Below are 52574 nucleotides of genomic sequence, written 5' to 3' on the forward strand. Positions count from 1 at the left end.
TAGTTTTTTCTCAGTCTCCAATTGTAAATGTCGGAAACCTGAAAAGAGCAGAGAACGAGCCACAGATTTGTTTGAGTGAGCATGAAAGAATAGCTATTCAAAACCGACTGAAGACCAATATTCAAACATTAAGTCTGGATAAAGCACGTTTAGCAAATAATCATCCGCTATTTGGATTCCCATTAAAAAAGTCAGCCAATCTTCCTGATAATGATTTCTACTCAATAAGTAATTTCGTTGACAGAAACCCGGCTGTTGGTAATCAGAGCTTCAATCAGTATGGCCCCACCAACCAAGACTATAACTGCGGAAATCGTACTTACGACCAAAACAACGGCTATAATCATGCAGGTATTGATTACATGCTGTATCCGTTTGCCTGGCAAAAAATGGATAAGAACCAAGTGGAAGTTGTGGCGGCTGCCGATGGAATAATTATTGGCAAAGACGATGGCAACCCCGACCGAAGTTGTGGGTGGGACACTAATCCTTACTGGAATGCTGTATATGTTCGCCATTCAGATGGCTCTACGGCGTGGTACGGCCATTTGAAGAAAAACTCTCTAACAATAAAAGGAGTAGGCCAGACTGTTACGAAAGGAGAATTTCTTGGCTATGTCGGAAGCTCAGGTTTTTCTACTGCACCACATTTGCATTTTGAAGTGCACGATGCAAACAACAATATTATTGACCCTTATTCGGGTCCATGTAATACTAATGACACATGGTGGGAAAACCAAAAACCTTACTACGATAAAACCATTAATGCTATTACTACCCATGCAAAACTGCCAACCATTGATGTGTGCCCGCCAGAACAAAACCTTATGAATATCCAAAATGACTTCTTAAGAGGTCAGGTTATTTATATAACCTTGTGGGGGAGAGACTTACAAGAAGGTGATAATTTCAGCTCAATAATCTCACGACCTAATGGAAGTACTTATGCCACATATAATTTCACCTGGAATCAATCAGGCATGTTTCCGGCATTTTATTTTTATTACTATTATACGCTCCCTACTAATGCCGAGATTGGGGAATGGACGTTTCAGGTTACATTTGGCAGCCAAACATACACAAAAACATTTAACGTAGTAAGCCCTTGTACATTATCCGCTCCCGTTATCAGTGCTAGTCCATCAACCGATATACCTGCCAATACTACTGTTACACTTAGTGCCAGTGGGTGTGCTGGTTCGCTTAGTTGGTCAAACAATGCTACAACTGCTACCATTACAGTAAGCCCCTCGGCCAGTATCGTTTATTATGCCACCTGTACCCTAAATAATTGTAGTAATACAGGCAGCATTGCCCTTAACGTTAGGCCCTGTAATACGCCTACCTACAATATTGTGGCAGGCAAAAATCCGATTGAGGCCAACGACAGTACTATTCTGTCGGTAAATGCACCTTATGCAAGTAATGTACTATGGAAGTTAAACGGAACTAACATACCTGATAGCGGTAATTATATTTATGCAAAAACCGGAGGAACATACACAGCCGAAATCACAGCCCCTAAATGGCAACAACACACGCCTGCATTTCATAATATGGACCTAAACGAAGTTTTTTTTATTAATGAAAAAGAGGGGTGGGCAGTAGGTCTGGAAGGAACAATTGTACACACAATTGATGGGGGAGCAAACTGGGAAAACCAAACAAGTAATAGCAGTTTTGAACTAAAAGATATATTTTTTTCAAATAATCAGAACGGATGGGCAGTAGGTACTCGTGGAACGGTATTAAGAACTTCTGATGGCGGTAAAAAATGGTTATCGGTCAATATCGGGATAAGTTCAGATATACACGCTGTTTTTTTTAAAGACCTAAGTAATGGTTGGATAATGACCCAGACAGACGGGATTTTCAGAACTCAGAACGGCGGACAAACCTGGACTCAAACCACTGAAATTGAAGGTAATATTTATTTTGTTGATGGGTATTTCAGTAGTGCTTCGCATTGGGTTTTGCTAGCTTATGATAAAATTCTTTATACAAACAATGCAGGTGCAAGTTGGCAAACTTTTACATATTCGGGCGCTCAATTCATTAAACTTAGCTTTATAGACAATAATAATGGGTGGGCCATGTACAACCTGGCGGGTACAATGACTTTCCTGAAAACTACAAACGGTGGAGCAACATGGACAGCCCTATCAGGGAGGATTTCTACCAGAGCAAGCGATTTTCAGTTTACTTCTCAGAATAATGGCTATGCGATTGCATCAGAGAGAATTTTCAGAACAACTGATGGGGGTAATACCTGGAACTACCAGATAATAGGAGATGTAGACGGCCTGGGGTTTGGGTCATCAATTACAGGGGTGCATTTCATCAATGCCTCAAAGGGTTGGCTGGTAGGTTGGTATGGGCTTGTCTATCATACTACAGATGGGGGGAGTAGCTGGTATCCACAAAACGACTTTTTCACCAACGGTTTCGGTAAAGCATCTTTTGTGAATTCTACAACAGGCTGGGTAATTGCAAACAATAAACTTATTAAGACCACCGACAGCGGTACGAGCTGGACAAAGCAATACCCCAACAGCACATACATTATACTTAACGGAGTCTTTTTTTTAAACAATAACATAGGTTGGGTTGTAGGAACAAATGGAAAAATTAACAAAACTATTGACGGAGGTAATAACTGGACTGCCCAGGTAAGCGGCCTTGAAAATACTTATGCCGAATTAAAAGATTGCTATTTTTTAGATGCAAACTTGGGTTGGGTTGTAGGCAGCAAAGTTCTGCGAACAAAAAACGGTGGGGTTACATGGACACAGATGCCCTCTTTCGATGACTTAGAGTATTCCGATGTTCATTTTATAAATTCAGAGTACGGCTGGATACTAGAATCAACCGGAAAAATATACCGTACAGTTGATGGCGGCGAAAATTGGCAGTTGTATAATACAGGTCTCTCGAGCATCTATAATGAGACTCATCGGGCTTTCGATTTTAAAGATGCCAACAATGGTTGGGTGCTTACCGATAACCGTATTGCCAAAACTTCTAATGGCGGTATTAGCTGGACACCAATAAACGATATAGGAGGCGTAAGCGGTAATATGTATAAAGACATAAAGTTTTTTGATACAAATAACGGTTGGTTAGTAAGCAGTAAAGGGTTATTTTCAACAAATAATGGCGGTGCAAACTGGCAGAAAGTATCTAATGTAACTCCGCACCGCTTGCAATATATTTCTTTGATTGGGAGTGGTTCTGGTTGGTTATCGGGCCTTAATACTTTGTTGAAGTATAATAATAATAATTGTACTGTTTTATCTAATCCTTTAGTACTTATCTCTCCTTGCTCTACGCAATTATCATTAGTTTCTCCGACAGACAATATTTCTTTGGGGAATATACTAAAACAAGCATCCAAATTAAATGGTAGTATTCAAGCCTCTAATCAAATTACAGGAACTGCTAAAGTAACTTTGCAGGCAAACACGATTCTGCTAAACCCTAATTTTAAAGCAGATAAGGGAACAGTATTTAAGGCCGAAATCGGTGGGTGTAATTAGGCTTTTATGGTTAATAATTTAAAAATCTAACAAAATGCGCTATTTTTACTTTATTCTATCTATTTTTCTGTTACTTTCTTTAAAGATTTGGGGTCAAGCTAGCGCCGAAATCTCAACCAATGCGGTTGTATTTCCGAGATACACTAACAATACTCGGCCTAGTGGGGCTATTCCTATTGGTGCAACAATATTTAATGTAACCCAAAATACACACCAATACTATACGGGAAGTAACTGGACAAACCTAGCTCAGTCAGGCGGAGGTGCTAGTCCTTGGCTGATTAATGGGAGTAATGTCTATCTTAACAATAATAATAAAGTAGGTATTAATACTGATACTCCTGTTACTACACTTGATGTAATCGGTGAAAACATAAGATTATCAAGAGATTACTATTTAAATCCAGCCCCAGCAAGTAATACCTATACTATGCAAGCCAATGTTGACCCCAATGGCAGTATTCCGTCTATTTATGACCTAAATGCGAGAATTCTAGACCCAAGCGGTACAGGAAACACACAGTCTGGTATGAGTTTAAGCTCCATAATTGAAATCGGTATTTATGCCGGAGATGGTCGAACAACCTATGGCATCAACTTTAACTTTGAGAACCTGGATATTGGTGACATAAATTCAGACCCTTATTTTACCAATAGAATAGTATTTAGTACTTCCAGCGATATTAATAATGCTGATGGAAAAATACTTACAATAAACCGCTTTAATGCAAGTCAGTATCTTGGGCGGACATTTTTTTTAGCAGGTAACAGAATTTTCTTGCATTTCATTAAAGAGTCAGGGGTTGTCTCAGGATTTCAACTTTTATATCAGGGAGTATTTTCGTCAAATCCATCTTCTTTCCAAGATTTTTATACCGAGAGCATAAGTAGTGGCTTGGTATATCATAGCGGCAGAAATAGCTTTGCCGTTGGAGAAGTGTCACGTGCTGCCGGAAATTCCTCAACAGCAATTGGTTCAGGTGCCAAAGCATACGGCGATAACTCAATGGCCATTGGGCAACAAAGTAAGGCTATTGGCACGGGTTCTATTGCACTTGGTTCTTTTTCCTCTGCAGGTGGCAATGGAAATATTGCCATAGGAGGCTCAACATTAGGCTTTAATTCAATAGCTATTGGTTCTTCTGCAACTGCCTATAATAATAATAGTATGGCATTAAGCGGATATTATGTTAGTACAAATTCAGCTTACCAACTTGCGACTGGTTTCCGTTCCTACCGCTTTTATACAAAAGATGATAAAAGTACATTTGTACAACTCAACGAAGGGCAGGGCTCTTGGTCTGGCACTTCAGACTCAACAAAAAAGGAACGATTCAGACCCGTAAACGGCGAAGACATACTTAGGAAAATCTCAAAACTGAAATTAACAAGCTGGAATTTTAAAAACTCGACAGAACGCCATTATGGCCCTATGGCACAGGATTTTTTCGCTGCATTTGGTAGAGATGAATTAGGAATAATCGGTAATGATACAACAATTAATAGTGGCGATTTTGATGGAATTAATTTGATTGCAATTCATGCGTTAGAGAAAAGAACAAAAGTAATAGAATCAGAAAATACCAAGCTCAAAGTTGAATTGGCTGAATTAAAACAAGCGCTAGCCAACTCTAACAAAAACCAAGCACTATTGTTAGAGCATTTTAAAGATTTACAGGCTTTGCTAACCAATAAACCAAAAGAACAAAAAAACATTGAAGAAAACCAAAAGTAGGATTTTGCAAAATTTACCAGGCCAAAGATGTTGCAAATGCATGTCTTTGGCTTTTTTATGATTTTGTGCGTAGAAAGACGATAAATTCTACTTAGTCAGAAATTTTATCCTAAAACTTTTGTTAGTTTTGCTGAAAACAATAAATCAACTTTATGGATACAACTGTACAATATACCCAAGAAAAAAATCTTGACTGGCAGGAATTTCTAGAAACCCTCGTTGCCTCTAGCTTAGGCGAAAGACGACCAATCGAAGACCTCGAACGCATAAAAGCAATGGTCGAAAACGCCAATCTGGTTATTACGGCCAGAATTGATAATAAACTGGTAGGCGTAGCACGCTCAGTAACAGATTGGGTTTTCTGTACGTATCTATCTGATTTGTTTGTTGACGAAGCCTATCAGAAGCTGGGTATCGGCAAAGAACTGATACGCCAAACCAAACTGGCGAGCCCACAGGCTACTTTAATTTTGCTTTCGGCACCTAAAGCTGTTGAGTATTACCCACGTATCAATATGACTCGCCACCCGAATGCATTTATATTAAACAACATTAATGATTTAGCCTGAGTTGAAAGAAATAAATCTTTTTGGCTATAGAAGTTAATTTACTGACTTATATTTGAATATCTGTTCAATCAGATTCATCCCTCCATTAAAATTCAACCTTTTAAACTATGACAACCCGCCGAAACTTCTTAAAAACTACTGGTACGCTGGCAGCATTCTCGATAGTGCCACGTAATGTATTGGGCAAAGGCTTTTTAGCCCCCAGCGATGTAATCAATCTGGGCTTTATTGGTGTTGGCCGTCAGGCAAGAGGGCTTCAAGGGCGCTTTTTAGAGACCAAAGAAATTAATCTTCTGGCCGCTTGCGATGTTGACAAAACCAAAACCGAGAACTTCACAAAAGAGTTGTTTGTGAAAAACACAAAGCAGATACTGGGCGAAGAAAAAACACTACCACAGGTATATGAAAATTACTTGGAGGTACTCGACAGAAAAGATATTGATGGTGTAGTAATTGCCACGCCCGACCACTGGCACGCTGCTATTGCTATAAGAGCCGCCGAAAAAGGCAAAGATATTTATCTTGAAAAACCCCTGACTTTTACAGTTGCCGAAGGCCGGGCATTGGTAAATGCTGTAAGAAAAAACAACAGGGTTTTACAAACTGGTAGCATGCAACGCTCAGGCGATAATTTCAGAAAAGCCTGTGAACTGGTAAGAAACGGATATATAGGCGAGGTTACCGAAGTACGTGTAACTATCGGCGGCCCTCCGAAGCCCGTTGATTTTCAGCCGGAAACTGTGCCAAGCACCATGAACTGGGATATGTGGCTTGGGCCAAACCAACCACACGGATACCATCATTTTCTGGCTCCACGCCTCGAAGATACCTTTTGGGGTAAATGGCGCTATTACAAAGGTTTTGGCGGTGGCGATGTTACCGACTGGGGCGCACACATGTTTGATATTGCGCAATGGGGACTTGGCATGGATGAAACCGGTCCGGTTGAATTATATCCGCCGACCGACCCTAGCGCCGAGCAAGGTATGGTATTCAAATACGCTAATGGTGTAAAAATGATTCACCACGACTTCGGCAAAGGTAATGCGGTGCAGTTCAGAGGGAAAGATGGCATTATTGAAGTAAGCCGTTCGTTTTTTAATGTGCCAGATAAACTGAAAGATGTTCAGCTAAAGGCCACAGATATTAAACTGGCAACGCCTGTTGGTGGCAATCATTACAAAGACTTTTTGAACGCAATGCGCACCAGACAAAAACCACTTGTTGATGTTGAAACCGGACACCGCACCTGCACAGTTTGTAACATTGCCAATATAGGGTACGAACTCCGTAAACCATTGAAATGGAACCCACAAACCGAGAAGTTTGATGATGCAAATGCCAATAAAATGCTTAGCCGCAAAATGCGTGAGCCTTATGGGGTGAAGATATAGAATTAGAAAAATACCTTCTGAAATACGTAGAGACAGGGCACTCCACCCTGTCTCTATTTTTTAATAATGTTTATTTTATCTTATTCTATTCCACTGTCTACGTTGTTTTCTTTTCTTCATGGCGTCTCTCATGCCTTGTCCCCAACGTGGCCTGCGCTCTTCGTAACAAGGATTCGGCGAGTCGGGTAATGTGCGATAAATAGGTATAAAAAGGCCGAAATACGAATTTATGCCTCTCGGTTTGCCAATATTCAACACTCCAGGCAGATTGTCGGTACCCACAAACAATGGGCCTGCTCTACCTGCCAAACCCATCGACAGATTTCGGTAGCCATTCTGCAAAGAAAGGGGCATTGAAACTTCAAACCATCTCGACTCCCAGCGAGGAATAACAGCAATTAAAGAAGGCTGATTCATCCCTATTCCTTTTGTCTCTCTCACACTCTGAATCCAGGTGGCATTTACATACAGTTTTTCTGAAAAGGCATAATCAAAACTCGTTGAAATAACCGTGGGCAATGGTACTTTAAAGGCATGTGTGTAATCTACATCAGTCCAGTTAAAGGCAGTATTCATTTGCTCCATTAATCTCTCGGGCGAGTTGATTTTGTTAAATGTACCAGGCTGAATAACAGTATTAATATTTACAGCATTGGTCTGGTAAACCAGATTATCTCCCTTAAAGCTCATGCGCCCGAAATCTACAAGCGCCATGCTAAATCTGTATAAGTATTTGTTCTTTGTACCGTCGGTTGTCCAGCCGTCTTTTAATTTTACCTTATATTTGCGGTATTCAGGTCGGTACTCATACACAAAACCTATATCGAGCCCATAGCCATAGCCAGCCGGAGCATTGCCAAACAACCATTTAGGGCTAAATCCTGCAATGTTCATGGCAGCGCTATTTGTTAATCCGAAAGTACCTGAGGCATTGGCAATATCAACAATCTGGCGTCGTGGTTGCGCAGGTACAGGCTTTATGGTAAAATCAATATCTTCGGTTATATAGTGAACGTTTAATAAAGCATTTACACGCTTGGCAGTAAGGCCCACTTTCAGAAAATGTTCTTCTTGCTCTCTGATAATCTTTCCAACGGTTAGGCCCATCTCTGCATAGCCATTCAGGTTCGCCGAAAAATGGTTATTATCTTGTGGAATATCATAAATACTCGGCCTTATAGTACCATTTACAAAAGAACTGGCAATTGAGGCAGTAGTATTATTGAGGTTGGTGATAACACGCATACGTGTAGTAAGCCCGATAGCCATTTTGGCTTTTTCGAGGTTAAACATCAGCGATGGCCCTCTAGCATCAGTACCAAAAAATGCTGTTGAGTTTTTGTTGTTAACTGCCTCTTCCGTATAAGTATTACGGTAAAGTACTCTACCATTTGAGGCCCGATTTGCGCTCGAAACTGTATTAGTCATAAGCCCAATAATAGAATAAGGCGCACCCCACGAAGCATAATTATTGATAATATCGGCATTAGCTCCGGCCAGATTAATAAAGAATTTATATCTTGAATCGACCACATTCGCCGGGTTTGCATAGATACCATAAGTACCTGCGTAATTGCTCGAAGAGATACCGAGCCATTGTTGTGCGAAAGTATTTAATTGAATAAATATGAAAAGAACACAAAAGGATACCCGCATTAAGAATAGGATTATTTCTCGATTTAATAGTCAAACAATAGCATCTTTTTTAAGAGAACGACAAAATTAAGGATTTATGCACAAAAACAGATAGAAGATTTTGAATTAATAAGTACTTATAATATTTTAGTACGTTAGTTTATTCTAAAACCAAAGAAACTTATATGACCTACGACTTCAAAAACTACCAAACTGAAGACTTTTTTGACGAAATGCTTACCGCCGAGACCGCTGCCCGTGTAGGAAATAATTTTCTAAAAGAGCGTATCGAGAAACTTTCTATCAACGAATTACTAACGAAACAGCGTGCTGCTGAACGTGCCATGATTTCGGCCGGAATTACTTTTAATGTGTATTCGGAAGAAGGCGGAACAGAACGCATTATTCCGGTAGATATTATCCCGCGGGTAATTGATTCGTCAGAATGGAATCGGCTTGAAAAAGGCTTGATTCAGCGCATTACGGCTTTGAATCTTTTTCTACAAGATATATACAATCAGCAGAAGATATTAAAAGATAAAATCATTCCTCGCGAAATCATCGAATCAAGTAAAGGTTTCCTGAAAGAATGTAAAGGTTTGACACCCCCGAAAAAAATCTGGATTCATATTACAGGTACTGATTTAATTCGTGGGAACGATGGCGTGTTCAGAGTATTGGAAGATAATCTGCGTTGCCCGTCAGGTGTTTCGTATATGCTCGAAAACCGTGAATTATCTAAGCAGACTTTTCCTGATGTTTTGTCGAAATCGAGCGTGCGCTCTATTTCAGAATATCCAGCCAAATTGCTTGAAGTTTTACGCTATATATCGGGGCGTCCTGACCCTACCGTGGTGGTATTAACACCTGGTATTTATAATTCGGCTTATTTTGAGCATTCGTATCTGGCACAACAAATGGGTGTTGAGTTGGTAGATTATCGTGATTTGGTGGTTTCGGGCGATTACGTAAAGATGCGCACAACCAAAGGTTTTAAAACCGTTGACGTGATTTACAGAAGAATCGATGATACATTTATGGACCCTTTGACATTCAACCCGCATTCGTTAATCGGGATTCCGGGCTTGTTTGATGTTTACAGAAAAGGAAATATTGCCCTGGCCAATGCACCGGGCACAGGTGTAGCTGATGACAAAGTGGTGTATGCCTATGTACCTCGAATTATTAAATATTACCTCGGAGAAGATGCCATTATTCCGAATGTTGATACCTATATATGTGGAGAAGAAGACTCTATGAAATATGTATTGGAAAACATTGCCGACCTTGTGGTAAAAGAAGCCAACGAAGCAGGCGGCTATGGCATGCTGATTGGCCCAAAAGCAACGAAAAAAGAACACGATTTATTTAAGAAAAGAATAAAGGCTAATCCTCGTAACTACATTGCCCAACCTACTATCTCGCTTTCACGTAGCCCTTGTGTGTTAGAAGATGGGCTCGAAGGCCGCCACGTAGACTTGCGCCCGTATATTCTTTACGGTAATGGTATTCATGTAACACCGGGTGGGCTTACCCGTGTAGCTTTGCGCAAAGGCTCTCTGGTAGTTAACTCTTCGCAAGGTGGTGGTAGCAAAGATACATGGGTATTGTACTAAGCCATTGGCGAAAGAATTTTTGAATGTGCAATTTGGTTTGTACTTTTGTGGTGATTTGTGCTGATTAACAATCAGCCAATTACTGAAATACTGATTTATTATGAATATTACTCGTTATTCGACACTGGCCGCAATTATTGTATTAGCCGCTTTGTCAAGATTTTTTCCGCATCCGTTCAATTTTACGCCAATGGCAGCTATTGCTTTGTTCGGAGGAGCCTATTTCAGTAATCGCTGGATGGCATTTCTGGTTCCGTTTGCAGCCATGCTCATCAGCGATACAATGCAGGAATTACTCACAGGCTGGGGTTTTCACTCAGGTATGCCGGTAGTTTATGGCTCGTTTGCGCTGGTTTCATTGATTGGTATCTTTGGTTTGCAAAAAGTTACGGTTTTAAGAGTCTTAACAGCTGCAGTTGCTAGCTCGTTGGTTTTCTTCTTAATTACCAACTTTGCTTTCTTGTACCCCGAAGCACCAATAGCCGACCCAATGCTAGGGCATTACCCGCATAACTGGACGGGCATTGTGGCTTCTTATCAAGCCGGTTTACCATTCCTGAAAAACCAGATTATAGGTGATTTATTCTATTCAAGTGTATTGTTTGGTAGTTTCTACCTACTACAACGCCGCTTTGAAGTATTGAGACTTGCGTAAGTATTTTTTGACTTATATCTAAAAGAGGTTTTTCTTCGGAAGAGCCTCTTTTTCAATGCAAAGAGTTTGGCAAAATAGCTTTATCCGTCAACTGCTTTGCTAAAATTGTTAAATTTAAATGTGACTAAAACCGTGAAAAAAAACATCCTTCTATTTGTTATTCTATTTTGCTTTTCAATTGCTAACCATTTATCAGCTCAAAACCATTATCAAAAAGCTTGGGAGTATCTGAACAAAGCCGATGTAAACAATGCTATTGTTTCTTTCGAAAAAGCACTAAAAGATAAATCGACCAAAGAAAAGGCCCAATTAGCCCTTACGCTGCTTTACAGTACCCAAGGAAGACCCGAAAAAGCGTCAGAGTTTTTTAATGATTTTTATGATAATGCCACCGATTCTGCCGATGAATTATTTGCACTTTGGTTTGAGGAAGGCGTAATAGGGCAGCCTAAAAAAAACAAAGATTATCAGTATAAGCTATTAAAAAAGATAGAAACCGATAAGCGCCTCAAAGAGAAGTATGAGGAAATTATCAAGTATCGAATGAATAACTATGCTTCGTTCTCGTTTGATAATCGAATGTTCGACGAATACGATGCCAAGATGTCTTCAGTTAAAAGTTGGGCAGTAATAGGGCCATTTGATAATGTAATGAACAGCGGTTTCAATAAAGACTTTGGGGTAATAAAAGACCCTGAAATGAAAAAGTCTTTTCAATCGAGATACGGTTCATTCGTTAATTGGTTTACACCACCTGTAAGCTCTGTTTACGGGTATTTTACAAAAGACTATAACTTTTTTAGTAGTAATTCAATCGTCTATGCACAATCGTTTATAGAATCGGCCGAAGAGCAAGACGTAATCATGAAATTTGGCTATTCGGGCTCGATGAAAGTCTGGCTTAATGATTCGCTAGCTTATACCGAATCTGAAACCAGAGCTACCGAAATAGATTATTATCAGGTAAAATGCCACCTTAATAAAGGTTTTAATAGAGTTTTGGTACAACTAGGCGACTTTGAAACGGCTTATGCTAATTTTATACTCAGATTTACCGACCTTAACAACAAGGCTCTGGTTCTGCCTGTATCTACACAGTATCAGCCTTATCAGAAAGATAAAAAAGGCTTTACCTCAATTCCTTTTTTTGCTATTGATGGCCTACAAAAGAAAATCAAAGAGAATCCAGACGAAATTCTATATCCATTTCTGCTAGCAAGAGCCTATTTTCGAGCCGGCGACCTCTATTCAGTAGAAGAAATAGTGTCTTCTCTTTATGAAGCTTATCCAAAAAACTACCTGGTATTAAGGCTTCTGAGTAGCTTTTATAAAGAATCGGGTAATACAACAGAGTTTAATAAAATCTACGGAATTTATAAGGAAACCTACCCCGAAGATTTTGATGTAATAGCGCTTGAACTGAAAGACGCTACCGACCAGAAAGATAAAGCCAAAGTAAATGAAAAGGTCAAATTGCTTAAAAGCAAATATCCGCATAATGCGTATATAAACATGATGGCCGATTTGATAGTGGTGAGTCTTGATGAAAACATAGATAAAATTATTTCGTCAATTGATGATATTTATGCAAAATACCCCGATGAGGAGCAAGCTGTGATAGGGAAGTATAGAATAAAAAAATCGCTAGATAACAATACAAAAGAAGCGAATGCGGTGCTTGAAAACTTCCTGAAGTTAAACTTTAACCCCACAATTGTTGAGACTCTGGCCGCAGCCTATGTTGAACAAGGAAGATTAGACGATGCCATTGCATTGTTTGAACGCACAAAACTGGTAGCAAAAGACTTATTATATGACCGAAAAATAATTAACTTATTAACAAGAAAAAGAGATTATGATGGTGCAATAAAGGTTTGTCAGGAGATTTTGAAGAACAGACCGTCAGACTATGAAACCATTGGCGATTTAGCTGTGCTAAATAAAATGAAAGGAGATAAAGCTAAAGCCATAAATTATTACGAAGAAGCACTCAGGTATTTTCCGTTTTCGTTTAATTATAATGAACAAATCAGAGAACTGAGAGGACAAAAAGCTGTTTTCGATATAGCAGGTAGTATTTCGCCAAACGAATTGATTAGTGCTTATGAAAAAGAATTTGTTGCAAAAAACAAGCAACCTTATGACATAATTACGGAAGTAAAATCAGTTGTTATTTTTAAAACTAAGTCTGTCGGATACCGAAGAGCTTATATCATAAAAATAAATCAGGAAAGTGCCATTGAAGAGTGGCAGAAAGTTCAGTTATCAGTAGAACCCAATATGGAAATATTGATAAATGAAACCAAAACTATTAAGAAAAACGGCAATAAAATTGATGCAGAGCGCAATGGCGACGAAGTAGTATTTACGAATCTTGAAGTAGGTGATTATATATATGTAGATTATACCGCCCGGCAAGTAGATGGAAGTAAATCTTCTTTATTCATTTATGATAGTTTTGCGCTTACTTCTTCTGACCCACTTTACAAACGAGAATATACCGTTTTTACAGAAGAAGGTCTTATGCTGAAAGATACCTTGATTAACAGCCAACTAAAACCAGAAATAAAAAAACTAGACGGATTTAATGTGAAAAGCTGGAAAATTACCAGCCCTGAGCGTATAAAAGAAGAAGCTTATGCACTACCTTTTAGCGATATTGGCAGTTTTGTACATATCAATTTGGGTAATAGCTGGCAGGATATTGCGCAATGGTATAGCGATTTGTCGGACAACCAAGCACAACCAGACTTTACCATCCGTTCGATTGCCAAATCGTTGTTCGACGGAAAAAACTATACTGATGAGCAAAAGGCAAAGGTAATTTATGACTTTATCTGTAAAAATATTCAGTATAGCTCAATAGATTTTAGACAAGGAAGCTATATCCCTCAGAAAGCGTCTACGGTTTATCATACCCGCTTAGGCGATTGCAAAGATGTTTCAACCCTCTATGCCTCTATTGCTCGTGTAGCAGGTTTAGATGTAAATCTGGTTTTGATTAATACCCGTAACAATGGACAGAAAAACGTTGTATTGCCTTCGTTGAACTTTAATCATTGTATTGTAAAAGTTAATCTGAAAGGTGGAAGCAAGTTTTTAGAGTTAACCGATACAGATTTACCATACGGGCATTTATATTACAGCCATAATGGTGCATCGATTCTTGAGATTCCGACCAAAAACATTTCTAAAAACATAAAATTAAGCAATTTAAAGCTTAACGATGGCTATATAAACACAGTAACAAGACAAGGAAATATTAAAGTAAATACTAATAATAGTATTGAAGTAAAAAGTCATATTATAAGAACAGGTAACCAAGCTGCAAATACTTGTAGTAACTTTTATTATTTAGACGAAGAAAAAAGAAATGAAGACCTGAAAAAAGAATTAGCCGGAAATTTTAGCTCAACTGTAAAACTTAACTCTTTGACCTTTGATAAGCTCGAGCCAAGGGCTGATACTGCTTCTTATAGTTATGAATATAGTGTTGAGAGCGAAATAAAAAAAGTTGGGTCTTTTAAAACCTTAAAGATTCCGTTTTCGGATGTTATTGCAAAGCTTAATATTTTTGATGATGGCCAAAGAGTATTTGATTTTGATTATAACGCCTACGAAAACGTTGATTTCTACGAAGAATCTTTTACTATTACGCTGAGTAGTCCGCTTAAATTCATGGAAGTACCCGAGAACGTTCATCTGACATTCAAGGGAAATGTATATGATTTAATCTATACTCAGGTTGATGCGCAAAATCTAAAAGTAAAAAGAAGCTACAAAGCCGATAGAAGGAATATAAGTGTACAGGAATTTGATGAATTTAAAACTTTTGTAACCAAACTTGTTGAGGCCGAAGATGCTTCGTTGGTTTTGAAATAACAAATAAGGGGCGTAAGCCCCTTATTTGTTTTACGCCCCACAACACTTCTTGTATTTTTTGCCACTCCCACAACTGCAAGGGTCGTTTCGACCTATGGTTATTTCTTTCGTAATTGGTAATTGTTTAACCTTTGGTGTAATGTTGTTTCTTACCAGAAAATCTGCAAAGAATTTAGTCAGTTTTTGGTGGCGATTTGCGAAAATACCCTGAAAATGTTCAAACTGATTATGTGTCAATTCTCTTATTATTTTGGTATTAGGCAATGCCTTTGTGTTTATTTCGCCAATTTCTATTTCTTTAGTTTCATAATTAAAAAACAGCTGAAGCTCAGGGTCTTGCTCTAAGTCTCTTGATAGATACAATACCATATCGGTACAATCGCAACCCGGCAATACACAATAAAAATCTACAATCATGTAGGTTTCTTCATCAACCTCTATGCTTACATCTATCGACCACGGCAGTACCTCAAAATAGCCAACCATGCGGTCGCCATTGAGTATGTCTTCGTAATCTTCAAACTCAAGCTCTATCTCTTCCGGCTCAACTAATTCTGAAGCTACGCCTTTAAAACTTTTATAAAACTCTTCTAATTCACTCCAATCTGAGTCCAGAATTTCGTTTTCAAGTGCTGCTATAAACTCATCGTCTTCGCTACTTATCGTCTCTTCGTCAACAAGTTTTACAAGTCGGTGTTCGTCAGTATCAAGCACAAATTGCTGCTCTTCCTCATCTTTAAAATAGATATTTCCGCAGGTACATGTTAAGTCCAGACATGGTTCTATATCAAACGACCTCAAAACATTTCCTTTAAGCTTCCCTGATTCTATTTTAAATTTAAGGGTTGCCCCGTCTCCTTCAATTATCTGAAAAACAAACATTGTCTTTTTGGTTTAGTAGAGTTTTTGAATTATAAAACTATTATAAAATTCTGCTTCTTAAGGAGGAAATAACTAAATAATCTTGTCGATTATGCTCCGCAGCATTTCTTGTATTTTTTGCCGCTACCACAGCTACAAAGGTCGTTACGCCCAACTACATTACCCGCAATTATAGGTGACTGCACGGCCGGAGAAATATTGTTTCGTTTCAGGAAATTAGTAAAGAATGTAGTCATTCTTGCATGACGCGTCCTGAAAGTTTGTCTGAACTTTTCGGCTTGTGTATATCTTAATTCTCTGATGATTTTGGTAGCTGGCAGCTGTTTATCGTCAAGCTGTCCCATTGATACCTCCTGCGTTCTGTAATCGTACCAAAGTTCTAAAGAAGGCTCCACATCGTAGCTCAGCGATAGCAACAATAACACGCTTGTACAGTTACACGATGGTTTCAGACAGTAAAAATCGCTAATCCAGTATTTTGTACCATCTATTTCGATGTTTAAATCGATAGACCAAGGCAGTACCTCAAAGTACGATACCATCTGCGAATCCTGCAATACCTTCTTATAATTCGGGAAATTAGCCTGTATTTTATCGGCGTCTGCCATTTCTGACGACATACCTTTCAGATTCTTAAAAAAGGCATTTAACTCGCTCCATTGCTCGCCAGATATTTGTGTCTCCAACGATTTCAGGAAAGTATCCTGAGTACTATCAATGGCCTCAGTCTCGGTGTATCTCAATACCTGACTCTTAGATACATCGAGTGCATAAAGTTGCTCGGTATCGTCGGTAAAATAGATATTTCCGCAATTACAGGTTAATTCCAGACAAGGCTGTAAATCTTTCGATTTCAGTTTATTTCCGGCAAACTCACCCTCCTCTATTTCAAAACCGACAAAAGCCTCTGCCGGATTTTTAATTTGATATGTAAACATGATATGTTGTTTTCTTAAACCACAAAATTATGGCAAAAAAGGCTAAGAAAAAACATAAGATTTAAATCATAAACGCTTTAATTTAATTCACTTTTCAGACAAGGAAAAGCTATGATTAGGCTAGTGATATAGAAATGAAATATTTTTAAAATGGTTTCCAATTGTTTTTTTAAATGAGTTAAACGTCTTTTCGGTTCATGAAAGTAAGAATATGAACGTTTATAGTATTGTTACCTTTTTGATATGGTAAGTTTATAACCTGATTTTTAGTCTCTCCATCACCAATTTCTTTGGTTAACTGCCGTGCATTTTCTTGTAGTATGCTGCCAGCACACCACAAGAAAATGTATGGCAACTATATAAATAGCCGAAATACACTCAGGCGATTGATACTTTTCGATGTGCTACGGGTTCTTTAAGTTTGTAATAATACACATAAGAAACCATCAGAATAGCCAAAATAATGAGCGGGAATGGTGTTTGTGCATTAAACCCATCAACAGCCCAATGGCTGATAAAAGCCGAGATTAAAGAGAAACTAAGCCCTGCATAAGCCCATTCTTTGATTCGGGCGGGTACAATTGGAAGCATAATTGCCAACGCTCCTAAAACCTTATAAACTGTTAGCATTACGCCAAAATATGCAGGATAGCCTAAATGACTGATACCCTCTTTGGCTAATTCGGTTTGTGAGGTTAAAGCAGGCATTACACCCTCCCAAAGGAAAATAATGGTAGTTGCTACCCAAAAAATGATTCGGTTCTTTTTCATGTTAGTAATGTTTTTAAGCAATAAAGGATTTAGAATTGATATTTGATGTGTGGAAGAGTAGAGCTACTCTTGTGGGAAACCGTTCGGGTCCATCCAGAAAACCTCCCATTTGTGGCCGTCAAGGTCAGCAAAGCTATCCTGATACATCCAGCCCATGTCTGTTAAATCACGGTATCTTGTGCCGCCTGCTTCCAGTGCTTTTTGTACAATTTCGTCGACAGCTTCTTTGCTTGGCATTTCGAGTGCATTTATCACTTGCGTTACACTGGTAGCATCAGCAATGTCTTTGTCGATAAACGTTTTGAAATGTGTATGTGTAAGAAGCATGGCATAAATACTGCCTTCTTCTATAATCATACAAGTGGCGTTTTCGTCGGTGAATTGCGGGTTGAACGAATACCCAAGTGCTGTGAAGAAATCAATTGATTTCTGGAGGTCTTTAACCGGAAGGTTTACAAAAATTTTAGTTGCCATTGTGTTGATTGTTTATGTATTAATTACAAGACAAATTTAGGCTAAAGAAACTATTCAAACAGAGGGTAAATACGCCAATAAAAGGGTTATTTGCGACAAGTTGTTTTGGTATGTTTTTATGCTTTCGGAGAGGTAATTTTTGGGGTGGGAGAGTAATGGAAACTGAAGGTTTTTTGCAAAGAAAGATAGGATATTCAGCCTGAATATCCTATCTGATATTTATCTATTTTAACCCATTATCAGCAAAATATGCCATTGCTTTACTTAGAAATAAAGCGTACGCTGGTTGAGGTTTACCTTCAATCATCGTAAATCGTTCGTCGTTTACATATAATTGCCCCAAACCTTTGTAAGCTTCAGCTTGCTTATCTGCCGTCCCAGATGTACCCCAGAACATTCTTATGATTTCGTAATGGCGGGCTATCAGTTGTTGTACCTGCGCATTTGTTGGGTCTTTGTCTTTTAGAACAAATAAACTATCAGCGTTTTCTTTCAAATCTGTTTTCAGGTTTTCAAATTCCTGTTTAGTTAAGCTACCTAATGCTTTTTCAGATTTTTCTACTGCTTTTTCGCCATATTTTTTAGAGGCCTCTGTTCTGTATGCTTCGGCTGTTTCCTTAGCCAAACCACTATATAATTCTTCCGGTTTTAACATAATTGTTCCTGTTTTTAAATGATTAACTGTTTTGTCAATCGTTTCCAATAGGGTGCTTATTCTGTCTTTGCGAGCCTGTAAGGATACTTTATGACTCAGTAGCGCTTCAACCAAGTCAAAGTCAGGATTATCAAGAATCGCCTGAATCTCTTTGAGCGGAAAATCCAGTTCTTTATAAAACAAAATCTGCTGTAACCTTAACAGTTCCTTTTCGCCATACATCCGATACCTGGCCTCGGTACGGATAGAGGGCTTTAGCAAACCTAACTTGTCGTAAAGATGTAAGGTACGTACGCTTACACCAGCCAGTTTTGCCATTTTTTGCACAGAATAACTCGTCATTTGCTATCATTTTTTGATTGACTTTGCAAACATAGGCTATCACGTAAGGTAAGAGTCAAGCGTTTTTTAAAATATTTTTTGTAGAAAGTGCAGAAAATAAAAAAAACGGTAGTAATTGCCACCGTTCTGTTAGAATAAAGTCTTATTTAAGATTATAAAGTATCCAGATGCTGCAAAAAGGCTTCCTTGGTGGTAGGTGTCAGTTTAATCTCAACTTTTTGTTTATCCTGCACTACCATTTCCTGATAGAATGTACGATATTCTTCGTTTTTAGTAATGCCAACGGCAATTACTTTCACCGTTTGCCCAACTGGAACTTCGCCTGAGGTCTCTTTATAGACCTGCATTAAAGACTTTATGTCAGGGAAATATAAGTATATAAGAATGTTTTCAACCGGAGGGTTTTCCGAACTAAACGTAACAACTGTTTTGGCCTCTTTGAAATTATAAAACCTATCACAATTTATCCAACCAATACGTGACGGGAAAATTACGTAATCTTCTTTTCTCGGAAACAAACGTCCTCCATCTTCTCTTTTTGAACTATCTGCCGAATACCAGTCTATAAATTCATTACCTTCTAAATTTGTTGGTTCTCCATAGAACAACCACATATCGTTATCTAGCTCCCTTTTTACAGGTACAACAATTTGTGTGCTATTGTATTTATTGAGTTTTAATTCTTGTCCATTTTTATAGGCTCTTATGTTCATTTCTCCTGCTGTTGTTAATAATCGCCCTCTCGACACCGTTGGCATCTGGTGCAGAATCATATCTTTGGGTGTAAACAATTCTAGCATTTCAATTTCAATAGGGTAAGTAACAGCGCTGCCATCGGGCATTCTGAGGTCTTGCGGATATAGCCAAACCTCTGTACCTTGAGAGCCTACAAATGGTAAATCGTCTTGACTTTTGATTGTTTTTTTCTCAGTTTGTGAACCTAGCTTGGCCAATACTGCTTTATCGATACTCTTAAATTCTTCTTTTGTCTCAACTGGTGTTGTAGGTGTTTCGGGTTCTTCAACGGGCGTTGTAGGTGTTTCAGTTTGCCCAATAGGTTTAACCTCACGCAATATTGTTCTGTCGGTAGAGCAAGCAATGGCAAATAAACCAATGGCAAGAATTGCAATGTTGATTTTTTTCATTAATTGTTGGTTTTTAGTCAATAATTAGCAAAACAAAAGCTAGTATAAATTATTACAAAGTATCAAGGTATTTCAAAAATGATTCTTTTGTGGTTGGTGTCAGTTTAATTTCAACTTTTTGTTTATCCTGCACTACCATTTCCTGAAAGAATGAATGGTATTCTTCGTCTTTAGTAATACCAATAGCAACTACCTTCACGGTTCGGCCAACGGGTACTTCGCCGGATGTATTTCTGTATACCTGCATTAAGGATTGTAAATCAGGAAAATACAAGAAGATAAGGATATTCTCAATCGGAGGGTTTTCTGAACTAAAAGTAATTGTTGTTTTAGCTTCTGTGAAATTGTAGAATTTATCACAATTTATCCAGCCAATACGTTCCGGAAAGATAACATAAGTCTTTCCTTCAGGGTACAAGCCCCATTGGGTCTCTACACCGGGCATATTTGCCGGGTACCAATCTATAAATCCATCGCCTTTGTCTTCTCCATAAAATAATTCCATATTAGCATCAACCCTTCCTTTAATAGGCACAATAATTTGGGTACTACTGTATCTATCTAGTTTTAGCTCTTTTCCATCTTTATAAGCTCTTATGTTCATTTCGCCGGCTGTTGTCAATAATCGTCCTCTTGACACCGTAGGCATTTGGTGCAGAATCATATCTTTAGGCGTAAATAATTCCAACATCTCAATTTCAAAAGGGTAAGAAACAGCGCTGCCATCGGGCATTCTCAGGTCTCGGTCAAAAAGCCAAACCTGTGTGCCTTGCGAGCCTACAAATGGTAAATCGTCTTGGCTTTTGATAGTTTTTTTCTCAGTTTGCGAACCAAGTTTGGCCAATGCGGCTCTATCGATTGTTGTAAATTTATCGTTCGGATTGCCAGGCGTAGGATTTCCATCGTCAAGGAGCATTGTTCGGTCTTTTGAACAGGCAATGGCCAATAACACAATGGAAATAAGCGTAATATAGATTTTTTTCATAAGTGTTAGTTTTTTTAGTCTACAGGGCTTTATTGCTTTCAAGACTAATAGTCTGTTTCTAAACAATTATTATAAGCTTTCCAGATAACTCAGCAATGATTCTTTTGTTGTCGGGGCCAGTTTTATTTCTACTTTTTGCTTATCAGCCACCACAAGGTCCTGAAAGAATGAGTGGTAAACCCTGTCTTCTTCTTTTTCATCGTCTGAAATACTCATGGCAATTATTTTTACTGTTCGCCCAACCGGAACTTCGCCCGAAACCTCCCCATATGTCTGCATTAAAGATTTTAAATCAGGAAAATATAAAAAGATAACTATCTTATCAAGCGGCGGATTCTCTGAGCTAAATGCAATTTGTGTTTTAGCCTCAGTAAACTCATAAAACTTATCAATGTTTATCCAGCCTAGCCTGTTAGGGAAAAGAAAATATGCTCCGTCATTACCATAAATATTTCTTGGTTTTTGACCTGGAACACTTGAAGTATCTGATTCAATCCAATCTACAATGCCATCTTTCGTTTCTTCGCCATAAAACAAATCCATAAGTCCATCTACTCTTCCTTGTGCAGGTACAATTATTTGTGTACTATTAAATTTAGTCACTTTTAATTCTTTTCCGTCTTTATAGGCTCTTATGTTTACTTGCCCACCTGTAGTCAGTAACCTTCCTCTCGATACCGTCGGCATCAGGTGTAGAATCATATCTTTTGGGGTTAGCAATTCCAGCAATTCAATTTCAAAAGGGTAAGAAACAATACTGCCATCGGGCATTCTCAGGTCTCGGTCAAAAAGCCAGACCTTTGTACCTTGCGAGCCTACAAATGGTAAGTCGTCTTGGTTTTTGATTGTTTTTCGCTCAGGTTGCGCCCCTAGTTTATCAAATGCTTCTTTACTAACTGCTGCAAATCCGCTATTAGGCTTTTCGGGCGTGGGGTTTCCGTCGCCAAGCAGCATTGTTCTGTCTTTTGAGCAGGCAATGGCAAACAATACAATGGCAATTATTGCAATATTGATTTTTTTCATAATTGTATATGCTTAAGGTCTCGGACAGCTATTGTTACGGAAAAGCTTGTCGTTGAATGGGAAAAACAACACGCCTATTTCGCCATAACTTTCTTTCCAAAGAATATTATACTTGGCTTCGGCAAATATGCGTACATAATTACCACCCCACGATGCGCCCAGGCCGGCTTCGGGCAATATGTTATTTTTCTTGGCTTTGTCATTCACAGTTGGCGCATAGTTTATCCATCTGTTATATTCTACTCCGGCAGCTAAGTACACAACAGGGCGTTTAGGATTCACGGCCTTGCGGTAACCTAGCGAGAAAGTATTGTTCAACAGAAAATAATGCAGATTTATTCCGCCATAGGCTTCATGAATATCGTTAAAGACCGGCATATATTTTATTTGAGGAACCAGCGCAAAACGGTTGGCTAAAGGCATTTGCACTCTGAGACCCGCACCAATGGTTTGCAACGGAAAATTATAAATAGCCGAAGCACCAATGGCCATTTTATCTTGTGCATAGAGGTTTATTGATAATAAAACCAAAAAAGCAGTTTTAAGGTAGATGTTTTTCACTCAATACTTGTTTTGAAGGTAATGTTTAGGCAAATATCCTCAATAATAAGCATTTAGCAAAATTATGTACAGCAATAATAAAAAAGACTACCTAAAAAAGGCAGCCTTTTTGCACTAACGAAATCTATACATATAAAAATCTACCTCGAATTAACCTTAGTAACAACACCTGAAACCGTGAAACTGGTGTTTTTTGTGCCGCCGCTATACGTGCCTGTACTAAAGATACCGTCTTTTTCGGTACCTGTTGAACTACCACCTATATACACATCGTACGAGCCGTTGGCTAGGTCTTTTGATGAGAAAGCTAAAGACTGGAATCTTTTGGCTGGCTTAAATGTAACAAGCGCTTTGCCATCAGCACTTTGGATATTTACTAATGTTCCGGCATTTTGTGCAGCCGTGAAACCAATGAGTACCGAATTTTGAGTTGAGCTAGTGCCTGGTATTTGTGCCATACCAGAGCTACCAACGGCTATCAGATAACCGCCTGTAATTTTAAATGAGCCGTCATAATCAAGTGCACCGTTGCCATTGGCAGAAGGGCCATTCACAATCACTGTTCCGCCCGTCATGGTAATAGAGCCGTTAGAATCTAGGCCATCGCCGTTGGCATTTACGTAGATATACCCGCCATTAATATAAAGGTGCAGTCCATTTGATGCTGCATTATTTTGTCCGCCAAAACCTCCGCCTTGGCTTGCCGTACCACTAGCTACATTGATACCATCATCGCTCGATACAAGGTGGATTGTGCCATCGTTAATTGTTATTTCGGCGCCTTCAATTCCTTCGTATGATTGGCTTATATTAATATCGCCACCATTAATAATCAATTTTGTTTCGGCATGAATCCCGTCGTCTCCGGCGGCAATATTATAAGTGCCTTTGTCGATAATTACATAGCCAAGAGCAGCATCGCTATCGTTTGACGATTTCAGTCCATCAGCTTTTGAATTAATAGTAAAACTACCGTCTCTTATAATCAGGTAATCTTTCCCTCTGATAGCATCATCGGCTGAGTTTACAATAAAATTACCGCTTTTGATAACCAGCCCGTCTTTACTCACAATGCCATCGGCAAAATTGGCATTTACGGTAAGTGAGCCCGTACCAAAGAAAGATAAATCGTCTTTGCTGAAAACTGTGGCGTTTGGTTCTTCCTCAGCAACATCATCATATACATAAGTTTTGCCGTCTGTCAGCTTGTTTTGCGTGTTTTCGGCCAGCACAATCAATGTTTTTTCGGCGTTTTTTATGTAAATAGGTGAGCTGTTGGCAGACGCAATATCTACACCATTCAGAATCAAGCGCACAATGGTTTTGTCTTCGGTGTCTACAACTATTTGTCCATTACTCAATGTGCCGCTTATGCTGTAATTACCTGCTTTGGTAATGCTTACTTTACTGCCCGATACCGTTGCGCCTGCGCCGCTGACAGTAATAGATGTACCATTGAGTGTGATGGGTACTACATCGGTGCTGGCCCATACGTAATCACTATCCGCTTCATGTGCTTCGGCACTTACGGTATCAGCGTCGTTCGAACTAGTGGGAGAGGGGTCAGAATTTTTATTACAGGCAACAAAAACCATCGATAACAGCAAAGCCATTACCCGCAACTTCAACTTATTTTCTTTCATAATTACCTTTGATTCTTTTGGTGTTAATTATCGGTGTTGTTGCTTTAATGACGAACAGAAAAGCGGATAAGGTTGCACCTAAAACAACAAGAAATAAGAAGAATGAGGATAAAGGATGAAATTAGTAAAGAAACTATTAATAAGAAGCTGGAATATTAAACGGATAGATTTACAGCGTTTCTAGCTCTTTCTGAAGGTTTTTCTTAGCGGCAGATTCGTATTTGTTGAAGAAATAATCAGTCTTAAATATCCTGTCCATGTCCAGAAAATGCCTTAATACTTTTTTTCTGCCGGGCTTATAAAGCAAATCAGGATAAATGCTGTATTCTTTTCTTACCTGTTGGGTGTAGAGCGTATACGTTTCTGGGTCTTTGCCTAAAACAGAGAGGTCGGCATCGGTAAAGTAGTTGGTATCAGTATTATCGCTCAATGTATGTTTTTTAGTAGCAATAATCTGTGTGTGGCAGGTATCAACTATATGGGTAGGCACTCCAATTGCTTGCATCCTCTTTTGTGCGAGGTCGGCACTTTGCTCTTCATTATCACTTTTTAGTACGTTATACACGGCATCATGATAATAGAGCGAAAATAAAACCGTGTCCCAATCTTGAATTTCAGTTTTAATGTTGTTTAATTCAACAAGCATATTTTCAAGATGTGCCAATGTATGATAATGCCGCCCCTTTTGTGAATAGGCTTCTTCAAGTTCATGCCAGTATTTATGCACCAGATTGGTATCTGATGTATAGCTTTTAAGCAAGTTTATGAAGGGTTGTTTTAGCATGGGAGGGGAATACTTGATGTTGAAACCTTGTGCCCTAAATCCTTACGCAGCGGCCGCTCCCCAACTGTGGGGCGAGGGACTTTTTTTACTCCCTTCCCCACGGTTGGGGAAGGGTCGGGGATGGGGTCTTCTATTAAGGAATAAGGTTTTATATCCCGAAAATTATTTGTCCTCTTATCTCACACTCACCAATTCAATTTCAAAAATCAAATCTTTTCCGGCAAGTTCGTGATTTGCGTCTAATTTTACTTTGGTAGCAGATATTTCACGCACAATTACAGGTATTGCCTGTTGTCCGTTGTGCATATTCAAGGTACCACCTATTTCAAGAGGTATATCTTCCGGAATATCCAAACGGTTGAATGTGAAAATCATGTCTTCTCTTACCGGGCCGTAAGCCTCTTCTGCCGGAATAAAAACTGTCTTTTTATCGCCGATGGCCATGCCTGTTACGCCATTGTCAAAACCCGGAATAACCATACCGCTACCAACCGTGAACTGTAATGGTTGCCGTCCTTCCGAACTGTCAAAAACTGTTCCGTCGCTTAGCGAGCCTTTATAATGTACATTTACTGTGTCGCCTGATTTTACCATAACTGTATTTGTCTTACCCTGATAGGGGCTTAAAATGAATATATATTATTTAATATCTACATTTATTTAAGCAACAAAGTTCTGAAATTGTTTTTGTTTTTAGGGTACAGTATTGTAAAAATACAATTTTAATCTCTTGTTTTTTTTATAAGTAACTGATTTTAAGTACTTTATGTGTTTGTGTTTTAGTTTAATCTTCTTTTAATCCTTGTTTAATGCGGGTATAATTCTTTGCCAACAATTTTGCTGTATCAAAACAGCAACAATGAAACGCATTCGATACACTTTTTTATGGTTTTGCCTATTAGCCATAAAAACTGCCTCAGCACAAGATACCCTTCACCTGACGCTCCCACAAGCCGAAGAAGAGTTTACGCACAAAAACCTGCAATTAATTGCAGCCAAAATGGGTATCAACGAAAGTAAAGCTTATGAATTGCAAGCGAGTTTAAGGCCAAATCCGAGTTTGTATCTCGAACACATGCCTTATAATACGCAAAGAAAAGAATTAGGAGGTTTCAGCAAAAACAATGCACAACAAGTTTTGCAATACCAACAGTTGTTGGAGGTTGCAGGTAAGAGAAACAAAAGGGTAGAACTGGCACGGCTGAACACCGAGCAAATACAGAACCAAACTTTGGTTTTGCTTCGTGATTTGCAATATGCGCTTCGTACTTCTTTTTATGATTTGTACTACCAACAACAACAATTGAAAGTATATGATGAGGAGATTCTGACCTTGCAGCAAACGGTTAACCTTTATCAACAACAATTTGATAAAGGCAATGTACCTCTGAAAGACCTGGCTCGCCTTAAAGCCTACCTTTTTAACCTGAATACAGAAAGACAGCAGATTTTAGCAACAATTATCGACGACCAAGCTGACTTGAATGTGTTAACCAATAATGTTGGCACATACATAGTAGCCGATGCAAACTTGCCAATCGTTAACCTGAATCAGTTTAAAATAGGCGATTTGGTAACGCAAGCAGAAGAAATCCGCAGTGATTTGAATGTAATAAGAACAGGCGTAAAACTAGAAAACCAAAACCTGGTTTTACAAAAGGCACTGGCAAAACCAGATATAAACCTGCAACTGAATTATGACCGTAACGGTGGATACATCAGTAATTATCTGGGTGTAGGTGTGGGTATTTCGTTGCCATTCTTTAACAAAAACCAAGGTAACATAGAGGCGGCTAAAATACGTATCCAAACGGTGCAAACTGCTTTGCAGGCTTCGCAACTACAAGTACAGCAAAGTGTAATAAGTGCTTTTAGTAAGGCCTTACAAGCGGATAAAATGTATCAGACTTTTGATAATCGCTTTACCACCGACTTCTCGAAACTAATAGATGGGGTAATAGTAAACTATAAAAAACAGAATATCGACGTGGTCGAATTCATAGATTTCTTCGATTCGTATAAGAATACCGTTATCCAGTTTAACCAATTACAAAACAACCGCATGAAAGCCTTCGAAGACCTAAACTACGCAGTTGGGAAGGTAATCATTTAGTGAATGTCTTGAACTGTGCCGCGACGGCGTACCGTTTTAACTGATTTGTTTGATTTACCTGATTTAGAGTGTAGTTGTCATTATAAATCATTAAATCAGGTAAAACGGTACGCCGTCGCGGCACAGTTCAGACAAATAAATCAGGAACGAAATTTAAAACAATACGTAAAATGAAAACGCTTAAAATATTCAATATATTAATAATTGCAGGGCTGGCAGCATTTTCGGCTCTAGGATTGGCTTCTTGTACTAACTCAGAAGCAGAAGATAAGAAAGACAGTGTTGCAGATAATTCTGCGCTTACGCCTGAACAAATGAAACATCTGGTAACAGCAGATGCCGAAATAAAAACAGTTGCTAATGATTTGAGCCTGACTGGAAAAATCCAGTTTAACGAAGATAAAGTTGTGAAAGTATTTCCGCTGGTAGGTGGTCATATTGAAGATGTAAAAATAGAATTAGGCGATTATGTGCAAAAAGGACAAGTGCTGGCTGTAATCAGAAGTGGTGATTTAGCCGATTTGCAACAGCAGGCAATATCAGCTCGTTCGCAACTATCAGTAGCACAAAAGAATGCCCAGGTAGCTGAAGATATGTCGAAATCAGGCTTGGCTTCGCAAAAAGATTTAGTAGCAGCACAAGAGCAATTACAGGCAGCTAAAGGTGAGTTGAACCGTGTAGGCGAGCGTCAGAATATACTAGGTGGTAATGGTTCGGTATATGTGGTAAAAGCTCCGGTTGGTGGTTATGTGGTAGAGAAAAAAGCTGCGCCGGGAATGGAGCTGCGCTCTGATGACCCAGAAAACTTATTTACGATAAGTAATCTTGACCAGATTTGGGTAATCGCCAATGTTTACGAGTCTGACCTTGCAAATGTGAAATTGGGTTATTCTGCCGATATTTCAACGTTGGCGTATCCGAACAAGGTTTTTAAAGGTAAAATTGATAAGATATTTAATGTACTAGACCCAAGCTCTAAAACCGAGCAAGTAAGAATAGTATTGAATAATAATGATAAGAATTTCTTTCTGAAACCAGAGATGTTTGCTAATGTACATCTGGAATATGCCGGAACCGACCAGAAAGTGGCGATTCCGTCGAAAGCGATTGTTTTCGACAAAAGCCAGAACTACGTGGTGGTATTACAAAACGGCAAAGATTTGCTTGTAAAACCAATTGAGGTCTATAAAACAACTGGCGAAACGACCTATCTTACCAGTGGATTAGCCCCCAACGAAAAGGTGATTACTGATAACCAACTTCTTATTTATCAAGCATTGAATAATTAGTGATTTAGTGAATGAGCGAATTAGTGATTAAGATGCTGATAATCAGCTTCTATGGGTGCGTTTTGCCCTGAAAATGACAATTTCTAATCACAAATTCATTTAATCTCATATACCATTTAATCACTCAACCACTCATTCGCTAAATCACTAAATTTATTTCTCTCATGAACAAGTTCATTAAAAATATTATAGCGTTTTCGTTGAAAAATAAATACTTCATATTTTTCATGACGCTCGTGGCAATAGTAGCAGGTTTTATCAGCTATCAGAATACCCCCGTTGAGGCATTTCCTGATGTAACCAATACTCAGATAACTATTATTACTCAATGGCCAGGCAGAAGCGCCGAAGAGGTAGAAAAATTTGTAACTGTTCCTTTAGAAATTGGTTTGAATCCGGTTCAGAAAAAAACAGACATTCGCTCAACAACAGTTTTTGGATTATCTGTTGTAAAAGTAATGTTTGAAGATGAGGTCGACGATGCTTTTGCACGCCAGCAGGTAAATAATTTATTGCGTGAGGTAGACCTACCCGAAGGTGCAAACCCTGAGGTAGAGCCACCTTACGGGCCAACCGGAGAGATTTTTAGATATACACTCGAAAGTCCGACAAGAAGCGTAAGAGAGCTGAAAACCTTACAAGACTGGGTAGTTGAGCGTAACCTGAAAAGTGTGCCTGGGGTAGCCGATGTAGTGAGTTTTGGGGGTGAGGTAAAAACATACGAGATTTCAGCCGACCCACATAAATTACTTGATTATGATATTACGCCTATCCAGTTGTATCAGGCCGTATCAAATGCGAATATCAATGTTGGTGGCGATGTGATTGTGAAAAACTCAGAGGCTTATGTGGTTAGAGGAATCGGTTTGTTGAAAGGCGCAAAAGACATTGAAAACATTGTGATAAAAAATGCCAACGGCGTACCCATCTATGTAAAAAATGTGGCTAATGTGTCAGAATCAGCATTGCCAAGACTCGGCCAAGCAGGTAGAGACAATAAAAGTGATGTGTTGGAATGTATAATTGTGATGCGCAAAGGCGAGAACCCGAGCCAGGTAATTGAAAAAGTAAAAGCTAAGATTGAAGAGATTAACTCGGGTATTTTGCCAAAAGATGTGAAGATAAACACTTTCTACAACCGTGAAAACCTGATTCATTTTGCTACGCACACCGTAACGCACAATTTGCTCGAAGGTATCATTTTTGTAACCTGTATCGTGTTCTTGTTCATGGCCGACTGGCGTACAACTGTTACGGTTTCAATTGTTATTCCTTTAGCCTTGCTGTTTGCTTTTATCTGTTTACGCTTAAAAGGCATGTCAGCTAACCTACTTTCAATGGGTGCAATCGACTTCGGTATTATTGTAGATGGTGCTGTGGTAATGGTTGAAGGTATCTTTGTAACGCTCGACCAACTTTCGCACCGAATAGGCATGGAGCGTTTCAATAAATTATCTAAACTAGGTTTATTGAAGAAAACCGGAACCGAATTGGGCAAAGCCATTTTCTTCTCGAAAGCCATTATTATTACCTGTCTGATTCCGATTTTCAGCTTTCAGAAAGTAGAAGGTAAAATGTTTAGTCCATTGGCCTGGACATTGGGCTTTGCCTTACTTGGTGCATTGATATTCACCCTTACGCTAGTACCTGTATTGGCAAGCATACTTTTGAAGAAAAACGTAAAAGAGAAACACAATGTGTTTGTAGAGTTTTTAGAAAAACAATCGTTGAAACTCTTTTCGATTACCTATAAACACAAAAAACTGAGCCTGCTCGTTGCCTTGATATTGGTTGTTGTTGGTTTTTTCAACTTTAAATTTCTGGGAACAGAGTTCTTGCCCGAACTCAACGAGGGCTCAATATATGTAAGAGCGAGTATGCCAATGAATATTTCGTTGGAAGAATCGGTGAAACAAACCCAGACCATGCGGGCAATCTTTCAGACTTTCCCTGAGGTGAAACAGGTGATTTCTCAAACCGGACGCCCTAACGACGGTACCGACCCAACCGGATTTTATAATGTTGAGTTTCTGGTAGATATTTATCCGAAAGAAGAATGGAAAAGACATATAACCAAAGAGCAGTTGATTGATGAAATGAACAAAAAACTGGCTATTTACCCCGGTGTATTGTTTAACTTCTCACAACCAATCATGGATAATGTAGAAGAGGCGGTATCAGGCGTGAAAGGTAGCATTGCCGTTAAAATATACGGTCAAGACCTGCCAACGTTAGAAACAAAAGCTACTCAGGTGTACGATCAACTGAAAACAGTAAAAGGTATTGAAGACCTCGGGGTCATCAAAAACATTGGTCAACCAGAGTTAAGAATTGAGCTAGATGAACAAAAGCTGGCGCTATATGGTGTAAATAAAGCCGATGCACAGGCAGTTATTGAAATGGCCATAGGAGGGAAAGCCGCAACACAGATATATGAAAACGAACGCCATTTTGCCTTACGCATTCGTTATGCACCACAGTTTAGAAGTAACGAAGAGGCTATCGGAAACCTCATGATTCCAACATCAGTTGGCAGCCAGATTCCGCTGAAAAGTGTGGCGCATATTTACTCACAAACCGGCCCCGTTTTGATTTTCAGAGAAGCTAACCAACGTTTTATTGGGGTTAAATTCTCAATTCGTGGCCGAGACATGGGCTCTGCCATTGCCGAAGCACAGAAAAAAGTAAATGCAGTAGTAAAACTAGACAAAGGCTATAAGATGAAATGGGCCGGCGATTTTGAGAACCAACAACGTGCTACTGCCCGTTTGGCACAGGTGGTACCTATCAGCTTGCTTTTGATATTCCTGATACTGTTTGTGCTGTTTGGTAATATAAAAGATGCAGGTCTTGTATTAACTAATGTGCCTTTTGCCATTATTGGGGGTATTGCCTCACTGCTTATTTCGCACACCAATTTCAGTATTTCGGCAGGTATCGGGTTTATTGCCTTGTTTGGTATCTGTATTCAGAATGGTGTAATTCTGATTTCGGTTTTCAAGAAAAACCTGCATGATAAAATGACACTCAATAATGCCATTTTTGAAGGTGTTCGTTCAAGAATACGCCCCGTAATCATGACAGCCCTAATGGCCATGATTGGTCTGATTCCGGCCGCTATTTCAACAGGTATTGGGTCGGAAACCTCAAAACCACTGGCTATTGTGGTAATAGGCGGGCTGATAACAGCTACTTTGTTAACATTATTTGTTTTCCCACTGATATTTTATGTGTTCTATCGGAATAAGTTTGCCGAGGCACTTGAAGAGTAACACAGGTTTTTATATTAGTACAGTTTTAAATTTCACGGTAATGCATAATAGCAGGGAGCTTTGCTCTCTGTTATTATTTGTTTGTACTATTCTGTAAAAGAGGTGGTTAAATAATAATAGTTGAGAGCTAATTGCCATTAATTTACTGAATTTTAAGATATATAAATTCTTGGTAAATTGTATTTTTTGTAGAGACGTATTGCAATACGTCTCTACAGAAATTGTTTTTTTAGTTTTATACAGTAGGTGAAATTTTAATATACTTTTGCATCATTAGAAAAAATCAGAATTTAAGTGCAAAAACAAAAAATGTATGGAAAAAGATTTACTCGAAGAAGATAATATCCCCACAAATTTTGGCGATAGAATGGCCGATAAAATAGCTTCTTTTGGTGGAAGCTGGACGTTCATCTTATCGTTTATGTCATTTCTATTTATCTGGATTTCCTTTAACATCTATTGGCTGAATAATAAAGGCTTTGACCCATATCCGTTTATTCTTTTAAATCTTATTCTATCATGCATTGCTGCGCTACAAGCGCCCGTAATTATGATGAGCCAGAACAGACAAGAAGAAAAAGACAGAGAGCGAGCCAAAGAAGATTTAAAAATTAACCAGAAGGCAGAAGAAGAAATAAGAAGCCTGCACGAAAAACTAGATTTGTTGATTCAACAGCATAAGGAGTTTAGAAAAGAAATGCAGACACGTAAGACGGAATGATATTCCGTCAAGCAGTTCAACGGAATGCCATTCCGTGAAACAGAAGACTAGATTTTAAGAAAAGAACTATAAAAAGTAAGGCGAACCCAAAGGTTCGCCTCGCTTATGAAAAACAAGATTGCTCAATTAATAAGCTCTCGCAAATATTACACGTTTTGATGATGGTTTGCCTGTTAATATACAAGTACCTTCTTCCTCTTTGGCATCAAGCGGAATACAACGGATAGTTGCTTTGGTTAATTCCTTGATTTTCTCCTCAGTTTCAGAAGTACCATCCCAGTGGCAATGTAAGAAACCACCTTTTTCGATTTGTTCCTTAAATTCATCCCAGGTATTTACTTCAAAAGAGTTTTCTTTTCTGAAATTCAAAGCTTTCTCATAAATACTAGCCTGAATTTCATTCAATAAATCTTTCACATAAACTGCTATGCCTTCAAGCGGACGAGTTTCTTTGCTTAAGGTATCTCTACGAGCTACTTCAATCACACCGTTTTGTAGATCTCTCATACCAATTGCCATACGCACAGGCACACCTTTCAGCTCATATTCAGCAAACTTCCAACCCGGGCGTTGTGCATCGCTATCATCAAACTTCACAGTTATGCCATAAGACTTCAATTCTTTCATAATTGGCGTAATAGTTTCTTTGATAGTTGCAAGGTCTTCTTCCCCTCTGTGAATAGGCACTATCACAACATGGATAGGGGCTAATTTTGGCGGTAATACAAGACCGTTGTCGTCAGAGTGAGCCATAATCAAAGCACCCATCAGGCGTGTACTAACACCCCACGATGTACCCCATACATAGTCAAGTTTCCCTTCTTTTGATTGAAACTTCACATCAAATGCCTTAGCAAAGTTTTGGCCTAAAAAGTGAGACGTACCAGCCTGCAACGCTTTACCGTCTTGCATCATGGCTTCAATACACATGGTTTCTTCGGCACCTGCAAAACGCTCATTGGCCGATTTAAAACCCTTTACCACAGGCACAGCCATAAACTCTTCGGCAAAGGTAGCATATACATCAAGCATTTGCTTGGTTTCGGCTATGGCTTCGTCGCTGGTTGAGTGGGCTGTGTGGCCTTCCTGCCACAAAAACTCTGCTGTACGTAAAAACATACGTGTACGCATTTCCCAACGAACAACGTTTGCCCATTGGTTAATCAGAATCGGCAGGTCACGGTAAGATTGTATCCAGTTTTTATAGGTGTTCCAGATAATAGCCTCACTCGTTGGTCTCACAACCAGTTCTTCTTCGAGTTTAGCTTCGGGGTCAACCATGAGTGTGCCAGGCTTTTCAGGGTTATTTTTTAAGCGATAATGCGTTACTACTGCACATTCTTTGGCAAACCCTTCGGCATTTTTTTCTTCTGCTTCAAACAAGCTTTTGGGTACAAAAAGCGGGAAATATGCATTGGTATGCCCTGTTTCTTTAAACTTATCGTCTAAAGCACGTTGCATTTTTTCCCAGATTGAAAACCCGTAAGGTTTGATAACCATACATCCTCTTACCGCTGAATTCTCAGCCAAATCTGCTCGCTTAACTAATTCGTTGTACCACTCCGAATAATTTTCACTACGTTTTGGAAGCCCTTTACTCATAAATTGTTTGATAAATAATTAAACTTTATACCCTGAAATGAATCTAATAGATATATGTTTCGTTAATATTATATCTACGAAAAGCACAATCTGGTCTGATTTTAATCAAACTTTCATTCAGATTGGCTTGCAAAGATAAGTTTTTATATTAAGTTTGTCATAGATAATTATGTTACTTTTAGGTAGCATAAGGCTAAACAAACAAAAGTGTGTGCGAGAGGCGGGGTTTGTAAAAAATTTGTTATTTTTTTTTAATGCCGTACAACCTTTTTAAACGCTCGCGCATCATTCACATAGAATGAAGTTTATTTTTAGTTCACAATTAATTATTAGAGATAAAATGAACACTTTGAAATCTTTCAGGTATCTATCGGTCGCAGTGCTTCTGGGTACTTGGGGTTGTAGTCAAAAACAAGTTGCTACCAAAGGTGATTACGATGACCTTTACGGCTCGTCGAAAGATGCGCCGCAGGTAACTTATAAAACTTCTACGCAACCTTCAAATATTTACCAAAATCCTGACTATACAGATAATCTTCGTTATCAGAGAGAGGAAACTCCTGTTCAAGCTGAAGGAACTGACGAGTATTTTGATGAGAACTATGTAAACTCTCGTAAAGTACAACGTAGTTACTCGGCAGAGCCGGGTTATTCTTCGGGTTTCTCTGATGGTTATCAGTCAGGTTGGAATGATTACGCATGGAGTCAACCTGTAGGTTGGGCCAGCCCTTTCAACCGTTTCGGTTATAATTCTCCATTCGGATTTAATTCATGGAATTCGTGGGGTGGATTTAACAGCTTTAACATCGGCTTTGGCCTAGGCTACGGCTTTGGTAATGGCTGGGGTGGTTGGGGTAACCGTTTCTACGACCCATTCTGGGGTGGTGGTTTCTACAACCCATATTATGCAATGTATAGCCCTTGGGGCATGGGTGGCTGGGGTAGTCCGTGGGGTTTCAGCCCTTATGATTACTACGGTTATGGTGGATACGGTGGTTTTGGCGGATTTGGCGGCTATTATGGCTATCCACGCTATATTTACAACGTTACATCAGGTGTAGATGGTTTAGCAAGAACACGTACGTATGGCCCACGTGATGGCGGTAGAGCTTCGGGCGTTTACAACGACCGTTTCAATAATACTGCTGTAAGAAATGTAGAAAATGCTCGTCGTGGCGATGCTAACGCAAGAAGCTACTCAGGTTCTGGTACAGGTAGAAGCTATTCAAACAGCGATGGCTACTATGCCACACCAAGAAGAAATGGCGCAGGCAACTCATCGTTCAGCAACTCTCCAAACTCACGTTCAAGCAGCAGCAGTAGCAGCAGCGATGCCTACTACGCTCGCCCTCGTAGAAATGGTGGTTATGAAGGTAGTAATTCTGCCAGAACGTATGATTACAGCCGTCCTTCTTCATCTTCTTCTCGTTCATCTAATAGCTGGTCGAGCGGAAGCGGTAACACAAGAAGCTCATCAAGAGGTTCTGATAGCTGGTCAAGAAGCCCATCTTCAAATTCAACATGGAGTGCACCTAGCCGTAGTTCAAGCTCAAGCAGCAGCGGTAGCGTAGGTGGTTCTCGTGGTGGTGGTGGTAGCAGCGGTGGCGGCGGTAGCCGTGGCCCAAGATAATAGCCCGCTATCAAAAACAATTAGGGTAATAAGTTTGTTAAGCTCGTATGAGTAAACGTGGAAACGTTCTAGAGTATAGTAAAATATTCAGAAACCTCGCTGGATCATCATTGTTTGGCGAGGTTTTCTATTAAAAAAGCTTTGGTAATTGTACCCTTAAAAAAGAAGAATGATTAAACAACTACTCGGATAAATTATCCTTGTTACAAATTCTTCAATCATAAAGTTTATAAGAAAATGAAAATCTCACGCATTCTGATTACAACTTCTCTATTAATGGGAGGAATCGGAGCTAAGGCACAATTGAATTTAGGTGGGCACTTTTATGGTGAAGATGCCTTTAGATTCTCTGAATCGAAAATTTCCGGCTCTGCCCGTATGCAAGGCTTAGGTGGCGGATACGTTTCTTTGGGTGCCGATGCCACTAACAACTACACAAATCCCGCAGGTTTAGGTTTTTATAACCGCTCTGAGCTGAGCATTACACCAGTACTTAATTCTGTAAACGTATCATCGTTATATGCAGGCGGTACAACCAATAGAAGCAATACCAGCCCAAATATCGGGCAGCTAGGTTTGATATTCAGCAATAGCGGTATCGGAACCCGCAAAAAACGCTCGGCATTTGCTGTTACTTATTCACGTCAAAATAGTTTTTTGGCAAATACCAATTATACAGGTACAAACCAACGCAGCTCAATGGCCGATTTCTTTGCTGAAAGAGCTACCATAAGAGGTGCAAACTCAACCACACTCGACCAGGAATTTAACCCTAATACAGGAATAGCCTCTTCGTCTACTGCCATGTATTACCAGTCATACCTTATCGACCCTTCGGCCAATGGCAATGCGCCTTATTATGTTATGGAAGAAGGCTTACCAGTGCAACAAACCGGCGATATTGCCACAACAGGCTCAACGAGCCAGTGGAATTTGGGTTATGGTATCAATTTCGACGATAAAACCTATATTGGTTTAGGTATTGGTTTTGTACGCTTAAACTATGACAACGTAACAACGCATAATGAGCGATTCCCGACTGGTACGGTCTTTAATGGTTTTGAGTATGGCGAAGACCTATATGTGCGTGGAAGCGGTGTAAACTTCTCTGTTGGTGCTATCTACAAAGCTACTGAGAATGTGAGCTTAGGTGCCAGTTTAATAACACCATCGTGGATAAGCGTAAGCGAGCTTTATAATTCTCATATATTTATAGACCCAAAATCGGGTAATTCGGTAGTTCCGCAAGGAGCTGTTAGAAATATTGCAACTGAAGAAAATGTGTTTTCGTACTCGCTTACAACGCCTTTGAAAGCAAGCGGTGGAGCAACATTTTTCTTTCCTAATAAAGCAGGTTTTATTACTGCCGATGCCGAGTATGTAGGTTATAGAGGTATGGGTATCAAAGACCCTCAGGATGGGTCGTGGGGGCCTGAGCAAAAGAGACGTGTACAAAGTACTTTTAATGATGTTGTAAACGTGAAAGTAGGGGCAGAGTACCGTGTGCAGAATGTACGTGTGAGAGCAGGTGCTAAATTTATGCCAGACCCATACAAACAGAGAATTGACAACCTGAACCGCTCACAAATGCTTTTTACAGGTGGTATTGGCTACCGTTCGTCTAAATTCTTTATCGATTTAGCGGCAGTTTTCAACCAGTTCAAAAGTGCTTATACGCCTTATGAGTTGAGTAACCCACAAAATTATGCTTCGGCTAACCTAACTACAAAAGCTACGAATTTTGTGGTATCAGTAGGTACTTTCTTCTGATAAATGCCATAATTGGAATAACTGATGAAATACAAATAGAGTAAAAATGAAAAGCCCAATCAACTGATTGGGCTTTTCTGTTATAGGGACTGTTTTAGCAAACCTATTGTATTTTCTTTGCAAACTCTGCTTCCAGTATCCACAAGATAGCTGCCGGGTCGGTATCACCTTCAATCGTAATATCAGCCTGCGTATAAAAAGGCAAGCGTTCGTTGTATTTTTCGGTGAGCGTAGTCAGTAAATCTTTGTTTTCGAGGTCGTAAAGTGGCCTTTCGTTTTTCTTCGATAACTGCATTCTTTCCAGAAGTCGGTTTGGTTTAACGTCCAGAAAAATACTTATACCATTTGCTTTAATGTATTCGAGCCCGTCCAGAAAACAAGGTACTCCACCACCGGTAGCTACCACAAGACGCATATCTTTTTGTATTTTTTTCAATTGTTGATTCTCGACTTTCCGGAAGTATTCTTCACCATTCAGGGCAAATATCTCCGAAATTTTCTTCCCCTCTGCGGTTTCAATTCTGGCATCTAAGTCAACAAATTCGTATCCTAAACTTTTGGCTAATTGCCTCCCCAAAGTACTTTTACCTGAAGATGGCATACCAACTAGAAAAATATTTGTAGTCATTCTGTCTGTTTGGGCGTAATTTAATTAGTATATGTGTCTATTTTAATTTTTCTTCAAGTGTAGCCTTATCTGGTATGCTATGGTTACCCCATTTTCCTTTTACTACTCCATTTTGTAACAAAATCACACATGGATTTGTTCGTGCCATTGTCTTTAAAACGGTTGCATCTGCAGTAAAATACGGCGTTGTAAGGCCATTTGTTTGCCTAAACTGTTCAAACTCACTTTGTATAGCTGATGTTAGTACTAAAGGCTGAATGATGCTTCCTTCTACACTTTTAGCTAGTGCTTTTATTTCTGCTATCTGATTGCTATTTACATCTTTTATATTCTTGAAAACCAACAGTACTTTGTTGCCAATAAAAGTAGAGTCGGTGTACACATTTCCTTCCGAATCGTTTACAAAATAATCAGTGATTTTAGGCTTCACTTTATCATCATTCAGCGTAATTGACGATACATATTTATAGGCAGTGGTATCCATCAAAAACTCACTCGATTTTATCTCTTTATTAGCCTTTTTATCCAGGAAAGTATATTCAAAAATAGGTTTCACACCCGTTGGCTTCATTTGCTCTGGTATGCTTTTGCCAATAGCATAAGGTAAGAAATCGATTGGTGGCAAATACATAATGGCATAAATACCTATACCAAATGATAGTATTGTAACCACAGCCATTACAGCGTGCAGGTTCGAATCTTTAAAGCCATTGCGGTAAATAAAAATAATCAGGATAAGAACCGTAAGGAATATGTCTTTGTTAAACGATGTCCACGGTTTTAGTTTCAGAAAATCGCCGAAACAACCGCAATCGGTTACTTTGTTGAAGTATGCCGAATAAAATGTAAGAAAAGTAAAAAACACAATAACAGCCAGTAGCAACCAAGCCGTAATTTTCATGCGGTACGATAGGAGCGTAGCCACACCCAGAATTACTTCTAAGGCACAGAAAATCAACGAAAGTGCGAGTGAGTTATGGGCAAAGAACATGAAGAAATTTTGCAGGGCAGGAATATCCTGCGAAAAAACCTCAAAATATTCTTCTAGTTTAATACCTGTACCCACAGGGTCAACTACTTTAACAAAACCGGAGAAAATAAATATAACGCCTACAATAATGCGTGAAATGTGTGCGATAAGTTTCATAAATAAATAAGGTAAGGTTTAAAAAGTCAGCAAGAAAACCTGTTTATTGTGCAAATATAGCCTCGGCCTGAAAAGCCATTTGTTAATTACTTGTTAACACAAGCAGAAATTTATTGCTGGCTTTGGGCGTGCCCAAGTTTGATTAAACAAAACACAGCATAATTGATAATGTCCTGATAACCCGCCTTTATACCCTCCGAAACGATGGTTTTGCCTTGGTTATCTTCTATTTGCTTAATTCTGAATAGTTTCATCAGAATAATATCGGTCATTGAGCTTACACGCATATCGCGCCATGCCTCGCCGTAGTCATGGTTTTTGTTGAATAGCAATTCCATTACTTCGGCAATTTCGGCATTGTATAAATCATGTAGCTGCTCAAATGGTATTTCTATTGTGGTTTCATCAACCAATTTCTGCTGAATCAATGCCATTACGCAATAATTGATAATGCCGATAAACTCAGGCACTTCGCCTTCATCAACCCTGCTGAATCCTTTATCCTGAATGGTTCTGATGCGTTGAGCTTTAATAAAAATCTGGTCGGTGATGCTAGGCAGGCGGAGTATTCGCCATGATGTACCGTAATCTTTGTTTTTTTTCTCGAAAAGGTCCTGACAAATCTTTATAATATTGCGGTATTCAATCTCAGTTTGGTTCATGCAAGCAATCCGAAACGGATAAATTTAAGGAATTCTGAATAATATATTCTATTATTGCAAAACTATAAAACTTCGGCACTTAAACCAAATGAGCCACATAAAAACCTACCAAATTAAGCTCCCGAACGGGCAATTAATGGCTTTAAACAGGCCGACTGTTATGGGTATTCTGAATATTACGCCCGACTCTTTTTTTGAAGGTAGCCGCTACGAAGCCGATGCACAACAGGTTGTAGATACCGCTGCTAAAATGCTGGCAGACGGCGCAATTTTTATTGATATAGGGGGCTACTCAACCCGCCCAAGTGCAGCCGAAATCAGCATTAATGAAGAGATTGACAGAGTTGTGCCTGCCATTGAGGCTATAATGAAGCATTATCCTGATGCCATTATCTCTATCGATACTTTCCGTAGCTCGGTAGCAAAAGCGGCCGTGAAAGCAGGAGCGGCTATTATTAATGATATTGCAGGCGGAAACCTTGATACCGAAATGTTTCAGACCGTGGCCAATTTAGATGTGCCTTATATTCTGATGCATAGCCGAGGTACACCCCAGACCATGACAAGCCTCAATCAATATAATAACCTGACGGTTGATGTAATTGGTGAGCTGCAAAGCAAGGTTTTTGAACTGCGGCAATTGGGTGTGAAAGATATTATACTCGACCCTGGTTTCGGATTTGCCAAAGGCCCTACGCAAGGCTTTGAAATGATGCGCAATTTACCGGCATTTCAGATACTGGAACTGCCTTTGTTGGTGGGTATTTCAAGAAAATCAATGATTTATAAAACGCTGAATGTTACTGCCGACGAAGCATTAAACGGTACAACTGCCCTAAACATGATTGCGCTTATAAACGGGGCGCATATTTTGCGTGTGCACGATGTAAAAGAGGCCGTTGAAACGGTAAAGCTATACGAGGCTACCTACTTGTAACCACATTACGGATAAGCCTGATGATGATGCCATAGAAAATAACAGCACCAATAAACACCAAACCCCACGAAACAAGGCGGCTTTCGGTAAAGTATAAAAAGAATACCGTGCCTGCAATGCCCACCCAGAAAAACAAACGTGCTGTGAAACGTTGCAGTTTACGATAGTTTTTTTCCTGGAAGCCCTTCGTAAACCAGTTATTGCCCGCAAAGGCACTACTAGGGTGAAGGTTTGACTGAAAATTGCCACTGGCAAATAAAAACAATGATAAAGCTACGCCAAGATACCGTGGCGGAATGCTCTCGCCTTCGGAATAATGGAGGAGATAATAAAAAAGAATTAAGCCTAAAGCCGATAAATACGAAGACCAGATAAGCCTGATGCGCTTGTCGCTACGAATCAAAAAATCGGCGTTTGGTTTCTTGGTGTCAAGATACTGCATGAGTAGCGGCAGAAAATAAAAAAGCAATGCAGCAGACGAATACAAAATAATACTTCTGGTTTGCCCTGCAAGCATTTCGGGGTTCCAACTGGCAAACAGATATATAAAAGGAGCTAATGCAACGCCAATAATTAGCAATTCGAATAACAATTTGCGTTTCATGTTTTCAATAGTATAAAGTAGCCGGATTTTACTCAGTAATAGAACGAGGTCCTACTTGCAGACGGATTCTTGGTTTTTCGGCAGTAGCGGGTTTAAACTGAATAAACCATGCCAGAATTTCGTCCATCACAGTCATATTAAGCGAGTAGTAGATAAACTGCCCTTTCTTTACAGAAGCTACCAGATCAGCCTGTTTCAATAAATCAAGGTGGTGCGAAATACTCGGCTTGGTCATATCGAAGCGTTCGGCAATGTCGCCTGCAGTCATGTCGCCGTCTTTCAGCATCTCTAATATTTCTCGGCGAGTTGAGTCGTTTAAGGCTTTAAATAAGCTATTCATTACTTGAAAAAGATATATAAGTTTTATTGAACAATTGTTGCTAAACGTTAGTAAGTATAGCGAAAATAATAATAGATATTAAAATCTGATAACCACGGAGTTTCTCGGAGTAAAAGCACTGAGTTTCACAGAGTTTTAGATGAAAATTATCGCTTAACTCCGTGCAAAACTTAGGGCAACTCTGTGGTAGAATAAAATCAATTAATCATGCATGTATACTTTGTACGAAATACAGAATAATTTTTGTAATAGCCAAATTTTATTGCTTAAATATTTAGATAATCTTCTAAATGATGGTAGGTGAAAATTGTTTTTCTTTGAAAAACACAATTTTGTCGGCAATTTTCTTGGATTCGTATATAAATCATTATATTTGCAGACACTTCATCAATAATCCGCCCCATTCCTAGCAGAAGTGGGGTATTTTTTTGAAATTATTGTTATTATTAAATTAATTAATAACGTAAAATGGACTAAAGCTCGCGTATAGCAATACCTTTGTTATATTAGTCGGCGATCGCAACGGCGCACCATTTTATTCGCTGTTGTTCGACGATCAATCACTCATTGTATTTTAGATAAAGGAAGAATAATGAAAGTTTTAAAATTTGGGGGTACCTCTGTTGGCACAGTAGAAAGTATTAATCAGGTTATTCAGATTATCAAAGAAAACCTTGATGAAGGTCTTAAAATAGCCGTAGTGTATTCGGCAATGGGTGGTGTAACCAACCGTTTGATTGAGGTTGGTAAATTGGCCTCACAAGCCGATACCGAGTATTTAGAAACCCTACGCTCATTAGAAGAGCGTCATTTCAATGCGGTTAGGGGTTTGATTGATATAAAAAACCAAAGCAGTGCCATTGCCAAAGTAAAAGGACTGTTCAACGAGCTCGAAGATTTGTTGAGAGGTGTATCGTTGATTAAAGAATTATCGATGCGCACGCTTGATTTAATTGTGAGCTTTGGCGAGCGTTTATCGACCACCATTATTACTGAAACCCTCAAAAACCGAGGCATTGAAGCTGAATTTCTGGATGCACGTAAGGTGATAAAAACCAACGATATTTTTGGCTATGCCGACGTAAATTTTGAACTGACAAACGAACTGATTCGCAAGCATTTTGCGCAAACGAATAAATTACAGTGTATTACGGGTTTTATAGGCTCTACTATTGATGGGGTTACAACAACCCTCGGCCGTGGAGGTTCTGATTACTCAGGTTCTATTTTTGGAGCTGCGCTCAATGCTGCCGTTATTGAAATCTGGACAGACGTAAACGGTATGATGACCGCCGACCCACGTAAGGTAAAAAATGCGTTTACGATACCAACCATTACTTATGCCGAAGCAATGGAGCTATCGCACTTTGGCGCAAAGGTTATTTATCCGCCAAGCCTCACGCCAGCTTTCTATAAAAATATTCCGATTAAGATATTAAACACATTTAACCATAAGCATCCCGGTACGCTTATCAGCAAAACTGCCGAAACCAAAGAGTATTCTATCACAGGTATTTCGTCGATTGATGATATTGCGCTGGTAAACCTGCAAGGTGGCGGTATGATTGGTGTGGCTGGTATTTCGGCCAAATTGTTTACTATTCTGGCAAAAAACAAAATCAGCGTTATTCTTATTTCGCAGGCATCGTCAGAGCATTCTATCTGTTTTGCAGTAGACCCTAAGTCGGCCTATGGTGTAAAAGAAATTCTGGAAGAAGGTTTTGCTACTGAAATAGCACAAGGCTTGCTCGATAATATTTCTATCGAACAAAATCTGTCGGTGCTTGCCGTAGTAGGCGAGGGCATGAAATCAAGCTCGGGTACTTCGGGTAAATTGTTTTCGGTATTAGGTAAAAACGGTATCAATGTAGTAGCTACTGCACAGGGTTCGTCAGAGCTTAATATATCGGTAGTTATCTACAAAAAAGACATTGGTAAAGCTCTCAACGCTATTCATGAAACATTTTTTCAGGTCGATGGTCTTACCCTCAACCTATTTCTGGTTGGCGCAACAGGGCTTATTGGCAGCACGCTGATACGCCAGATTCGTGAGCAACGTGATTATCTGAAATCTCGTAAAAATCTAAATATCAGGTTGGTTGGTGTTACCAATACCCGCAAAATGCTTTTAGACGAAAGCGGAATAAGCCTTGAAAACTGGAAAGAAGAATTGCTCGAAAACGGCGATATTGCCAATATAGGTTCGTTTGTATCTGATGTACAAGACCTCAACCTACCATATAGCGTATTTGTTGATTGCACGGCCGATAAAAACATTGTACAATATTATTACTCTTTGTTAAGTGCCAGCGTTTCTATTGTTACGCCTAATAAAGTGGCTAATTCGGGTAAGTTTGAGCAGTATTTTAATCTGCAAAAAGCGGCTCAGAAACACGGTGTGAAATTCTTGTATGAAACCAACGTAGGGGCAGGCTTGCCGATTATAAACACGCTGCAAGGCTTGATTACAAGTGGTGACAAAATTCATAAAATTGAAGCGGTGCTTTCGGGTACTTTGGCTTATATATTCAACAATTTTAAATCTGGCGACCGTTTTGTAGATGTAGTACGCGAAGCCAAAGCAAAAGGTTATACCGAACCAGACCCACGAGATGACCTAAGCGGACAAGACGTAGCTCGTAAGATATTGATACTATCAAGAGAATGTGGGCTGAAACTAGAGCCGGACGATGTGAAAATTATCAATCTCTTAAATGATGCTTGCTTGCAAGCAAAAACAGTTGATGAGTTTTTTGTAGAACTTGAAAAAGACAACGATAGATTTGAAAAACTACTGGCCGAAGCCGAAGCCAAAGGAGAGGTATTACGATACATTGCCACGCTCGATGAGGAGAGGGTAAGAATTGAACTAAAAACAGTAGGCCGAAATCATCCGTTCTTTAGTTTAGCAGGTTCCGAAAACATTGTTTCTTTTACAACCGAGCGTTACAAGCATAATCCATTGGTTATCAAAGGCCCGGGTGCAGGCGCAGAAGTAACCGCCTCAGGTGTATTTGCCGATATTATGAGTATTAGTAGCTACCTCGTTTAAGAATTACGAATTAGCGAATGGCGAATTAGTGAATAAGTAATTTTACCTTACGTTTAAGTTATTTGCCACAAAGTACACTAGAACACAATGTAGCACAATATTTATTCGCTAATTCACCATTCGGAATTCACGATTATAAAAGCAAAAAGCCTCCTGAAATCAATCAGAGAGGCTTTTGTGCTTATATATATGTAGGTAATTTGTTTCCTTCTATGAGTCAATTCTAGTTGGCTGCATTACTGTTGTCGCCAAAGAAAACTAACGTTTTGTCGATTGTTTCACTTAATAACATCCATTCATGGCCTTGTTCAGGATAGAAATTGTAAGAATTAACTACGGCATTGGCTTGTAGCTGTTGTCTTAACAATTCGCCTTGGTCTGATGGAATAAATTCATCTTTACCTCCATAAAACAGAATTGTCGGCGGAGCAACTTTAGACACCTGGAAGCGTGGACTAGCTCTTTTAAAGGCATCAGGATTAGTGCCGTATGGCTGACCAATCAGGTTTTCAATATCTTGCCCGAATTCACCTACACGTATTTTATCAGAGGTAAGGTCGGTAGGGGCGGCAATTACCGAAACACCCTTCACATTTTTCGATTTATCTACTGTATAGGCATAGGCTAGGGCTAAATGGCCACCTGCACTGGCACCTAAAAGATAGATTTTATCAGAAAAATTATATTGTTGGCGCATCGACAGAATTTTGTTGATGAGCGTACCTAAATCTTGTATCTGTTGGTCATATTTTATACCGTTCTGGAATGTAAGTCGGTAGTTGGCGTTTACAATTACCCAGTTATCGCCTTTTTCTTTTATCTGGCTTACATAATTTTTCATAAAGCCTTTATCTAACTCTTTCCATGAGCCACCGTGTAAGATAATTACTACTTTGGTTTGTGTCGGAGAGCGTCGTGCCGGAATATGAATATCAAACTTCTGAAGTTCGTCTGGCCCATAAGAATCATGCATGATGTCTTGTGCTGAGGCATTAATGAAATCATTTGCAGGAGTCGGCGTTGTCGGATTCGTTGGGTTGGTCGGATTAGTAGTTCCTGTTGATGTTGTATCTGTTGTTCCTACGTTGTCGCCACCTTTAGATGGAATAATGTCTTCCATAACCTCGCAGGAAGTAAGCATGGTAAGCGAGGAAAAAAGAACGAAAGCATATATGATGTTTTTCATGATTTGTTGTGTGTTTTATTTTTAGATTGTGTGTGCTGATTCTTGCTGATAATGTTCAAAATTTTGTTCCAAATAGCGTTAGCGACGAAAAATAATAAAATTATTTGCTATTTGGGGAAAATAATCCCCGAAAACTGTGAAAAATAGTCAAAATGCTAGTGTTATTAAAAATTAGAGATATTTTCAGGTTTATCCTGCCGACATTAAGCAGAAACCCTTAATTTTGCAGATGAAATCAGATCGTACGACAAATCAAATTTATATTTTGGAAAAAGTAATTCTCTACAAAAACTCTCAGGTATTTGACGTAAAAATTCAACTTGCTTCTTCGAAGTCAGAAAGTAACAGAGCCTTGATAATCAATGCTTTATCTGGTTTTAAAGGAGATTTGCAAAACCTTTCTTCTGCCCGTGATACCCAAACCATGATTCGCCTGCTTCAATCGACCGATGCAGTTGCTGATGTAATTGATGCCGGCACAACCATGCGTTTCCTGACGGCCTATTTTACGGCTACCAATCAGGCTAAAACCATGACAGGCACCCCTCGTATGTGCGAGCGCCCTATCGGAATACTGGTAGAAGCCCTGAAAACCATTGGTGCAGAAATTGATTATCAAAAACAAGAGGGGTATCCGCCTTTGCAAATTCATGGCATTGGTGAGCAAAAAAGTAATGAGGTAACAATCAGAGGCGATGTAAGCAGCCAGTATATTTCGGCTTTGCTGATGATTGCTCCTACTTTACCACAAGGCTTAACGATTCACCTGACCGGAGAGCTAGGCTCAATTCCGTATATAAAAATGACCCTTGCCCAGATGCAAGCCTTTGGCGTAGAAGCTGAAGCAAACTGGGAAGAGAAAGTAATAAAAGTTGCTCCGCAAAGCTATGCACCAACCAGCTATCAGGTAGAGTCCGACTGGTCGGGGGCAAGCTATTGGTACAGCATAGTAGCCTTATCGACTTTTGAAGATACAAAAGTTGAATTATTTGGCTTAAAAGAAAACTCATTACAAGGCGATAGCGCCATTGTTGAAATAATGTCGCAACTAGGCGTAAAAAGCACTTTTACCAAAGATGGCGTTTTATTGACAAAAGTTCCGGCACAGAACTCACTAACGTGGGATTTTACCAATTGCCCTGACTTGGCGCAGACCGTAGCCGTAACCTGCGTTGCTAAAGGCATTGAGGCTACTTTTACAGGCATTGAGAGCTTAAAAATAAAAGAAACCGACCGTATATTGGCTCTACAAAATGAGCTTGCTAAATTTGGTGGCAGCCTTACAGAAGTAGTAACCAACACTGAATACAAGGTGTCTGGTTCTGGCTTTGCCTTTGGTAGTGCCGATATTAGCATTGCAACTTACGACGACCACCGCATGGCTATGGCATTTGCACCTTTGGCGATGCTAACCGATGTAACGATTGAAGAGCCCCACGTAGTTGTAAAATCTTACCCAAGTTTCTGGGATGATTTGAAAAAAGTTGTTTCAATCGAACAACCAACCGTATGATTTTTATAAGCCCCTTTTGTGTATTGGGGCTTTTTTTTTAATTTTGCCAAACATACTTCTCCAATCAAGATGCAATCATTGAGTACCAAACATCTACTCGGTATAAAAGACCTTACAACAAACGATATTCAACTTATTTTAGAAACAGCTAAAGAATTTAAGGAGGTTATAAACCGCCCGATTAAGAAAGTACCCACGTTGAGAGATGTAACGATTGCCAACGTATTTTTTGAGAATTCTACCCGCACACGCCTTTCGTTCGAATTAGCAGAAAAAAGACTTTCAGCCGATGTTGTGAATTTTTCTGCATCTGGCAGCTCAGTGAAAAAAGGTGAGACCCTGCTCGATACCGTGAATAATATTCTGGCCATGAAAGTAGACATGATAGTGATGCGACACAGTAGCCCCGGAGCACCTCATTATTTGTCGAAAAAAATAAAAGCCAATATCGTAAATGCCGGAGACGGCACACACGAGCACCCAACACAAGCCTTGTTAGATTCTTTTTCGATGATGGAAAAACTAGGCGACTTGGCAGGTAAAAAAATCGCAATCATTGGCGATATTCTACACTCAAGGGTAGCACTTTCAAATATATTCTGCTTGAAGAAACTAGGTGCTGAAATTACCATCTGTGGGCCAAATACGCTTTTGCCGAAATATATCAGCGAAATTGGGGTCAGAATCTCGCATAGTGTCAAAGAAACCCTACAATGGTGCGATGTAGCCAACGTATTAAGAATCCAGTTGGAGCGTCAGCAAATCAAGTACTTCCCGTCTTTAAGAGAATACTCACTCTATTTTGGTATAAACAAGCAAATGCTCGATGAGTTGGATAAAGAAATTGTATTGATGCACCCGGGGCCAATCAACCGAGGAGTGGAGCTATCGAGTGATGCCGCCGATTCGCACCACTCAATCATACTTGATCAGGTTGAAAACGGAGTGGCCGTAAGAATGGCAGTCCTTTATCTTATTTCGCAACAAATATAGATTTATAGATTTTTGTATAGCAATGGTTTGTGTTAAGTTTCTTTAAGAGCAGAAATTTAATACAAACCATTTTTTATATATTACAATGTTTTCGTATTATTGTATCAATAAAAAATCTGTGATAATAAAAAGTAAATTCCCTGTTATTGAGTTTATACTTATATTCTTCACATGCCAATAGTCATAAACGCTTTTTTGATGTAGAGAATGCTGTTGCTAAAAAACCTCTATTTCTCAAAATCAACGCATTAAAATTTCAAGCCTTGAAAACAGAAGATTAACCGGATAATCATACATCCGGCGCTGTGTTACTGTGTATATCTAAACTTTAATTGTTATTGTATGAAGCAACTTTATGTGATTCTGTTTTTTCTTATTTCTTATGTTTCTACTGCCCAGAAACTCTTAAAAGACATCGTGACTAGCAATGCCAGCTCGCACCCACGAAACATGGTAAATGCCAATGGAAAGCATTTCTTTGTAGCAAGAGGTATAAATTCAAACTCAGAGCTTTGGGTAACTGATGGTACTGAAGCGGGGACAATTCAGTTAACCTCATCAGATTCGTATAATAATTCAATAATTTTAAGTGGTTCAACAGTTTATCCCTTAGGAGGCAAAGTATTATTCAGTGCTTATAATTATTTAAATGGAAATTATCAACCTGCCGAGTTATGGATTAGTGATGGTACTGTTGGAGGTACCACACGTGTAAAAGACATTAACCCTTATGGGGGGTCGTATCCATCTTATTTTTTTAGTTTAGGTAATAAATATGTCTTTTGGGCTAATGATGGAGTAAATGGCACAGAGCCTTGGATAACTGATGGCACTGAATCAGGAACTATGAGTTTGGGCGACCTAAATCCGGGAGCAAATAGTTCGTATCCCTACAGCTCTACATCATTTGCTGTTGTAAATTCTAAACTTTTTTTTTCAGCCATTTCCCAGTATGGAGGCTACGAGCCTTATGTAACAGACGGAACTCCTTGGGGTACATATAGGCTGAAAGACATAAACAACGGTTCTAGTTCATCAAGTGCTAGTAACTTTATTGTTTTGGGTAATAAAGTGATTTTTACTGCCAATGATGGAATAAATGGTAATGAACCATGGGTGAGTGATGGCACGGAGCAAGGTACTTTTATGTTGAAAGATATTTATCAAGGCCAGTACTCAAGTTACACAAATAGTTTGATTGAGTTGAATGGCAAAATAATATTCAGAGCCGAAAGTAATGTAAATGGTGCCGAGTTATGGATAAGCGACGGTACTAGTGCGGGAACCAAGCTTTTAAAAGACATCGCACCTGGAAGTAGTTATGGAAGCCCACAAGATATGATTAAGGTAGGAAATAGTATATTTTTTACGGCATCTGACGGTACAAATGGTAGAGAATTATGGAAAACTAATGGTACTACTGCCGGAACTGTAATGGTAAAAGATATAAACCTAACAAGTACCGGAACTGACAATTTTACATTTAGTAATTACAATAGACCGTTTTTAAATGTAAACGGAACCTTGTTTTTTCTAGCAAATAGCGGTCCTGAAGGTTTTGAACTCTGGAAAAGTGATGGTACTGCAAACGGCACAATGCTCGTAAAAGATTTTGTGCCTGGCCCTGCAAGTGCAGAGTACAACAATTTTCAGGTATTGGGTTCAAATATTTATTTTTCTGTTCCTGATACCGATGGTAAAAATGTATATTATAAAAGCAATGGCACAAGCGCCGGAACGGTGCCTATATCAGATGCGAACCCAAATTTACCATTTGAAAATGTATATCCGCTATTAGCCATCGGAAACAGTTATTTTTATTTTGCTGCTTATAATGCAGCCGTTGGGTATGAATTGTTTAAAACAGATGGCACTACTACAAGCTTAGTAAAAGATATTGACATGAATCAATTCAACGCTAGTAGCAGTTTTAATTATAAGGCTGGGCTGAATAATAATTTGTTTTTTAACTACAATGATAATTTGCGTGGAAATGAGGTTTGGAAAACCGATGGCATGAATAATACAAATATTGTTAAGGAGCTAAGGAAATATCCAAATAATTTTTACGATTATTATTCTACTTCTACTGATGTTTATGGTTTATTTACATTAAATGATTATACCTACTATTTCTCAGATTATGCTATCTGGCGTACAAATGGCTCATCTCCCGAGATTTTTGCCACTACAAATAGCTCTTCAGTTTCAGTAATACGTTCTAATAACAAAATTCGGTGGGCATACTCAGGGCAAATATTTGAATCAGATGGTGAAAGTATTAACCTCATTAAAACACTTGACGATTATAGCTATAGCTATGGCAGTAACATAGTAGCTGATTTAAACGGAATTACCTTTTTTACTTATAGCACTAATAGTAATGGTAATGAACTATGGCGAACAGACGGTACTGCTGCCGGAACCTGGATGCTGAGAGACATTAACTGGGGTCCAACTCATACAGGATTTGGGAATTTTCGTAAAGTAGGAAATAAACTATTTTTTACCGCAAACGAGATGAACACAGGCTATGAACTTTGGGTAACCAATGGTACTTCGGAGGGGACATATATGGTAAAAGATGTGTTGCCGGGGTCTAGTAGTTCTTATTTACACAGTTTTACCAATCTGAATGATAATCTATTAATTTTCTCAACGAGTAATGTATATCCGCAGAAACTCTGGAGAAGCGACGGCACTGAGTCTGGTACTTATATGGTTCCTGATGCATATGGAGGTAGTACGTACCCGAGTTCTTATGAGTCAGGCGAATTTGGAGTATTAAATAACAGGGTTTATTATGAAGCCTATACAGGAAATGGGTATAGATTATATTCGAGCGATGGAAACTCAACTACACAGGTACACAGTGAAGTAGACCCAGAGGCTATGATTAAATTCAAAGACCAATTGTTTTTCAGAGGGGCAAAATACTACGGGAGTGAAGGTTATGAACTCTGGAAAACCGATGGTACAGCAAGCGGTACAACCCTTGTAAAAGATATTTACCCCGGATACCCAAGTTCTCGCCCGTCGAAGTTCTTTGTACATAACGATAACTTATATTTTCTGGCCGATGACGGCATACACGGGCAAGAACTCTGGGCACTTACCCCTTGCGCCGATAGCCTTAATCTAAATTCGGGATTATCGGGTACAAATACTTATCAGGCAAGCAAAGTAATTGTGGGCGAAACTGCCAATAATATTTCTTCAACAGCCAATATTACTTACGATGCCGGAAAATACGTATTACTAAAACCAGGCTTTAATACCTCTGAGGGTGCTGTGTTTCAAACCAAGCTGGTAGGTTGTGGCAATAGTAATCAGCCTCAAAGTAATGCTCCACAAGAGCCAAAACCACTAGATGAAAAAACGGCAATGTATATTCAGGATATGCAAGAGGCACCAAGCATTGAAAACTTTATAGAGAAAGGTGATAATCAGGATTTAGCACTGATTTGGGCCAAATATCTTGAAGAAAGCAGAATTGCTACTGATAAAGAACGCCAACTACAATATGAAGTAAATAAACTGAACGAACAACAAAAGGATGTAAAAGCAAGCAACAACCAAGAAACGCTAAACAACTATTACACCTCAAAAGCCCAAAAACAACAAGCCTACCAAGAGGCAAAACAAGAAGCAGGGCAGTATAGCTATGTTATTGTTCCTGTAAGAGACGCAGCAAACAAAAAACTCGGCTATGATTTAACCATCTATGCCGCCGGAAAAATGCATCAGTCGGCTATAAGGTATTAATACTTTGCTAACGATAAAAGGCGCATCATGCGCCTTTTATCGTTGTATGAGCCAGAAAACTAGAGACTGTAAATTAAACTGTGTCAAGGTAAAATTTAGCTAAAATGTTAATTTTACTTTAAACA

Annotated in this window: 38 protein-coding genes (1 of these 38 only partly in view); 18 read left to right on the forward strand and 20 right to left on the reverse strand. The window is 39.1% G+C overall.

Features of this window, described 5'->3' with window-relative positions; translation table 11 throughout:
• From WAE64_RS15195 to WAE64_RS15210, 4 genes are all read left to right on the forward strand, one after another.
• On the forward strand, positions 1–3536 hold the 3' portion of the coding sequence (locus tag WAE64_RS15195; protein ID WP_340237849.1) for a YCF48-related protein. Its footprint begins 46 nt before the window's first position; 3536 of the gene's 3582 nt are visible here — the last part of the coding sequence; the start codon falls outside the window, past its left edge; its stop codon occupies positions 3534–3536.
• Between the two features lie 34 nt (positions 3537–3570).
• On the forward strand, positions 3571–5271 hold the full coding sequence (locus WAE64_RS15200) for a tail fiber domain-containing protein (protein WP_340237851.1): 1701 nt from the start codon (positions 3571–3573) through the stop codon (positions 5269–5271).
• A gap of 152 nt (positions 5272–5423) precedes the next feature.
• Positions 5424–5840, forward strand: a complete 417-nt coding sequence (locus WAE64_RS15205) for a GNAT family N-acetyltransferase (RefSeq protein WP_340237852.1) — start codon at positions 5424–5426, stop codon at positions 5838–5840.
• A gap of 107 nt (positions 5841–5947) precedes the next feature.
• A complete protein-coding gene (locus WAE64_RS15210; protein WP_340237854.1) occupies positions 5948–7234 on the forward strand; it encodes a Gfo/Idh/MocA family protein in 1287 nt (428 codons plus the stop codon).
• A gap of 75 nt (positions 7235–7309) precedes the next feature.
• Here the strand turns inward: WAE64_RS15210 and WAE64_RS15215 are convergent, their stop codons facing one another.
• Entirely contained in the window at positions 7310–8890 is a 1581-nt protein-coding gene (locus tag WAE64_RS15215) for a DUF5723 family protein (protein ID WP_340237855.1), read from the reverse strand.
• Between the two features lie 164 nt (positions 8891–9054).
• On the opposite strand from WAE64_RS15215, the gene WAE64_RS15220 reads away from it, so the two are divergent.
• The 3 genes from WAE64_RS15220 to WAE64_RS15230 all read left to right on the forward strand — a co-directional run bounded on the left by WAE64_RS15220 (position 9055) and on the right by WAE64_RS15230 (position 15022).
• Complete coding sequence (locus WAE64_RS15220) at positions 9055–10485, forward strand: circularly permuted type 2 ATP-grasp protein (protein ID WP_340237856.1); 1431 nt, start codon at positions 9055–9057, stop codon at positions 10483–10485.
• Between the two features lie 100 nt (positions 10486–10585).
• The gene (locus tag WAE64_RS15225) at positions 10586–11140 is read left to right on the forward strand and encodes a DUF6580 family putative transport protein (protein WP_340237857.1); all 555 of its coding nucleotides are present in this window, start codon (positions 10586–10588) and stop codon (positions 11138–11140) included.
• A gap of 132 nt (positions 11141–11272) precedes the next feature.
• Positions 11273–15022: a transglutaminase domain-containing protein gene (locus WAE64_RS15230; RefSeq protein WP_340237858.1), complete on the forward strand. Its 3750-nt coding sequence runs from the start codon at positions 11273–11275 to the stop codon at positions 15020–15022.
• A 30-nt stretch (positions 15023–15052) separates the two neighbouring features.
• On the opposite strand, the gene WAE64_RS15235 is transcribed toward WAE64_RS15230, so the two are convergent.
• The 12 genes from WAE64_RS15235 to WAE64_RS15290 all read right to left on the reverse strand — a co-directional run bounded on the left by WAE64_RS15235 (position 15053) and on the right by WAE64_RS15290 (position 25819).
• Positions 15053–15904 carry a YecA family protein gene (locus WAE64_RS15235; RefSeq protein WP_340237860.1) on the reverse strand — a complete coding sequence of 284 codons (852 nt, stop codon included), beginning with the start codon at positions 15902–15904 and terminating at the stop codon, positions 15053–15055.
• Positions 15905–15993: 89 nt separating this feature from the next.
• A complete protein-coding gene (locus tag WAE64_RS15240; protein ID WP_340237861.1) occupies positions 15994–16842 on the reverse strand; it encodes an SEC-C metal-binding domain-containing protein in 849 nt (282 codons plus the stop codon).
• A gap of 378 nt (positions 16843–17220) precedes the next feature.
• Positions 17221–17613, reverse strand: coding sequence for a DoxX family protein (locus WAE64_RS15245; protein WP_340237863.1), 393 nt, complete (start codon positions 17611–17613; stop codon positions 17221–17223).
• A gap of 63 nt (positions 17614–17676) precedes the next feature.
• Positions 17677–18087 (reverse strand): VOC family protein, encoded by a 411-nt coding sequence (locus WAE64_RS15250; RefSeq protein ID WP_340237865.1) that lies wholly within the window; start codon positions 18085–18087, stop codon positions 17677–17679.
• A 223-nt stretch (positions 18088–18310) separates the two neighbouring features.
• Complete coding sequence (locus tag WAE64_RS15255) at positions 18311–19084, reverse strand: MerR family transcriptional regulator (protein WP_340237868.1); 774 nt, start codon at positions 19082–19084, stop codon at positions 18311–18313.
• Positions 19085–19236: 152 nt separating this feature from the next.
• The gene (locus tag WAE64_RS15260; protein ID WP_340237871.1) at positions 19237–20229 is read right to left on the reverse strand and encodes a hypothetical protein; all 993 of its coding nucleotides are present in this window, start codon (positions 20227–20229) and stop codon (positions 19237–19239) included.
• A gap of 52 nt (positions 20230–20281) precedes the next feature.
• A complete protein-coding gene (locus WAE64_RS15265) occupies positions 20282–21214 on the reverse strand; it encodes a hypothetical protein (protein WP_340237873.1) in 933 nt (310 codons plus the stop codon).
• A gap of 69 nt (positions 21215–21283) precedes the next feature.
• Positions 21284–22237: a hypothetical protein gene (locus WAE64_RS15270; RefSeq protein ID WP_340237875.1), complete on the reverse strand. Its 954-nt coding sequence runs from the start codon at positions 22235–22237 to the stop codon at positions 21284–21286.
• A gap of 12 nt (positions 22238–22249) precedes the next feature.
• Entirely contained in the window at positions 22250–22798 is a 549-nt protein-coding gene (locus WAE64_RS15275; protein ID WP_340237879.1) for a hypothetical protein, read from the reverse strand.
• Between the two features lie 140 nt (positions 22799–22938).
• Positions 22939–24441: a carbohydrate-binding domain-containing protein gene (locus tag WAE64_RS15280; protein ID WP_340237881.1), complete on the reverse strand. Its 1503-nt coding sequence runs from the start codon at positions 24439–24441 to the stop codon at positions 22939–22941.
• 169 nt (positions 24442–24610) lie between these two features.
• Positions 24611–25225, reverse strand: coding sequence for an HD domain-containing protein (locus WAE64_RS15285; protein WP_340237883.1), 615 nt, complete (start codon positions 25223–25225; stop codon positions 24611–24613).
• Positions 25226–25399: 174 nt separating this feature from the next.
• Positions 25400–25819 carry an FKBP-type peptidyl-prolyl cis-trans isomerase gene (locus WAE64_RS15290; protein WP_340237884.1) on the reverse strand — a complete coding sequence of 140 codons (420 nt, stop codon included), beginning with the start codon at positions 25817–25819 and terminating at the stop codon, positions 25400–25402.
• A gap of 265 nt (positions 25820–26084) precedes the next feature.
• On the opposite strand from WAE64_RS15290, the gene WAE64_RS15295 reads away from it, so the two are divergent.
• The 4 genes from WAE64_RS15295 to WAE64_RS15310 all read left to right on the forward strand — a co-directional run bounded on the left by WAE64_RS15295 (position 26085) and on the right by WAE64_RS15310 (position 32620).
• Positions 26085–27338 carry a TolC family protein gene (locus tag WAE64_RS15295; protein WP_340237886.1) on the forward strand — a complete coding sequence of 418 codons (1254 nt, stop codon included), beginning with the start codon at positions 26085–26087 and terminating at the stop codon, positions 27336–27338.
• 170 nt (positions 27339–27508) lie between these two features.
• Positions 27509–28627: an efflux RND transporter periplasmic adaptor subunit gene (locus WAE64_RS15300; protein ID WP_340237888.1), complete on the forward strand. Its 1119-nt coding sequence runs from the start codon at positions 27509–27511 to the stop codon at positions 28625–28627.
• A gap of 164 nt (positions 28628–28791) precedes the next feature.
• Positions 28792–31899: an efflux RND transporter permease subunit gene (locus tag WAE64_RS15305; RefSeq protein ID WP_340237889.1), complete on the forward strand. Its 3108-nt coding sequence runs from the start codon at positions 28792–28794 to the stop codon at positions 31897–31899.
• 313 nt (positions 31900–32212) lie between these two features.
• Positions 32213–32620, forward strand: a complete 408-nt coding sequence (locus WAE64_RS15310) for a DUF1003 domain-containing protein (RefSeq protein ID WP_340237890.1) — start codon at positions 32213–32215, stop codon at positions 32618–32620.
• Positions 32621–32746: 126 nt separating this feature from the next.
• On the opposite strand, the gene proS is transcribed toward WAE64_RS15310, so the two are convergent.
• The gene (gene proS, locus WAE64_RS15315) at positions 32747–34222 is read right to left on the reverse strand and encodes a proline--tRNA ligase (protein WP_340237891.1); all 1476 of its coding nucleotides are present in this window, start codon (positions 34220–34222) and stop codon (positions 32747–32749) included.
• Positions 34223–34562: 340 nt separating this feature from the next.
• Here proS and WAE64_RS15320 point away from each other — a divergent pair, with 340 nt between their 5' ends.
• Together WAE64_RS15320 and WAE64_RS15325 are read left to right on the forward strand one after the other, a co-directional pair.
• Positions 34563–35852, forward strand: a complete 1290-nt coding sequence (locus WAE64_RS15320; protein ID WP_340237892.1) for a hypothetical protein — start codon at positions 34563–34565, stop codon at positions 35850–35852.
• A gap of 237 nt (positions 35853–36089) precedes the next feature.
• On the forward strand, positions 36090–37622 hold the full coding sequence (locus tag WAE64_RS15325) for a hypothetical protein (protein ID WP_340237893.1): 1533 nt from the start codon (positions 36090–36092) through the stop codon (positions 37620–37622).
• Positions 37623–37725: 103 nt separating this feature from the next.
• On the opposite strand, the gene WAE64_RS15330 is transcribed toward WAE64_RS15325, so the two are convergent.
• The 3 genes from WAE64_RS15330 to WAE64_RS15340 form a co-directional block, all read right to left on the reverse strand.
• Complete coding sequence (locus tag WAE64_RS15330) at positions 37726–38250, reverse strand: shikimate kinase (RefSeq protein WP_340237895.1); 525 nt, start codon at positions 38248–38250, stop codon at positions 37726–37728.
• Between the two features lie 37 nt (positions 38251–38287).
• On the reverse strand, positions 38288–39397 hold the full coding sequence (locus WAE64_RS15335; RefSeq protein ID WP_340237896.1) for a BT_3928 family protein: 1110 nt from the start codon (positions 39395–39397) through the stop codon (positions 38288–38290).
• Positions 39398–39507: 110 nt separating this feature from the next.
• Positions 39508–40059: a DUF1599 domain-containing protein gene (locus WAE64_RS15340; RefSeq protein WP_340237898.1), complete on the reverse strand. Its 552-nt coding sequence runs from the start codon at positions 40057–40059 to the stop codon at positions 39508–39510.
• Between the two features lie 88 nt (positions 40060–40147).
• On the opposite strand from WAE64_RS15340, the gene folP reads away from it, so the two are divergent.
• Positions 40148–40996 carry a dihydropteroate synthase gene (folP, locus tag WAE64_RS15345; protein ID WP_340237900.1) on the forward strand — a complete coding sequence of 283 codons (849 nt, stop codon included), beginning with the start codon at positions 40148–40150 and terminating at the stop codon, positions 40994–40996.
• On the opposite strand, the gene WAE64_RS15350 is transcribed toward folP, so the two are convergent.
• Both WAE64_RS15350 and WAE64_RS15355 read right to left on the reverse strand, forming a co-directional pair.
• On the reverse strand, positions 40983–41600 hold the full coding sequence (locus WAE64_RS15350) for a hypothetical protein (RefSeq protein ID WP_340237901.1): 618 nt from the start codon (positions 41598–41600) through the stop codon (positions 40983–40985). The genes folP and WAE64_RS15350 overlap by 14 nt on opposite strands.
• A gap of 28 nt (positions 41601–41628) precedes the next feature.
• A complete protein-coding gene (locus WAE64_RS15355) occupies positions 41629–41940 on the reverse strand; it encodes an autorepressor SdpR family transcription factor (RefSeq protein ID WP_340237903.1) in 312 nt (103 codons plus the stop codon).
• Positions 41941–42532: 592 nt separating this feature from the next.
• On the opposite strand from WAE64_RS15355, the gene thrA reads away from it, so the two are divergent.
• Complete coding sequence (thrA, locus tag WAE64_RS15360; protein WP_340237905.1) at positions 42533–44992, forward strand: bifunctional aspartate kinase/homoserine dehydrogenase I; 2460 nt, start codon at positions 42533–42535, stop codon at positions 44990–44992.
• 223 nt (positions 44993–45215) lie between these two features.
• Here the strand turns inward: thrA and WAE64_RS15365 are convergent, their stop codons facing one another.
• Positions 45216–46178: an alpha/beta hydrolase fold domain-containing protein gene (locus WAE64_RS15365; RefSeq protein WP_340237906.1), complete on the reverse strand. Its 963-nt coding sequence runs from the start codon at positions 46176–46178 to the stop codon at positions 45216–45218.
• 265 nt (positions 46179–46443) lie between these two features.
• On the opposite strand from WAE64_RS15365, the gene WAE64_RS15370 reads away from it, so the two are divergent.
• From WAE64_RS15370 to WAE64_RS15380, 3 genes are all read left to right on the forward strand, one after another.
• Complete coding sequence (locus WAE64_RS15370; protein WP_340237907.1) at positions 46444–47691, forward strand: 3-phosphoshikimate 1-carboxyvinyltransferase; 1248 nt, start codon at positions 46444–46446, stop codon at positions 47689–47691.
• A gap of 69 nt (positions 47692–47760) precedes the next feature.
• The gene (locus WAE64_RS15375; RefSeq protein WP_340237909.1) at positions 47761–48684 is read left to right on the forward strand and encodes an aspartate carbamoyltransferase catalytic subunit; all 924 of its coding nucleotides are present in this window, start codon (positions 47761–47763) and stop codon (positions 48682–48684) included.
• Positions 48685–49026: 342 nt separating this feature from the next.
• Positions 49027–52449 (forward strand): 3-coathanger stack domain-containing protein, encoded by a 3423-nt coding sequence (locus WAE64_RS15380; RefSeq protein WP_340237911.1) that lies wholly within the window; start codon positions 49027–49029, stop codon positions 52447–52449.
• The last annotated feature ends 125 nt before the right edge of the window (positions 52450–52574 follow it).

The sequence above is a fragment of the Emticicia soli genome, assembly GCF_037860775.1.
In the GTDB taxonomy this organism is placed as follows: Bacteria; Bacteroidota; Bacteroidia; order Cytophagales; family Spirosomataceae; genus Emticicia; species Emticicia soli.

What these genes read in the sequence shown, in the direction of transcription:
- WAE64_RS15205 (WP_340237852.1), top strand. Translation starts at nt 5,424, where the DNA reads ATGGATACAACTGTACAATATACCCAAGAAAAAAATCTTGACTGGCAG.
- WAE64_RS15340 (WP_340237898.1), bottom strand. Translation starts at nt 40,059, where the DNA reads ATGAACCAAACTGAGATTGAATACCGCAATATTATAAAGATTTGTCAG.
- WAE64_RS15320 (WP_340237892.1), top strand. Translation starts at nt 34,563, where the DNA reads ATGAACACTTTGAAATCTTTCAGGTATCTATCGGTCGCAGTGCTTCTG.
- WAE64_RS15255 (WP_340237868.1), bottom strand. Translation starts at nt 19,084, where the DNA reads ATGACGAGTTATTCTGTGCAAAAAATGGCAAAACTGGCTGGTGTAAGC.
- folP (WP_340237900.1), top strand. Translation starts at nt 40,148, where the DNA reads ATGAGCCACATAAAAACCTACCAAATTAAGCTCCCGAACGGGCAATTA.
- WAE64_RS15375 (WP_340237909.1), top strand. Translation starts at nt 47,761, where the DNA reads ATGCAATCATTGAGTACCAAACATCTACTCGGTATAAAAGACCTTACA.
- WAE64_RS15235 (WP_340237860.1), bottom strand. Translation starts at nt 15,904, where the DNA reads ATGTTTGTTTTTCAGATAATTGAAGGAGACGGGGCAACCCTTAAATTT.
- WAE64_RS15225 (WP_340237857.1), top strand. Translation starts at nt 10,586, where the DNA reads ATGAATATTACTCGTTATTCGACACTGGCCGCAATTATTGTATTAGCC.
- WAE64_RS15215 (WP_340237855.1), bottom strand. Translation starts at nt 8,890, where the DNA reads ATGCGGGTATCCTTTTGTGTTCTTTTCATATTTATTCAATTAAATACT.
- WAE64_RS15350 (WP_340237901.1), bottom strand. Translation starts at nt 41,600, where the DNA reads ATGAAACGCAAATTGTTATTCGAATTGCTAATTATTGGCGTTGCATTA.
- proS (WP_340237891.1), bottom strand. Translation starts at nt 34,222, where the DNA reads ATGAGTAAAGGGCTTCCAAAACGTAGTGAAAATTATTCGGAGTGGTAC.
- WAE64_RS15250 (WP_340237865.1), bottom strand. Translation starts at nt 18,087, where the DNA reads ATGGCAACTAAAATTTTTGTAAACCTTCCGGTTAAAGACCTCCAGAAA.
- WAE64_RS15220 (WP_340237856.1), top strand. Translation starts at nt 9,055, where the DNA reads ATGACCTACGACTTCAAAAACTACCAAACTGAAGACTTTTTTGACGAA.
- WAE64_RS15310 (WP_340237890.1), top strand. Translation starts at nt 32,213, where the DNA reads ATGGAAAAAGATTTACTCGAAGAAGATAATATCCCCACAAATTTTGGC.
- WAE64_RS15330 (WP_340237895.1), bottom strand. Translation starts at nt 38,250, where the DNA reads ATGACTACAAATATTTTTCTAGTTGGTATGCCATCTTCAGGTAAAAGT.
- WAE64_RS15210 (WP_340237854.1), top strand. Translation starts at nt 5,948, where the DNA reads ATGACAACCCGCCGAAACTTCTTAAAAACTACTGGTACGCTGGCAGCA.
- WAE64_RS15295 (WP_340237886.1), top strand. Translation starts at nt 26,085, where the DNA reads ATGAAACGCATTCGATACACTTTTTTATGGTTTTGCCTATTAGCCATA.
- WAE64_RS15245 (WP_340237863.1), bottom strand. Translation starts at nt 17,613, where the DNA reads ATGAAAAAGAACCGAATCATTTTTTGGGTAGCAACTACCATTATTTTC.
- WAE64_RS15325 (WP_340237893.1), top strand. Translation starts at nt 36,090, where the DNA reads ATGAAAATCTCACGCATTCTGATTACAACTTCTCTATTAATGGGAGGA.
- WAE64_RS15365 (WP_340237906.1), bottom strand. Translation starts at nt 46,178, where the DNA reads ATGAAAAACATCATATATGCTTTCGTTCTTTTTTCCTCGCTTACCATG.
- WAE64_RS15260 (WP_340237871.1), bottom strand. Translation starts at nt 20,229, where the DNA reads ATGAAAAAAATCAACATTGCAATTCTTGCCATTGGTTTATTTGCCATT.
- WAE64_RS15200 (WP_340237851.1), top strand. Translation starts at nt 3,571, where the DNA reads ATGCGCTATTTTTACTTTATTCTATCTATTTTTCTGTTACTTTCTTTA.
- WAE64_RS15305 (WP_340237889.1), top strand. Translation starts at nt 28,792, where the DNA reads ATGAACAAGTTCATTAAAAATATTATAGCGTTTTCGTTGAAAAATAAA.
- WAE64_RS15280 (WP_340237881.1), bottom strand. Translation starts at nt 24,441, where the DNA reads ATGAAAGAAAATAAGTTGAAGTTGCGGGTAATGGCTTTGCTGTTATCG.
- WAE64_RS15335 (WP_340237896.1), bottom strand. Translation starts at nt 39,397, where the DNA reads ATGAAACTTATCGCACACATTTCACGCATTATTGTAGGCGTTATATTT.
- WAE64_RS15300 (WP_340237888.1), top strand. Translation starts at nt 27,509, where the DNA reads ATGAAAACGCTTAAAATATTCAATATATTAATAATTGCAGGGCTGGCA.
- thrA (WP_340237905.1), top strand. Translation starts at nt 42,533, where the DNA reads ATGAAAGTTTTAAAATTTGGGGGTACCTCTGTTGGCACAGTAGAAAGT.
- WAE64_RS15355 (WP_340237903.1), bottom strand. Translation starts at nt 41,940, where the DNA reads ATGAATAGCTTATTTAAAGCCTTAAACGACTCAACTCGCCGAGAAATA.
- WAE64_RS15285 (WP_340237883.1), bottom strand. Translation starts at nt 25,225, where the DNA reads ATGCTAAAACAACCCTTCATAAACTTGCTTAAAAGCTATACATCAGAT.
- WAE64_RS15380 (WP_340237911.1), top strand. Translation starts at nt 49,027, where the DNA reads ATGAAGCAACTTTATGTGATTCTGTTTTTTCTTATTTCTTATGTTTCT.
- WAE64_RS15290 (WP_340237884.1), bottom strand. Translation starts at nt 25,819, where the DNA reads ATGGTAAAATCAGGCGACACAGTAAATGTACATTATAAAGGCTCGCTA.
- WAE64_RS15240 (WP_340237861.1), bottom strand. Translation starts at nt 16,842, where the DNA reads ATGTTTACATATCAAATTAAAAATCCGGCAGAGGCTTTTGTCGGTTTT.
- WAE64_RS15265 (WP_340237873.1), bottom strand. Translation starts at nt 21,214, where the DNA reads ATGAAAAAAATCTATATTACGCTTATTTCCATTGTGTTATTGGCCATT.
- WAE64_RS15270 (WP_340237875.1), bottom strand. Translation starts at nt 22,237, where the DNA reads ATGAAAAAAATCAATATTGCAATAATTGCCATTGTATTGTTTGCCATT.